Origin of the sequence: Pumilibacter muris (assembly GCF_943193045.1) — a bacterium.
GTDB classification, from domain to species: Bacteria; Bacillota; Clostridia; order Christensenellales; family Pumilibacteraceae; genus Pumilibacter; species Pumilibacter muris.
The window spans coordinates 1-57,671 of the sequence record NZ_CALPCN010000004.1 but is presented as its reverse complement, the minus strand read 5'-3'; the positions used below and the strand labels follow the sequence as shown (position 1 = coordinate 57,671).

The window sequence follows — 57,671 nt, the reverse complement described above, 5'->3', positions numbered from 1 at the left end:
GCGAGTTGAGTTTGTCGAAAGACGGATTTCCCGTTATGCAGTTCGATACCTCTACGGGGTTTGAATTTTATATCGAGTTCGATAGGGTTAAAATAACCAAAAAGAAACGGCGAGGCAATTGGTAAAGTGCCGCAATAAAGAGTTTTCGTTTTTCTTGCAAACGGATAAAATTGTCGCGTAATTTCTTGAAAAAGTCGGGGGTTCGTGATATAATAATCGTATGAAAGCAAACGAAAGCAAATATGTGCTTGCGCTCGACCAGGGCACAACGGGCACGCGAGCTATAATTTTTAACGAAGACGGAGAAATTGTAGGGGCGGCTTATAAAGAGTTTAAGCAAATTTATCCGCAACCGGGTTGGGTAGAACACGACCCTGTTGAAATTTTACATACTGTGTATTATACTGCGGCGGAAGCTCTCAAAAACGGCGGCATATCCGCCGAACAGATAGAGGCTATGGGAATTGCCAACCAACGTGAAACGGTTGTGGCGTGGGATTCGAAAACGGGCGCGCCGCTTTATAACGCGGTTGTTTGGCAATGCCGCCGCTCCGCCGACGAGTGTCGCCGTTTAATAGAAGCGGGGTGCGAGCAACTTATTTACGAAAAAACTGGGCTTATGCCCGACGCGTATTTTTCCGCCACTAAAATGAAGTGGCTTTTGGAAAACGTGCCGCAAGTGCGCGAGGCTGCGGACGCGGGAAGATTGAGATTCGGCACCGTTGACACGTTTTTAATGTTTAAGCTGTCGGGCGGTAAAATTTACGCCACCGATTATACTAACGCCGCCCGCACAATGCTTTTTAACATACATAAGCGCGAATGGGACGCCGACTTATTGCAACTTTTTTCAATTAGGCGCGATATGTTGCCTAACGTATTTCCGTCGGGGCATACTTACGGTTATGCGTCGAAAGAACTTACCGGTAAAGAAATTCCGATTTGCGCCGTTGCGGGCGACCAACAGGCGGCGCTTTTCGGGCAACACTGTTTTGCTCCCGGCGCGGCAAAATGCACGTTCGGCACGGGGCTGTTTTTGCTGTGCAACACGGGCGGCGAGAACGTGAATTCAAAGCAAGGACTAATAACCACGCTTGCGTCCGACGCCGACGGCTTGCCGTGTTATGCGCTTGAAGGAAGCGTGTTCACGGGCGGCGCGGCAATTCAGTGGCTGCGCGACGAAATGAAGCTGATTGCCACCGCCGAAGAAAGCGAGCAAGCGGCGATTTCGGTGCCGGACGGCGGCGGGGTTTATGTGGTGCCCGCGTTTGTGGGGCTTGGTGCTCCGTATTGGGATAGCGACGCGCGCGGCATAGTTTGCGGCATAACGCGGGGCACAAAGCGCGAACACATTGTGCGCGCCACTCTCGAATCGATAGCGTTTCAATGCTTCGACGTTTTGCACGCTATGGAACGCGACACTTCGCTTTCGTTCACCCGTTTGGCGGTTGACGGCGGCGCGAGCGCGAATAATTTTTTGATGCAGTTTCTTGCCGACATAACGGGCGCCGAAATAGTGCGGCCGCGCGTTGTGGAAACTACCGCGCTCGGCGTGGCAATGCTCGCCGCTCATGTTTTCGGCGGCAAAACGTCGGCAATGTTGCAAAAAGGCGATTTTGCCGAAAAAATATTTAAACCGCGTTTGCCTAAAGAAAAGCGCGACGAATTGATTTTGGGTTGGAAAGTAGCCGTTGCGCGAGCGCGCCACAAGCCGTGATTAGCGTGTTGAGCGCACTGCGGCGATTTTTTTTACGGGAGGCACGGAAAACAGATGAAAGACGAAAAGTTAGACGTTTTTTCGTATATTGACGCCGCTTGCGGAGTTTTGGACAAAAAAAGGGAAAGCTACACAAAGAGCGCCGCAAAGATTTCGGCGTATCTTGAAAAGACGCTCGAAGATTTCGACGCGCTCGTAGGCGTTACTTACCGAATTAAAACGTCGGCGTCGCTCCGCGAAAAAATTATACGCAACAATTTATATAAGCAATATTCGGCGCTCGACGTTGTGGGCGAGTGTTCCGACATTGCGGGCATACGGCTTGAGTGCAGGTTTTTGGAAGACGAAAAAGCGCTGTACGAAAAACTGAAAGAGTTGTTTTGCAACGATGCGGGCGGCGGCTATTTTTATCCCGAAGGGCGCAAGCATTTGCGGTTAAAGTTAGGCGCGCCCCAACCCGAACGGCAAAAAAACGGGCTTGAAATTTACCGCATAGACGGGTTTGTTGTGCTCGGCGGCGAAAAATATAATTACGAATTGCAAATAAAGTCGCTTGTAAACAGCTTTTGGTCGGAAATAGAGCATAAAATTATTTACAAAAACAAACGGTTCATGTTAATCGACGATTTCGTGAACGAGCTTATGAGCAGTTTAAACGACAGCTTGAAAAATATAGACCGACAGCTTAACATGCTTTTTCACCGTTGCCTCGATTCGTCGCAAAAAGGGCAGCTTGCTGCGGCGGAAAATATGCTTTTGGGGCTTATTAACGAACTTTTTTCCCGCCTTGTGGAAGAGCGCGTGGGAATATCCGTCAATATAAAGCCGTATAGTCAGGCGCTTGTGAAATACTTGTTGGGTTACTCGACGTTTGCGCGCCGTTCCGACGGTTCGCCTCTCGGCGACGACGCGTTGCCTTTTAACGAAACGCTCGTTAGGTTTATGCGTTGGCTTAAAGACGTGGATTTCGACGGCATAGGAGTGGGGCAAGCTATAAATTTCGACCACCCGTTTGTATACGAAAACGAAATGCAGGAAATCATAGGGAAGAAGCTTACCGCCGAAATGAACGACGATTTTTTCTGCAACACGTTCTTTCACATACTTTTTTCGCTTGAAGTGGGCAACGACATGCAGGACTTTTCAACTTACGTTCGCTATTACGAGCACCGCATAGGAGCGCATAATAAATCGGACGCGGGCAAAGTGCGGCTTAAATTCGAAATAGAAAAAGCCGACGTCGGCAAAATGGTGCTCGAAAAAGAAATTTTGCGCCTCGCGGCAATAAAGTGACACGATTTGGAGCAAGCTATTCGCTTTTAAACGGTGGCACTTTTAAGAAAAAGAATAAATGCGAACGGTTGCGGCACATCGCAACAAAGGAGTTTTTATGAGAATAGGCATTTTAACTTCGGGCGGGGATTGCCCCGCGCTTAACGCGGTTATTCGCGGCTTTGCTAAATACGCGTACAGAAATATTCGCGGGGTGGAAATATACGGCATTGCCGACGGTTACGGCGGACTTATAGCGGGAGAGTACAAAAAAATGTACCCCGAAGATTTTTCGGGCATTTTGAACGTTGGGGGAACAATACTCGGAACAAGCCGCCAACCGTTTAAAAAAATGACGGTTGAGGAAAACAATTCCACCAAAGTGGAAAAAATGAAAGCCAACTATAAAAAAATGGGGCTTGACGCGCTCGTTACTCTCGGCGGCGCCGGCACTCATAAGTCGGCGGCTTTGCTTATAGAAGAGGGGCTCAACGTTGTCGGGCTTCCGAAAACCATAGATAACGATATTTTCGGCACCGACGTAACGTTCGGATTTTATTCGGCGGTTGACGTTGCCACCGAATGTATCGACCGCGTTCACACTACGGCGGCGAGTCATGGGCGCACTATGCTTGTTGAAATTATGGGCAATAAAGTGGGGTGGCTTACGTTATATGCGGGGCTTGCGGGCGGAGCGGATATAATACTTTTGCCCGAAATACCGTTCGACACCGATATTGTGTGCAAAAAGGTTTTACAAAGGGCGGAAGCGGGAAAAGCGTTTAGCATTATAGCCGTTGCCGAAGGCGCAATAGAAAAGAGCGAAGCGGGGCTCAAAAAAAAGGAACGGGCGCAAAAACGGAGCGAAACGGGCGACGTTACCGCAACCAACCGTTTGGCGCGCGATATAAACGCCCGCACGGGAGTGGAAACGCGCGTTGTGATTCCCGGACACATTCAACGCGGCGGCAGTCCGAGCGCGCTCGACCGCGCAATATCCACACAGGTGGGCGCTTACGCGGGGTATCTTTGCAAAGAAGGACTTTTCGGCACTACGGTTGCTATACGCGGCGAAAAAATTACGCATAATAAAATAGCGGATATTGCGGGAAAAACCAAATGGGTGCCGCTCGAACACCCCATGATTGAAAGCGGCAGAAGCGTGGGAATATCTTTCGGCGACAGGTAACGCACCGCAAAATTTTTTCATATACTGAACTACCGCCATAAGAAAGGATACGGAAAATGTTTATTAAAAACGAATATATAAACCGCGAATACAGCTGGCTGCTTTTCAACAAAAGAGTGCTCGAACAGGCGGCGGATAAAAGCGTGCCGCTTTTCGAACGTTGTAAATTTTTCTCGATTTTTTGCAGTAACCTCGACGAGTTTTACATGGTTAGAGTGGGAAGTTTGTTCAATCAAGATTCCGTCAGCCCCAAAACGCGCGAAAACAAAACCAAACTTACTGCGGAAGAACAGCTTTGCGGCATATTTTCGGAAACAAAAAAACTTACCGCGCTTGCGGGCAAAATTTTTGCCGAACTGAAAAAAGACTTGAAAGAGAACGGCGTGCGCCAAGAACGCGGCAAGCTTTCGGATAAACAAAAGGCGGAACTTAAAAAATATTTCACTTCTTCGGTGTTGCCGTTTTTGTCGCCTATGGTGCTCGACGCGAAACACCCGCTAATGAGGTTCGAGAACGCGCACGTCTATCTTGTTATGAGGCTTGAGCGCGGCGAACGCAAAATGCTCGGAGTTATGCCGTTGCCCGCAAAGGTTAAGCCGTTCTATGTTTTTTCGGGAAAGAAAACGTCTTTTATAACGCTCGAAGATATGGTTAAAGAACTCGGGCATTTGGCTTTTTCGGGATATAAGTGCCTGTCGCGCGCGCTTGTGCGCGTTACCCGCAACGCCGATTTCGAAACTGACGAAGCGGATTGCGACAGCGAGTACGATTACGACTTTGCAAAATATTTAAAAGAAAAAATAGAAATGCGTTCGTCTTTCGGCGCGGTGCGGCTTGAAACCGACGGTATAGGCGACGACGAAATGGATTTTCTTACCGAAAACCTTAATATAAAAAACAAACAATGTTTTACGCTGTCGTATCCGCTCGATTGCAAATATCTTTCTAAAATAGATACGGTGTTGCCCGAGTCGGAAGCGGAAAAATTCAAATATACGCCGTTCCGCCCCAAAGGAGCGAAAGAAACTGACGGCAGTTTAATAGCTCGCGTTATGCGCGGCGATATGTTTTTATCGTATCCTTACGACAGTTTCGGCACCCTTGTGCGCCTTTTGGAAGAGTGCGCCGAAAGCAAAGAAGTTGCAAGCATAAAAATAACCATTTATAGGCTGGATAGCCATTCCCGAATAGTGGAAGCGTTAAAGCGCGCGAGCGAAAACGGCATAGAAGTAACGGTTGTAATCGAGCTTTGCGCGCGGTTCGACGAAGAAAACAATTTGTATTACGCGCACGTTCTCAAAGAAGCGGGTTGCACTATTTTCTACGGCGTCGGCAACTATAAAGTTCATTCCAAAATAATAAGCATAGTTTTGAACCGCAACGGCGAGGCGAAATATATAACGCACTTGGGCACGGGGAATTATAACGAAAACACGAGTAAGCTGTACACCGATTTAAACGTTATAACTTCTAACGACGCAATAGGGCGTGACGGCGCGGCGTTTTTCCGCAATCTTGCTATCGGCAATATAGAGCAAGACTACGAAAAACTTTTAATTGCGCCTCATTCGCTTAAAAGCGGACTGATGAAATACGTTGAACGCGAAACCGAAAAAGCGGAAAGAGGGGAACCCGCCGCGATTTTTGCGAAAATGAACAGTTTAACCGACCTTGATATGATAAACAAATTCGTTAAGGCGAGCTCGGCGGGCGTTAAAATAAATCTTGTGGTTAGAGGAATATGTTGCCTGTTGCCCGGCTTGGAGGGAAAAACGGAGAATATTCGCGTGCGGAGCATAGTGGGCAGATTTTTGGAACATTCCCGCATATACTGTTTCGGCGCTAACGGCGAAGACGTTTTTATATCGTCGGCAGACCTCATGACCCGAAACACCGATAAACGCGTTGAAATAGCCACGCCTATATTGTCGGACGACATAAAGAAAGAAGTTTTCGGAAAAATGAAACTTATGCTTGCCGACAACGTAAAAGCGCGAGAACTCACAAGCGAGGGGACGTATGTTCCCGTAATGCGCGCCGACGGCGAAAAGAAAGTAAACAGTCAAGAGGATTTGCTTTAAAAAACCTTTGCGCTCTTGCGGCGCGGATAAAACGGATAAAAAAAGAAGCTCGATTTTTATTTCGGCTTCTTTTTGATTTTTTCAGTCGGCGGGTTTTTCTTCGGTGGGGATTTTGAACGAAACTTTATCTACCGCGAGTATGCCGTTGCAGTTTTCGCAACGCGCCACAGTGGCGCACCCTTCGTGCATAAAGCCTAAATTTCCGTCGTCGGCAAGGGTGAGTTTTGCCGAACAGTCGTCGCACGAGTTGCGAGCAACGAAAGTTTTCATATTGCCTTTATCGTCTTTCCAGTGAAGCGACAAATGAAGCCCTTGTTTGGGGTGGTGCGACTTGGGGCAAATGTACACCGCTTCGAACGCGGTTATTCCGTCTTTTTTGAAAGACTCCGCCCATTTTGCCTGACTTGCGTCGGCGCTTTCCATAACTTTCTCGCTGAAAATAGCGTCCGCCGTTTCGTCGGGAATTTCGTCTACGAGTTTAACGGTTTCTTCTCCGCACAACGCGTATTGCACGTTATTGAGCGCGTCCGCCGCGTTAATCGAAAATTCGGTTGCCGCAGGCTTAGTCTTATTTTCTATAACTTTGGTGTATGCGTCTTGAAGCCGTTCGACCTCTTTTTTGTCGCTTATTTTCGCCAAAGCGTCGTACCAGTTTTTAAGTTTGGAATCCGCGCCTATGTTAAAATCGTAAGTGTTGCCGCAACCGGGACAACGTAATGTAATAACTTTAAGCATAAAATATCCGCTCCCTGATTATTTTACCTTATTATACTCCTAAGCAACATAAAAATCAAGTGTTGCAAGCGGTTTTCGTAACTCTTTTAATTTTTCGCTTCTTGCGTGTTTTCGTCGTTTTTGTCGGTTTCGCCGTTTGCGTCGAGGTTTTGCTCGGGTTGCTCGCTTTCCGTTTCGCACGTTTGGGGGAATATTTCGGTTGCGGGCGTTTCGCCGCCGATAGAACAAAGCGTTTCAATTACGAGTTCGGGCGGATTGAACATTCGCGGCACCCAACTGCTTTTGCCGAGCCCTTTGCTTATAACCATGATTTTTCCGCAATGGGTGTGCACGCCTTCGGTGTATTTGGGCATAAGCCCTTGATTCGGCGCGTAAAACGCGCCTATAAACGGCAACCGCACATGCCCGCCGTGAGCGTGCCCCGTAAGCGAAAGGTCTATTCCCGCCTCAACATAGCGCGCGAACATTTCGGGACGGTGCGAAAGCAAAACCGAAAAAGCAACGCCTTCTTCTTCGACGCAAGCGTGCAGACGGTTAAGTTCGGCTACAAAATCGGTTTTTCCTTTTTGAAAAAACGTCGGGTCGTTCATTCCTATAACCGCTATCTTTTCGCCGTCCCGCTCTATTGTTTTGTATTCGTTTTTAAGCACGTTCACGCCTATGTCGGAAAGATATGCGGCGAACGCGGGATAGCACGAGAGCACTTTTTCGTGATTGCCCGCAACGTAATATACGGGCGCGACTTGCACCGCTCCGAGCGCAAACTTTTCGGCGGCGGCTGATTCGTTTTCGCGGTGGATTATGTCGCCCGTAATGGCGATAATGTTCGGTTTTTCTTCCGCGACGGCGCGAATAAGCTCGTTGCCGAACTCGCGGTTATGGAGGTCGGAAACGTGTGCGATTTTAAAACCGTCGAACGCTGTCGGCAGTTTTCTCGAAATTATTTTATAGCGAGTAGTTACCATTTTCATATTATACGCCCGCTGTTGAACAACTATAACTTTTTTTGCGAAAAAGCTCGTAATTTGTCGGTGTTTACATATATTATCATGTATTTGCGGGTTTGTCTACTCTTTGGAGTTGCGCGTTCGCCGAGCCGTTGCATAAATTTTGCGCGGCGGCGGCAAAATAGCAATATGAAGCAAAGAGTTGTGTTTATAATAGGAGCGAGCAGCGGCATAGGACTTGCCACAGCGCAAAAACTTGCGGACGCGGGCAACGTGGTGTATTGCGGCGCGCGCACTCCGTGCCCCGACGAGCGAATAACTTCGCTCGAAGTGGACGTTACCAAACCGCAAACGATTGTAGACGCGTCGGAAAAAATTTTAGACGAAACGGGACGCATAGACCAGCTTGTGTATTGCGCGGGCTACTCTATGGCGGCGCCGGTGGAATTTGCCGAAGAAAAAGATTACCGTTATCTTTTCGAAGTAAACTTTTTCGGAGCGCTCGCCGCAATTCGCGCGGTGCTCGTTCACATGCGCGAATCGGGCTACGGCAGAATAGTGTTAATCGGTTCTATGGGCGGAGTGCTTCCCATTGCCTACGACGCTTTTTATTCGTCGAGCAAAGCCGCGCTCTTAATGCTCGGCAAAGAATTGAATATGGAAGTTAAGCCGTTCGGCATTAAAGCCACCACTGTGCTTCCCGGCGGCACCGCCACGCGTTTCACCTTTAAGCGCAACGTTTATTCAGCCGAGCAAGTGGGCGTATACGGCTCCGACCTCGATAAATCTGTGGGTTCGCTCGCGGGAATAGAGCAGGGCGGCATGGAAGCGGAAAAGGTTGCCGATACCGTAATTAAAGCGCTCGAAGCCGATAACCCTCCGAGTGTAATCGCATCCGGCTTTGTGAACAAAACGTATTATCTTTCTCAAAAGATTTTCCCCGATAAACTCACGCAATATCTTGTGAGCAATCAATACAATTTGAATTAAAATCATTTTAATTTGTAAACGGTTGTATGTGAAATCATACGACCGTTTTTTATATTAAGCGGCAGGCGATAAAATACAATATACTGAAATTTGCGATAATATGTTGTAAACTTAGACAAACCGTACTAAATCCTTACGGTTGAATTAGTCTTGACTATCAAATGGAAAATTAGTATAATATAATGGATTTATACCTTATGACTTTCAATATAAGAACGCCCCGAATAACAGAAATTTATATATTGCAAAAAAACGCTTGACAGCTCGGGATATTCACGCCGTGAACAGGCTCAGTTTTTGCGTGAAGAAAGGAGAACTGTTCGCTTTTTTGGGAGTGAACGGCGCGGGGAAGAGCACCTTTTGAGAAAACATGCGCTTGCGGGCGTTTTTGCCGAAATGGAAACGCTCGGTTGGACTAAGGGGGTTCTTGCCGAAATAAAAGACGCGGTTGACGCAAATTTTTACTTTTTCGGGCATTCGGTTTCGGCGGGCGTAATGTATGCCGTTTTGCTCGGCTCTGTGGCGGCTTTGCTCGGCGCATATATTTTGTTGCAATTTTTCAGCGCGAGAAAGCGGGCTAAACAATAAGCCTCGCATAATATAAAATCCGAAAAACGCTTGTTATTAAGAGTTTAAATTCAAGTCTAATAAGACTTGTTAAGTCCTTTACGACTTAAAACGGCTATAATAATAACAGTATGAATTTCGGTGAAAGACTCAAAGAGTTGCGAACGGAAAAGAAATTGAGCCAAATGGAACTTTCTGTGGCTACGGGAATAAGTCAGTCGGCAATCGCCAAATGGGAACTCGGCAAAACCGACCCGACGGCGTATGCGCTTATAACGTTGTCGAACTATTTCAACGAGTCGGTGGATTATTTGCTGGGGCTTACCGAATAATTAAAAAATTGATTTTGCAATAAAAAAAAAGCGTCGCACTGTTGCGACGCTTTTTAGTTAGGTATAATCTAAATGTTTAAAAGGCGTAAAATATGACCGCTAAAAATCATGATAATCAAGTCGATGAGCCAGATAATCCAAGCACCGAAGAATATGCGAAGGATAGCCGCCACGATTTTTCCGTCGGCAAATCTTGTAACGATTCCGCAAATCCATGCAGTAATGGGTATAATCGCAAGGATAATACTTACAAGTCTGTTGAGCCCGAAATAATCTTTTCCTTTAGCCATGTTTCTTACCTCCTGTATATAAATTATATGTATATAGTAGCACAACTTTTTATATCCGTATTAGTCAAGTCTTATTTGACTTAAAGCGTTTATCGACAATATTTTCGCAATTTTTTTAGCCGAATTAAATTGACAAAATACGTCAATTAGCTGTATAATGGAAAACAAATCTTTTAACGAAATTTTAAAATGGAATTTATTTTCGGAGGACATATAATGGCTAAAATTTATTATCAAAACGATTGCAAACTCGACAATCTTAAAAAGAAGACGGTTGCTATTATCGGCTACGGTTCGCAAGGACATGCCCATGCGCTGAATTTGCACGAAAGCGGAGTTAAAGTTATAGTAGGGCTTTACGACGGTTCGAAAAGCAAAGAAAAAGCCGAAAAGGCGGGACTCACCGTTTTGCCCGTTGGCGAGGCGGCGAAAAAAGCCGACATTATAATGCTCTTGATTCCCGACGAGAAGCAAGCCTCCGTATATAAAAAAGATATTGAGCCAAACCTTGCCGAAGGAAAAGCGCTTGCGTTTGCTCACGGTTTTAACATTCATTTCAAGCAAATCGTTCCGCCCGAAAACGTCGACGTTTTTATGATTGCGCCCAAAGGACCCGGACATACCGTTCGCAGCGAGTATCTTGAAGGCAAAGGAGTGCCCTGCCTTGTGGCGATAGAGCAAAACCACACGGGGAAAGCTCTTGATATTGCGCTTGCTTACGCTGCGGGAATAGGCGGAGCCCGCGCCGGTGTGCTCGAAACAACTTTTAAATGCGAAACCGAAACCGACTTGTTCGGCGAGCAGGCTGTGCTTTGCGGCGGCGTTACCGCTCTTATGAAAGCGGGATTCGAAACTTTGGTTGAAGCGGGTTACGACCCTCAAAACGCATATTTCGAATGTATACACGAAATGAAACTTATTGTAGACCTTATTTATCGCGGCGGTTTCGGATTTATGCGCTATTCGGTGTCGGACACTGCGGAATACGGCGATTATCAAATAGGCAAGCGCATTATAACGGAAGAGACCAAAAAGGAAATGAAAAAGGTGCTTTCGGAAATTCAAGACGGCACTTTTGCGTCGGCGTGGATTGCCGAAAACAACAACGGCAGAGCGCACTTTAACGCAACCCGCAGATTAGAGGCCGAGCATCCGCTCGAAAAGGTTGGCGCCGAACTCCGCAAAATGTATTCTTGGAGCGACGAGGATAAATATAGCAAGTAACGCGGCTTTTTTGCGCTGAAAAAAGACGGGTAATAAAATTGTGCTTTTAGGGCACAATTTTTTATTATGAAAAACGATTTGAGCGAATATAAACGCAAGCGAAATTTTTCCGCCACAAAAGAACCGAGCGGCGACGCGGCTAAAAAACGGAGCGACGGCGTCGGCAAAAAATTCGTTGTGCAATTTCATGCGGCAAGGCGAGAACATTACGACTTTCGGCTTGAATACAACGGCGCGCTTTTGAGTTGGGCTGTGCCAAAAGGTCCGTCGTTTAATCCGCAAGACAAACGGCTTGCCGTTATGGTGGAAGAGCACCCGCTCGAATATTCCGAATTCGAGGGAACGATTCCGAAAGGCGAATACGGCGGCGGTACTGTTATGCTGTGGGACGAAGGGGCATACGAGCCGCTTGAAGATTTTGAAAGCGGACTGAAAGAGGGTTCGCTCAAATTTACTCTTTACGGAAAAAGGCTTTGCGGAAGTTGGGCGCTTGTGCGCATGAAAACCGAAGATTCGCAAAATAACTGGCTGCTTATCAAAGAAAACGACAGTTTTAAAAAAAGGGAAGCGGGAATAGAACAATACTCCCGCAGCGTGCGAACAAACCGAACTATGCGGGAAATAGTCGAAGAAGAGAAACCCGCGCGCAAAAAAAATCCCGAAATCAAACGCGAAGTCGAGCTGTGCAAGTCGGTAGACGTTCTGCCCGACGGCGACGAATGGCTTTTCGAAGTAAAATACGACGGTTACCGCATGCTCGCTTTTTGCGAAAACGGCAACGCTAAACTTTTTTCACGTAGCGGACGCGACTATACCGAAAAGTTTGCCGCCGTATCACGCGAGTTGGAGCGGTGGTCAGGCGGCGGAGCTTATATTTTCGACGGCGAAATTGTTTCGCCCGACGAAAACGGACGAACGGATTTTCAAGCTTTGCAGGCTTACGAAAAAAATCCGAAAGGCAATATAGTTTACGTTATTTTCGATTTGCTTGCGGCCGACGGAAAAGATTTGCGCGAGTTGCCTCTGATTGAACGCAAATGCAAATTGAGCGAAATTTTAAAGAATGCGCCCGATATTCTTAGGGAAAGCGGATATATTCGCGGGCGCGGGCGGGAAAGCGCCGAAGCCGCCAAAAAACTCGGACTTGAAGGCATCGTGGGCAAAAAAGCAGATTCGCCGTATAGGGGCGGCAGAAATTCCGACTGGGTGAAATACAAGTGTTATTTAAGGCAGGAGTTTGTGCTCGGCGGATATACGCGCACCGAAAAGAAGACGTCGGGAATAAGCGCTTTGCTACTCGGAGTGTACGGCGAACAAACCGAACCGGATAAGAAAAAGTCGAAAACCGCGAGAACGCATAAAAAGTTGCAATACGCGGGCAGAGCGGGAACGGGGCTTAACCGACGCAGCGAAGCCGAGCTTATGAATTTATTTTCCGAATATGCCGCCGACAGTTCGCCGTTTTCGGAGCCGCCGAAAGCGTCGGGAGGGGAAGAAATCTTTTGGCTGTCGCCCGAACTCGTGGGAGAAGTGCAATTTGCCGAGTGGACGAACGAAAACAGACTGCGGCAAGCAAGCTTTAAAGGGTTACGCGCCGATAAGTCGGCGTCCGAAGTAGTAGCCGAAGTTCCCGAAAGAGAAAAAGCGGTGAAACGCTCTTTGAAAAAATCCGAAAAGAGCGAAACAAAGAAAAAAGAGAGCGAAAAAAATAGCGCCGACGAAATAATCGTTTGCGGCGTTAAAATATCGAGCCCCGATAAAATTGTGTTTCCCGATTGCGGCATAACCAAAGCGGAAGTCGCGCGGTATTATGAAGCCGCCGCGTCGCTTATGCTCGAATATGCGGGGAACAGAGTTCTCAGCGTTGTGCGCTGTCACGAAGGAGTGGGCGGCGGTTGCTTTTTCAATAAGCACCCCGTTTCGGGAAGTCGAGCTCAATCGATAGATGTAAAAAGCGGCGACGGCGAGACGCACGCATATTTTTATGTGAATAACAAAGAGGAGCTAATTGCCGAAGCGCAACTCGGCGGGCTTGAATATCACGTTTGGGGAAGCCGAGCCGACTTGCTTGAAACGCCCGATACTATGGTGTTCGACCTCGACCCCGACGAGGGGTTGCCGCTTTCGGTGTTGCGCGACGGCGTTTCGGAGCTTAAAAGCACTCTTATGGAACTCAAACTCCGCCCTCTTTTAAAAACGAGCGGAGGCAAGGGGTATCATATAGTTGTTCCGTTCCCCGTAAAATCAACGTGGGAAGAGTTTCGCGCTTTCTCAAAAAAAACGGCGAAACTGCTTTCGGAAAAACATCCCGAACTTTTCACCGACAATTTGCGCAAAGAGAAAAGAAAAAACAAAATTTTTATAGACTGGGGACGAAATACTCGCGGAGCGACTTGGGTTGCGCCGTATTCTTTGCGAGCCCGTCCGGGAGCTAAGGTTTCTATGCCGATTGCGTGGAGCGAGCTTAATAATGTTACGCCCAACGGAATAGATATGTTCGAGGCGCTCGAAAGATTAAAGGGCAAAGACGTTTGGAAATAAAAATTTGGCGCCTGCAACGCAAGCGCCAAACAATATTTTATTCGTCTGAATCTGATTCGTTATATTCGGGTTCGAAAAAGTCGCCGTGCGAGTGCAATTTTTCTTTAAGCGCGGCGTTTTCTTCTTTTAGCCTAATAACTTCGCGGCTGAGTCGCACTTTGTCGGCGTCCGAATATTTGCGGGCTTCGCGTTCAACCGTTATTTTGCTCTCCAACGATTCTTTAAGCGCCTCGCGTTCGGCAATCACGTCGGCTGCGGTTTTTTTTGCGATTTCCGCCGCTCCGAGCTGAACCCGCAGTTCGGTTTCGGCGCGGCGGGTGGCGGCTTCGGCGTCGGTCGCTCTTTGGCGCGTGCGTTCGAGCGCCGCTTTAAGAGTGTCTACGTCGCGGCTGTAACCTTCCGCCTCGCGTTTTTGGCGTTCGGCTTCGCGTTTCCATTTTTCGGTTTCGGCTTTTTGTTTTTCCGCTTCGGCTTTCCAGTTTTCGGCAGATTTTTTCCAAGTTTCCATTGCGGCGTTTTTTTGCTGCTGAGCTATTGCCGTAGCTTCGTTGTACCCTCTGCGGTACGCGTCGTTAATAACCGTTGCGGCGCCTTGCGCAGTTCCCATATACATAGAAGTGCCAGCGCTCGAAACGGTGCGCGCCGAAGCTCTCGCGGCAGCCGCAGCTCTTGCCGCGTTCGCAGCCGCAGCTCTCGCTGCCGTAGCCTCCGCCTGTTTTTTTTCGGCGTTTCGTTTGGCGTCGTATTCTTTTCGTTTTGCGGGCGTTCCCAAAACTTCCATAGCCTCGTTTACAAGCGCGAATTTTTTCGCGGTGTCGGCGTCGTTGGGGTGTAGGTCGGGATGGTAACGCTTTGCCAAAGAGCGATACGCCTGTTTGATTTGTTCGTCGGTAGCCGTTTCCGACAGTTCCAAAATCGTGTAGTAATTGTTCATAACGCCACTATTGTAACATTTTATTTCAATGTATGCAAGTCTTAGACATAAAAAATTTAATTTGCGCGCATATAAATAAAATAACCGCCGTAGGCGCGAAAGCAAGTAAAAAAAAGTAAAATGCCGCAATTTGCTTGATATAGCGGCGGCAACTGTGCTATACTATACTATGTACATGCGCATTTTGCTTCGGCGGGGCATGTTTCGGAGGTATCTTTATTTGAAGTCGAGTACGAAAGGAATAATAACCGTAATATCGGTGCTTGCGGTGTTCGCAATCGTTACAACAATAGTTATGACGGTTATGAGCAACGCTTCCAAAACCACGTTCACCGAAATTTCGGACGCGCTCATGAAAGGCAAAATCGCCGAAATGAGCATAAACAACGATAAAGTTACGGTTGAGTACAAAGAGGACACTGCCGAGCGGAAAAAGAATCCGCGCGGACAGTATGCTTACGCGCGCGACACCATTATGTGGGACGTTATAAAGCAATACCAAGCTATGCGCGCCGAAAAACTCGAAGCGGCGGCGGGCAACGCCGACGAAATAGCCAAAATCAACAAAGAGTTTCCCGACGTTATTATAAGTTTTAACGACCGCAATTCGGGAAATATTTGGAATATTCTTTACCCTATAATAGGCATTGTGCTAATAGCCGTTATGGCGTTTTTCCTGTTCAGAAGCATGGGCGGGCAAAACAAACAGGCTATGAATTTCGGAAAGAGCAAAGCGAACGTTCAAGGCAATCTTAAAGTGCGCTTTACCGACGTTGCGGGCGCCGACGAAGAAAAGCAAGAGCTTCAAGAAATCGTCGAGTTTTTAAAGTCGCCGCAAAAGTTTACCGCCGTAGGCGCGAGAATACCCAAAGGCGTGCTTTTGGTGGGTCCTCCGGGCACAGGTAAAACGCTTTTTGCCAAAGCCGTTGCGGGCGAGGCTAACGTTCCGTTCTTCTCGATTTCGGGTTCCGACTTTGTTGAAATGTTCGTAGGCGTAGGCGCAAGTCGCGTGCGCGACCTTTTTGACCAAGCGAAAAAGAACATGCCTTGCATAATCTTTATAGACGAAATCGACGCGGTTGGGCGCCAACGCGGAGCGGGGCTCGGCGGCGGACACGACGAACGCGAGCAAACGCTAAACCAGCTTTTGGTGCAAATGGACGGTTTCGAAACGAACGACGGCGTTATAGTTATGGCGGCAACCAACCGTGCCGACATTCTCGACCCCGCGCTTTTGCGTCCGGGCAGATTCGACCGCCAAATATACGTGAACATTCCCGACGTTCGCGGCAGAGAAGCTATTTTCAAAGTTCACGCGCGCAATAAGCCTATATCGCCCGACGTAGACTTTCAGGTGCTCGCCCGCATAACGAGCGGATTTTCGGGCGCGGAAATCGCCAACTTATTAAACGAAGCTGCTATTTTGTGCGCGCGCGACAACCGCAGTCAAATCAGCATGGAAGACCTTTACGAGGGAATAAACAAGGTTGTTATGGGACCTCAGAAAAAATCGCGTCTCGTTACCGAAGTTGATAAGCGAATCACGGCTTATCACGAAGCGGGGCATGCTATTGTGGCGCGGCTCGAACCTATGTGCGACCCCGTGCACGAGGTGTCTATAATTCCTCGCGGGCAGGCGGCGGGCTACACCATGACCCGTCCCGACACCGACGACGACCATATTACCATAGGAAAGCTGAAAGCGAATCTTGCCATGAGCATGGGCGGACGCGCCGCCGAAGAACTCGTTATTCAAGACATAACTACCGGCGCGGTGGGCGACATTAAGAGCGCTACCGACATTGCCCGCAAGATGGTTATGGAATGGGGTATGTCGGAACTCGGTCCCGTTTATTACGGCTCTAATCAAGAAGTGTTTTTAGGGCGCGATTATCAATCCACGCACACATACAGCGAGTCGATTGCAACGAAAATAGACGCCGCCGTAGCCAAACTTGTGGAAACCGCGCATAAAGAGGCTGTTAAAATGCTTACCGAGCACCGCGAGGTTATGGATTGCATGGTTAGGCTTTTAATAGAGCGCGAAACCATTTATTCCGAAGAAGTGGATATGATTATGGAAGGCAAGCCTTACGAAGAAGTGCGCGACGCGCTCGACGCACGTCTTAACAAAAAATACAACAACAAAACGGCGTAAAATTTGCATAAGAGGAATTCAAAAGGAATTTAGGAGAAAGTATGAAGAAAAAAGTAAAAATACCCGTTATAGTTCTTTCGTCGGTTTTGGGTGCCGTGCTTATTACTGTTATAGTTCTTTGCTCGGTGATAATGCGCCCCATGAAAAGTTTTTCCGATTATTCTGCGGTGCGGGTAACAACCGCGTCGGCGTCGCTTCCGAACGGCAACCTTACGGGAAACGCCGAATACAAATCGAAAATAGATAAAAACCTTATTAAAAAGACGGGGTTCAGCATAATGCACGCCACTCTCGAATTTGTGGGCAACTACGGTCCCGAATTTGAGAAAACAAAAAACGCCGACGATGAAACGGTGAACAAAGAAGTTACGGTGAACGAGGCTCGCGCGGTTTGCGCGGCAACCGACGATTCGTATATGCTCGAACTCGAATTTTCACAGCCTAAAACGTTTAAAGTAAAAAAGAGCACTGTGGAATACGACCGTCTTATTATGAACGTTAAGAGCACCGACGGAGAACTTCGTTGGGTTACGGTGTATTTGTATCTTAATTCCAAAGTAGGGCTTGAGAACAACCCCGAAAGCCAGGATTACAGAATAGTTCCCATTCGTATGAGAATGAACACTTCGCCTTTATATATCGCTCTCGGCGAAATTGCGGCGGATTTTAAAACTGCATAACGTTTGCAAAGGTAAGCGGCGAATTATTTCGTCGCTTACGGCATATATAGAAAGGTATGCGCGCTTTGTAAACGAGCTTTTATTACAACGGAGGTTTTTGTAAGTGAATATTTTGTTAGGTTCCAAAATTGCCGATTTATTGAAAAAGGCAAACGACGCTATCGCAAAGTTTTGGTGGCTCATTTTGGCGGTTGCCGTGCTTTTGTGCATAATACTGTTTATTGTTATTGCGTGCAAAAACAAGCGCATACGCAAGCTTAAAGACGAACTTAAAAAGACCCGCACAAAACTCGAAATAGAAAGAACGCGGGCTAAAAACGAACAGATTTTCGCTCCCGTAACGGGCGGTAACGCATCGGAGCAACAATCCGCTTCCGCCTCGTCGGCGCCCGAACCCGAAGAGCCGTCGTTTATGACGCGCGAGCTTGAACCCGCGCCCGAAGACGACACCGTAACCGAAGAAATCGACAACGCGCCCGAACCCGAAGGGCCTTTTAAAAAGAAAAAAGCGGCATCTTCTATCGACGAGGAAATCGAGCGCGCCGCAAGCAGAGTAAGCTATTACAACAAAACTTCGGTAGTAAGCCAAAAAGACGGCGCAGTTAAATTCACTGTTAAATACGACCGCGTTAAAGACACATGGGTAATTAAAAAAGACGGCGTAGACAGAGTTGTTCGCAGAGTTGACACCAAAGAAGAAGCTATGAACGTTGCGCGCGCGCTGTGCAAAAAATACAACGCGAGCCTTGTTGTGCACAAAAAAGACGGCAAATTCCAACGGCAATAACGTACATGCGGTTGGTGAGCGGTAAAAAACTGTAGAATATAAAAAACCGAGCGGCGTTCGCTCGGTTTTTATTGCTATATTTTAACCGTTTTTGTGGCTACCGCGTTTTGAAAAGCTATATCGTGTTCAACGAACAGCATAGCGGGGCGGTATTCTAAGATTAGTTTTTCTATTTGCATGCGCGAATAAATATCGAGGTAATTAAGAGGCTCGTCCCAAACGTAAATATGAGCCTTTTCGCATAGACTTTTGGCGAGAGCGACTTTTTTCTTTTGCCCTTCGGAATAAGTTGAAATATCGCCGTCGCAGTCCGTTTTCGAAAAGCCCATTTTGTTCAAAATCGCTCTGAACAGCGATTCGTCAATTTTGTGCTCTTTTGCAAAGTGCGAAACGGTGCCTTTTAAATTTTCGTTCGTTTGCGGCACATAAGAAATAATCAAGCCCGACGGCAAGTATACCGTGCCGGTGTGCGGAACGTTTTCGCCGAGCGCAAGTTTTAACACGCTGCTTTTTCCGCATCCGTTCTTCCCCTGCAAAGCGATTCGTTCGCCTTGCCCGAGCGCGAAGCTTACGGGCGGGCAAATTTTTTTATTTCCGTAGTTTATTTCGAGGTTTGAAAATTCGAGCAGTTTGTTGTGTCGGAAAACGAGAGGGGAGAGTTTCAAGTTGTCGGCGGTTTCGGCGTTTTGCAATAATTCTGACTTTTGCTCTATGGCGGCAAGTTGCCGCGCTTCCGTATTTTTAGCTTGTTTCATTAGTTTGGCGGCTTTGTGCCCGACGTAGCCTCTGTCAGGCTTTAAACCCGAACTCGCAACACCGTATTTCGAAGCTTCGGTTTGAGCCGCCCATGACGCGGTGCGCTTAGCCGCTTCTTTAAGTTTTGCAATTTCGTTTTTCAGCTTTTTGTTTTGAGCCGTTTCGTTTTTTTGTTTGTTTTCGAAGTTTTCGAACCAAGACGAAAAATTGCCTGCCTGAACTTCTATATTCGTTTTGTTAATCGAAAGAATGTGGTCTACGCAACCGTCTAAAAAAAGGCGGTCGTGCGAAACCAAAATAAATCCTTTTTTCTTTTTAAGGTAGTTCGAAACGGTTTGCCGAGCGTCGGCATCCAAATGGTTGGTCGGTTCGTCGATTAGAAGAAAATTGTTAGGTTTCAAAAAAAGACCCGCAAGCAAGATTTTGGTTTGTTCTCCGCTCGACAGCTCGCTAAACGGACGGTAAAGAATTTCGGGCGAAGTTTGCAAATACGACAGTTCGCGTATAAACTCCCATTCTTCGGCTGCGGGGCACAGCTCTTGCAGTATTTGCGAAACTTTGCGCTTTTTGTTGCGTACCTCGAAAGGAAAGTAGGTAAATTCGACGTTCGCCGCAATTTTTCCCGCGTATTCGTATTTGCCGAAAAGCAAATTGAGAAATGTGGTTTTTCCTCTGCCGTTTCGCCCCACAAAGCCCAACTTCCATTCTGTGTCTATTTGAAAGCTCACATTCTCGAAAACGTTTTTATATCCGCCGTCGTAAGAAAATGTTAAATTTCGAACGCTTATTAAAGACATATTGTAATCCTCCTTGAAATATAAAAAGAGCCGTAAGAAAGTTTAAATCTTACGGCTCGAATAATCGTATATAGCTAAAAAAAACTTTCTTGCGAACAAATAAGCTCGCAAGTTTTAATTCGCAAGCTTATTTTATTAAATTTTGCAAGAAAAATTCTTCAACGGCGCATACCTATTCCTTTTAAATTCAAAATAATTATAGCACACTTATTTTTAAAGCGCAAGAAAAAAATGCGTCTTAAACAATTAAAACTACATGTTAAATTCGGCGATAAAACGTATTTAATAGAAAAACTTACGGTATAACGGTAAAAAAATTGAAAAAAATTACAAAAATTTTTCAAAAAGGTATTGACAAGTCCGAAATGTTGTGGTATTATGTAATCAATAGAAACGATTCCAAATTTTTTGTAAAAACGATTTCGAATAAATCCGATTCCAAATTTTTATGAAAAAGCGAAACGATTCTATATTTTTTAACAGAATTTTGGAAACGTTTCCAACGTGATGAGGACAAGGACTTCGTTTTCAAGTAAAAGCGGTTTTATTAAAAATTTATATTAGGTAAATTTTTTTTAAAAAATAAAATTCCGTTTAGGAGGAATAAAAAATGATGAAAAAAAGACTTACGAACCTGTTGCTTGCTTGTGTTCTTGCGCTCAGCCTGTTCGGCTTTGCCGCGTGCAGCAAAAACGGCGACGAACTCGAAGACACAGCCGACGTAAAAGTGGTTAAGGTTTGGCTTCATAAGTCGGAAGCGGAGCCCGAAGGAAGAATATACCGCACCATTGCCGATATGTTCAACGAAAAGAAGCTGCATACAAAAGACGGACGCACTATAATGATGAGTTTGGAGTTCAAAAACTCGTCGGATGCGCTCGACAGCTCTATAAACGGCGAATTACTCGGGGGGGGGTTGCCTGATATTGTTGCCGTAGACAGCCCCAACATTACGGCATACGCCGCTCAGGAAATTATTTTGCCGCTTGACGAACACCTTACCGACGACGTTAAGAACAGCTATGTTGACAGCGTTATAACGCAGTCTACCTATAACGGCAAATTGTTCGCGCTTTCGGGCATGGACGCGCCCGGCGGATTATACTACAATAAAGAGCTTTTAAAATCGGTGGGCTACACCGATGCGGATTTCGGCACAATAGAAAATCCCTGGTCTTGGAAAGACGTTGAAGAGGCTATGGATAAGCTGAAAGCCGCAAATAAAACGTATAAAATCAAACTCAATCTCGGCTTCGGCGGCGCCGAAGGCTGCATGTATTTGTATTCGCCGCTCATTTACAGCGCGGGCGGTCAGTTCACCGATACCAACGAGAAAGCGGTGGGTGCTTTAAATTCCGAAGCGTCGCTCGGCGGACTTTCAATGCTTGAAAGTATTTACGAGCAAGACAGCGCAAAGTCGTGGATATACAACGGCACTAACGTGAACGCGTTTCCCGGCGGCGAAGTTGCTTTCGAAATATACGGACCTTGGCTTATAGACACCATTCGCAAAGATTACAAAGACTTTCAAAATAAATACGACATTATGCCTTTCCCCGTCTACGAATCCGCCGACGGAACAAAAGGAAAAGTGCAATCGCCTTGCGGCTCGTGGGGCTTTGCGGTAACGCGCGACACCCGCGACGCTTATGCGGCTTCGCAAGCGGTGGCGTTCCTTACGGGCACGGAGGCAAGCCAGCTTATGTACGACAGCATAGGCACTTTCCCCACGCACAAATCGCTTCTCGATAACGAAGAGAATTTCGGAAGCGGAGCGAGTAAATCGCTTAGCGAGCTGTTGTTGCAAACGGGCGCTCCCCGTCCGCGAATTGAAAAATATCCTCAGCTTACAACCGCGTTTTCGGACATAGTGAACTATATTAAAACGGCTGCGGGAACGTCCGACTATAATCTGGCTAAATACGCGTTGCAAAAAGCTCAATCGGTAGACCGCTAAATTAAAGGCGGTGCCGTTATGGAAAAAGCGAAAAAAACAAAGTCGATATATTATAAGTTTTTAGGAAAGACTTATATTAAAAGCGACTCGGTTGTGGGCGCGGTGTTTATTTTGCCCGCCGTAGTGCTCGGTGCGATTTTCGTAATCGCGCCTATGGTGGTTAGCCTTTCTTATGCGTTTACCGACGCCAACCTTTTAAAACTGAACGAAGTGGGTTGGGCGGGATTGCGTCAGTTCAAAAAAGCGTTTACCGACAGGTTTATGTGGAACGCCTTTAAAAACACAATGATTTTCGTCGTGAAAGTTGTTCCGTTGCAACTTTTGGCGGCGCTCGGGTTGGCGCTTATCCTGAACACCAAAATAAGGGGAAACACGTTCTTTCGGTGGGCGTTTTTCTGCCCCGTTATGCTTTCGCTTGCGGTTACGTCGTTTTTGTGGATGAATTTGCTCAATCCCGAAGAGGGGCTCATTAACGCTTTGTTAAAAGTGTTCCACATTCCGCCTCAACCGTTTTTGGAAAGCCCCAAGCAGGCGATGAACGTAATAGTTGTTATATCGGCGTGGCAAGGCGCGGGCTATCAAATGCTTATATTCCTTTCGGGACTTAAAAATATTCCGCCCGAACTGTACGAGGCTGCGGGGGTAGACGGCGCGGGAAGCGGCACAAAGTTTTTCCGCATAACTCTTCCGAGCATTCTCCCCACGTTTTCGTTCGTGCTCGTTACTATGCTTATAGGCGCTTTCCGCCTTATGACGCAACCCATGATTATGACGCAGGGCGGACCTACCGACAGCACAATGACCATGTCTTACTACATTTATCAGCAAGGCATTAAATACAGAGACGTGGGATATTCGAGCGCAATCGCTTTGCTGTATACGCTTTTCATGTCTACCGTAGCGCTTACGTTGCGCAAAGTTACCGACCAAAAGGATTGAGGAGGGACAAAATATGCAAACGCAAGTGCTTCCTAATTTCGTAAAGGTAAAGCGCAAAATATCTCCCGCGCACGTCGTTCTTAAAACGGCGGCAATTTTGGGGCTTGCTTTACTGTGCGTAATCTTTTTGTTCCCCGTGCTGTGGATGATAGTTTCGTCGCTCAAAACGCAAGACCAAATTTACGCTCAACTTTCGTCGTGGCGAACGTTTTTGCCCGCAACGTGGAACGTTGGCAAATGGTTTGTCGCGTATAAAAATCTGTTCGATTCGTTCGACTATTTCGGGCGTAGTATTTTAAACAGCGTAATTTATTGTTCGATAACGATTTTGGGCGTGCTTCTTTTAAACTCGTTTGCGGGCTACGCATTGGCAAGATTGGAGTTTCCCGGTTCGCGGGTTATAGGCACAATAGTGCTTTTGCTCATTATAGTGCCCGTTGAAACGAGCATTGTGCCGCTTTACGTTATTTTGAAAAATCTCGGCTTGCTCACAAAAGAGTTGCGCGTTGTCGGATACCTTATACCCAACTTTGTCAGCGCGTTCTATATTTTCATGTTCAGGCAGTTTTTCATCGGCATGCCCAAAGAGCTCGAAGAAGCGGCGCGAATAGACGGCTCGGGAAGGCTGAGCACTTATTTCCGCATAATAATGCCGCTCAGCAAAGCTATTTTCGCAACGGTGGCAATCTTCACGTTTATGGGCGCATGGAACGAATACGTTTTCGCGCAACTTATGTTTAGCAAACCCGAACAACAACCGTTGCAAGTATTCTTGCAACTCGTAAACTCTTTTAATCCCAAAGATTTATCAATGGTAATGGCGGCGCTTACGTTTTCCACAATACCCATTGCAATCGTATATATTTTCTGCCAACGCTATATTATAGAGGGCGTGTCTTTTTCGGGACTTAAATAGAAAAGGAGAAAATTATGAAACGGAGAACTCGAATATTTTTGTTGTGCGCGGCGCTCGCGCTTGCTCTCGGAACGTTCGCGCTTGCCGGGTGCGGTATTAAGAACAGCGACCCTCATCAAAAAGATTTGTTGCTATATTTATCGTTCGACGAAGGAAGCGGCACCGTTGTGCACGACGGAGCCAAACGCGTGCCCGACGCGAACTTGAACTATATATTCAATTCGCCCGCGTATCAGGAAAAAGCGCAAGACCCTCAATGGCGCGCTCGCGGCGTTAAAGGCGGAAGCCTTTTAATGGACGGCTACTCGAACTTTGTGCGCTATGCCGAAGACGATATAACCGTTAAGGGCGGAGCGCTTACCGTCAGCGCGTGGATTGCTCCGCGCATGTTCGAATGGGACGACCCTAACGGCGCCGAAGCGGGAACCGAGCGTTTAACGGCGGTTGTCAGCCAGTTCAACGAAGAAGCGAATCAAGGATTTATTTTAGGATACCAACGTCATGGGGCGTGGAGCTTTCAGGTGGGAATAGGCGACCGTTTCTTTAAACTTTGGGACAACGGGCACCCTCTGAAAAAGTACGAATGGAACCACATTGTCGCGGTGTTCGACGGCGGCGCGGGCAATATGCGCATGTATCTTAACGGCGAACTTGCCAACGAACGCACGTTCTACGAAGGAGCTCAAATATCGGGTTGCGCCGATTGGCTTTATATAGGCAGAAACAATCACGGCACTTCGAACGCAACGGCAGCGTGCAATATGCACAGCGGACTTATAGACGAAGTTAAGCTTTATAAAACCGCGCTTACTGCCGACGAAGTTCGCGCGCAATACTCGGGCGGACTTTCCGACGGCAAGCTTCCCGAAATTACTTTCGAAGATATATGGCTTCAAAACGTTTTAACCGAAGACTATCATAAACCGCAATATCACGGCGGACCGTATCAACACTGGATGAACGAGCCTCACGCGCCGTTCTACTACAACGGAAAATACCACCTTTTCTTTCAGTTCAATTTGAACGGCCCGTATTTCCGCAACATTTGTTGGGGACACCTTGTGTCGGACGACATGGTGAACTGGAAGCCGCTTAAAGAAATTATCACTCCTACGGCGGGCACCGTAGCGCCCGACGGAATATGGTCGGGCGGCGTAAACTTCGATTCTAAGGGCAATCCCGTTATATTCTTCACTGCGGGCAACGACAGCTTTGCTTCGGCGGGGCAGGGGCTCATTTCCAACCAAAACATAGGAATTGCGCGTCCCAAAGATTTAACCGACCCCAACCTTACCGAATGGGAAGTGTCGAGCACTTTGGCTGTTAAGCAAAAGTCGGGCGAGGGTAAGACGGGCGAATTCCGCGACCCGTTTGTGTTTAAAGACGGAAACACTTGGTATATGCTTGTTTGCTCTTCGTCGTCGGCGAATAAGGGGACGGCGCTTATATACACCACAACCGACGATTCGTTCACGAATTGGACTTATCGCGGGCAACTTTACGAAGATGCGTCGCTTTCGTCCGACTACGGCAGAACTTGGGAACTTCCCGTGCTAATACCGGTTAAAACGCGCGACGGTTCGGCGCAAAAATATATGTTCGTATTTTCTCCCGCGCCCGCCGATTCCGCCGATAACGACGTGTTCTATTTGCTCGGCAACTTTAATAAAAGCACTTGCCGTTTCGAGCCCGACGACAAAACTCCCAAGCGTTTCGATTACGGCGACAACGTGTTCACGGGTCCGAGCGCATTCACCGACCCCAAAACGGGCAAGGTCGTAATGTTCAGCATAATGCAAGACCAACGCAAGCCGCGCGACCAATATCTTTCGGGTTGGGCACATTCGGTTGGGCTTGCGCGCGAAATATATTTGAGCGCCGACGGAAAAACCGCCGAAATCGCGCCGCTTACAACAATAGAATCTTACGAGCGTGAAACGCTTGCCGAAGGGAGTTCGCTTTCGCTCGCCGCAGCCAACGAAAAACTCGGGTCTGCTAAGGGCGACATGCTTCACGTTAAAGTTACGTTCGAATTTTCGGGAAGCGGAGTTTTCGGGCTGAAAGTGCGCGCCAACGACGCCGGCACCGAATACACCGACTTTTATTACGACACGGCGAACGGTAACGCGGGCGTAAAAACGGGAATGAGCGGAGCTCAAAACATTTCGGGAACGTTCTTCGATAAGTACGCGGCGGAGGGCAACCGCCTTACAATGGAACTCTACTTAGACCGTTCGTTAATCGAAGCTTTTTACGACGGCAAAATAGCGGTGTCGGCGCGAGTGTATCCCAAAGACAGAACTTCTATGGGGCTCAAGCTTTATGCCGACGACAGCGTAACCGTTAGCATAGCTCAGCTTAAAGTTGCGTCTATGAAATCGATTTATAAGCAATAGGGGTACGGCGGCAATGAATAAAACCAAAGGAATAACGTCGGTAATGCTTGCGCTCTCGCTCGCTTTGGGCGGTTGCGCAACCGACAAACCGATAGGCGAAAAAAGGTTTGAAAATTCGGGGTTCGAGCGCGGAACTTTGCGCGGATGGACTGCCGAAGGCGCGGCTTTCGGCGACGAATGCGTTTCGGTTGACAATAAAGACGCCGACGGAAATTATTATTACAAAGAAGGCGAATTCTTCTTTTCGGGCGGAAAAGCTCCGAAAGGAACTCGCGGAACTCTAACGAGCGAAACCTTTACGATAGAGGGCGATAAAATAGGCTTTCTGATAGGAGCGGGTTCCGACCCCGACAAGTGCTATGTGAGCATTGTGGACGAAAAAGGCAACGAACTTGCAAGGCGCGGAAACGACGAATTCGGAATGGCGGGCTATTATAATTCCATGCACAGGGTTGTTATAGACGTAAGCGCCCATAAAGGCAAAAAAGCGGCGGTAAAAATCGTTGATAACGACGCGGGGAACGACAACTTTAATTATTTGAATGTGGACGATTTTATTTTAAACTATCAAGGAGAGACCGAAGAGGTGAGCAAGACCAAAGCAGCCGACAAATATATATCGGAAAATTCGTCTAAAATAAACGCGCAGTATAGGCACACATACCATGCGATGCCTCCCGTAGGGTGGATGAACGACCCCAACGGTTTCGGTTACGCGTTCGGCAAATACCAACTGTTTTACCAGTTTCATCCGTATAGCTCGGCATGGGGTCCTATGCATTGGGGGCACTACCAAAGCTCCGACCTTGTTAAATGGGAACTTATGCCCACAGCTTTGGCGCCCGATACGGCGTTCGACGCAAACGGCTGTTTTTCGGGCACGTCTATCGTGCACAACGACAAAATGTATTTGATGTACACCGCCGTGCTCGACCCGTTCCAAACGCAAGCGCTTGCAGTGTCGGACGACGGAATAAAGTTTACTAAGCGCGGGCGGGTTATAAGCTCGGACGCCACGCCGCCCGACAGTAGTAAAAACGATTTTCGCGACCCCAAAGTGTTCCGCAGAGGCGACAGCTTCTACGCGCTTATAGGTTCGAAATCGAACGCGGGCGAAGGGCAAATACTATTGTATAAATCCGCAGACCTCATGCAATGGCAGTATGTGGGAGTGGCGCACCGCGACCGCCGCACAAACGGAATATACGAGTGCCCCGACCTTGCCACATTCGGCGACAAAGACGTTTTAATTACCAGCCCGCAAGGGTTTGCCACTAACGAATGGCGGCACGAAAATTTGCATTCCAACCTTTATATGGTGGGAAATTTAAACACCGAAACGGGCAAGTTTACCATTGAAAGCGAAGACGAAATAGACAGCGGACTCGATTTTTACGCGCCGCAAACAATGAGTTCGCCTGACGGCAGAACGATTATGATTGCATGGATGCAAATGTGGTCGCGTTCTCTGCCCACGCAGGCGCACGGTTGGGCGGGCGCTATGATACTGCCGCGCGAGCTGTCGCTTGTAAACGGCAAGTTATATCAAAAGCCTATCCGCGAGATAGAGGCGTACAGACAGAACAAGGTGGAAAAAGATTCGCTTACGGTAAACGGCGAAGCGTCGGTAGAGGGCGTGGAAGGAACAACGGTTGAACTTTCGTTCACTCTCGATATGGGCACGGCTTCGCGCGCGGGCGTTAAAATTTTCGCGGGGCTCGACCACGAAACGCTTGTGTATTACGATAAAGCGACCGACCTTGTGGTTATAGACCGCTCGGAATGCGGCGTGCGTATTACGGGCGACGGCAAAGAAAAAGACGCGGCAATACGCCACGCTAAGGTAGACGTTAAAAATAATAGCGTTACGTTTAGAATTTTTCTCGATAAATCGTCGGCGGAAGTGTTTATAAACGACGGAGAGCGCACGCTCACTTCGAACGTGTATTCGTCGCCGTCCGATACGGGAATAAAGTTCTTTTCGCAGGGCGGCGCCGCCACAGTGCGCAACCTTACCAAATACGACATTGTTGTTGACTGACGCGTAAAGCGAACGGGAGAAAATAATTGCGTTATGTTAAACACATTATAATATTTGCGGTGCTCGCTTCGGTTTTGTGTTTTGCGGCGGGGTGCGCGTTCGGCGAAAAAGACGAACAAATCCCGGCGCCCCCTTCGGGCGCCGCGCCTTACCGTGACAGCTACGAAGACGAAACAATATTGTATTTTCCGTTCGACGAAGAGAGCGGCAGAGTGGTTTTCGACGCGTCTCCCGAAAAACGCGGCGCTTTTACGGTGAACGGCAGTTTGCTTTCGTCGCCCGCTTACCAAACTGCAGCTATAATGCCTCAGCGCACTACTCGTTCGGCGGTTAGCGGAAGAGCGCTTCATTTCGACGGTTACAGCGAAAACATATCGGTGCCCGCGCAAAAATTTTCGCTCGGAGGAGACGCGTTCACAATAGACGTGTGCGTTGCGCCGCGTTCGTTTCTTTGGGCGGCTCCGCAATCTTCGCGCGAAGATTGGCCTATTCAGGTTATTTTGGGGCAATTCAGCCGCAAAAATAAAACGGGCTTTATGCTCGGAATAACAAAATTCGGTTATTGGGTGTTCGGCTTCGGCACGGGGACGGAGTGGACAAACGTGTATAACCCCGCAAAATCGACGTGCTTATCAACCTACGAATGGAATCATTTAACTGCGGTTTTCAACGGCGACGAGGGGTATGCCGAAATTTACTTGAACGGCGTAAGCGTGGCAAGCGTTTCGGTTCCGTCAGGCAGTTCGGTGGCGGCGGCGGACGCGCCGCTTTTGGTGGGGAGCAGTAACGAGCCCGAATATTCGGGGCAAAGCGAAATAACCCGTTTTAACGGAGTTATGGACGAGTTGAAAATTTACAAAGTGGCAAAGCCGCGCGGCGCGGTGCGCACTCATCAAGAGGGACTGTATAGCTACAACGGTATGCGCGCCGAATACGAGGATATCGCCCCGCTTTACGGTAGGTTGGAGCACGATAAGTTCCGCCCCGAATACCATGCCGTTCCGCCCGCGAATTGGATGAACGAGCCTCACGCTTTGTTCCGTTATAACGACAAATGGCATCTGTTTTATCAATACAACGTTACGGGACCGTATTGGCGGCAGATAAGTTGGGGGCACTGGGTGTCGGACGACGGCATGGCTACATGGCGCTCGGTAAAAGAAGCGATTGTGCCCACCGAAGGAACGCCCGCGCCCGACGGAATTTGGACTGGCGGAATGGCTTACGACCAAAGCGGCTTGCCCGTGCTGTTCTTCACTGCGGGCGACGACAGCAGACCTTATAACAACTCTAACCAACACATAGGCATTGCGCGCGCGGCGGATTACTCCGACCCCGACTTAACGGAGTGGATTATAGACCCTACGCTTGCAGTTGTGCAAACCGCCGAAATGGGAGTTGCGGGCGAGTTCCGCGACCCGCAGGTTCAAAAAATAGGTTCGGTTTATTATATGCTCGTGGGCGGCGCGAAAAACGAAAACGGCAGTCAGCGCGGCGCGGCGCACGTTTTAACGTCGGACGGCGACTTTCACAAATGGGAGTATCGCGGCGAGCTGTTTGTTCCCGAATCTTACAAAAAAGAATACGGCACCGTTTGGGAAATGCCTAACATTGCGCGTTTGCCCGACGAAAACGGAAAACTTACCGATAAATATATTTTCCTGTTTTCGCCTCAACACGGCGACAACGACGTTTGGTATTATATAGGCGACTTCGATTTCGCCTCTTGCCGTTTTATTCCCGATTTTCCCGACGCCAAACTTCTCGACTACGGAAATAACGTTTTCACAGGTCCCACGCTGTTCACCGACCCGCAAACGCATAAGGTGTATATCACGGGAATAACGCAGGACGCGCGCGGCGACGAAGAACACTGCGCGGCGGGGTGGGCGCACTCGGCTTCTTGCGTTCGGGAACTCAAATTGCTTTCGGGCAACGTTTTGGGAGTTACTCCCGCAGGGCTCGAAGGGCTTTCGGGCGAGAGCGTTGCGGGATTTAACGGGCTTGACGCCGCTCGCGCGGCTCAAAGATTGCAAGAGGTGCAAAGCGACTTTTTGCGGATTACTTACCGCATAAAGTTGAACGGCGCGACTCGCGCGGGATTCCGCCTTAAAACGGTAGGGAACGAATATGCCGAACTGAGTTTCACTCGTTCCGAAATGCGCATGAACACAACACGGTTTTCGTCGGGAGCGCGCGCCGACGTGGGCGGAGAACTTTATAACGACGGCACCGTGCAAGGCGTTATATATATAGATAAAGCGAGTATAGAAGCGTTTGCTTGCGAACGCGCTGTAATTACGGCTTTTGCATACGGCACAGGCACAGGGATAGTGCCTTTCAGCGAGGGCGGGCAAGCGGCCTTCGATATTACGGTAGACGTTCTTTCGCCGCCGAATAGGCAGGCGTACTAACGTAAATAGAAAAAATTTTTTTCAGGAGGGACAAAATGAAAAAGAAACTTATGGCAATAGTAGCCGTTTTGGCGCTGTTCGTTTTGGCGTTCACGTTTGCGGCGTGTTCGAAAAAAGACGGCGGCAAAAACGGCGTAGGCGAAGAAATCGTGAACGGCGGTTTCGAGCAAGAAGTGGGAGCGCTTCCCGGTTGGACTACCGAAGGGCAGGCGTTCGGCAAATACGGAGTTGTGAACACGTCGAGCGTGAACGGCGTAACGGTGGGGAAAGTCGGCGACAACTTTTTCAGCGGTTACGACGCGGGCAGCGTCGCGTTTGTGGGCACGCTCACAAGCAGTCCGTTTAAACTTGCGGGAACGGGAAAAATAGCTTACCGCATAGGCGGCGGGCAAGACCCCGAAAAGTGCTATATAGAATTTATAGACAACGGTTCGGACGAAGTTCTTCTCAAAAAAGGCAACGAAGATTTCGAAGTTCCTTACATTACCGACCATCTTGTGCCGAACGTTGTGGACCTTTCGGCGCACATAGGCAAAACGTTGGTTGTTAAAGTTACCGACAACGACAAGAGCCGCGACGGTTGGGGATACCTTAACCTCGACGATTTCAAAGTTCTTAAAACCGAAGAAGAAGTTGCTGCCGTAAACGCCGAACGCGACGCGATTTTGGCTGAAATCGGCGCGCCGTCGTTCGAAGAGGTTGAAACCGAAACCGCTATTCGCAACGGCAGCTTCGAAGACGGTCTCACTAACTGGAAAGTTTTAGAGGGCGATGCGTTCAGCAAAAACACAATAAGCCCGTCCACGAAAACGTTCTTCGGCGACCGTGTGTATAACGCTGTGGGCGACAAATTCTTAGACGGCTACGGCGTTGCCGAAAAAAATACAGGTTCGATTCGTTCTGCAAAATTCACCCTTTCGGGCGACGGCTTTATAACTCTTCTTATAGGCGGCGCGAAAGAGACTAAGAATTACGTTGCGATTTGCGACGGCAACACCGACGAAGAACTTATAAAAATAACGTGCGACCACTTTAAAGACCCCGAAATGTCGCTCAACCTCATGCGTAAATTCGTTGACGCGAGCGAGCACAAGGGCAAAGTTCTGTACGTTAAAATCGTTGACGGCGATAAGCGCGAAAGCGACTACGCCGCAATATCGGTAGACGATATTCGCGTGAGCATGACCGCCGACGAAACTAAGGCGCTTATCAACGAAACGTATATTTGGGCGCAAGGTCTTGAAGAAAACGCGAACAACGCGGTGATTCGCAACTACTACGAAACCTACGAATATCCGTTCGAGCCCGACGTGTTGCGCGTTAAAACGCCTATTGCATCGAAAGCGATTCATGCGAATAACGCGGTGAACGTGGCGGCTTATCTTGCGGAAGCGGAAGGTAGCTACGGCTCCGTTGCGGCGAACGAAATCACCGTGCAGCTTGATAAAATCGCATGCGGCGACATGCCCGAAATAACGAGCGGCTTCGAAAGCGTGGATTTGAGCGTTCCCGGCATTTATACCGTGCATTACAGCGTTCACTATCAAGCGCTTTCCGCTCCCGCTACTTTCGTGCTTGCGGTTTCGGCAGAAAACGACGTGCTCAACGGCGGCTTCGAAACGGGTGACCTTACGGGTTGGACGGTTAGCGGCGCGGGCGGCAGCGCTTCTATGGCTGATACGTTCTGGGAAGGAGACAACAACTTTAAAGACCAAAACGGCGTAACTGTTCAAAACACCCATAAAGACGGCAAATACTTCTTTGTGAGCACCGAAGGCGGCGACAACGGAAAGGTAACGCTTACGAGCAACGATTTTGTTTTGGGCGGACACGGACTGATTTCGTTAAAGTTCGGCGCGGCTAAAAATCCCGAATGTTATGTTGTGCTGTGCGACGAGGACGACAACGAGTTACTTCGCGTAACCAACGCACAATTCAACGACCCGCTTATGGCTCTCAGTATGCAACGCTTATTCATAGACGCGAGCGCGCATATCGGAAAGAGCGTTCACATTAAAATTGTAGACAACGCTTTAAGCGATTTCGGCTTTATGCACGTTGACTCGGTGAAAGCAAGCCTTACCTACAACGAAGCGATAGCTATTTTGAACGCCGACAAAGAGTGGGCGCAAACTTACCGCAACGACGTGCTCGAAAGCGAAGAAGCTATGGGCGCGAGAGCGAAAGAAATTGTGCAGGCGCAACACGACTACTATGCAAATCTTACTGTTTCCGACCCGCGCGTGCTCTCGGTAACTAAACCCATTCCCAACCAAACGGGCAAGGTGAATCAAACAATCGATTTAACCGCGCACACCGCTCTGTTGGAATGGAACAAAATAGACGCTTCTCCTGAGGATGTAACCGTTGAAATTACGGGCGCCAAGAAAGGCGAGCAGGCAGTTGAAAACTTTAACGCACAAGCGTTCTCCGTATCCGACGCGGGAACGTATACGATTTCGTATACCGTAACTGACGGAACAAAAACGATAGAGCTTACCTATGCTTTGCTTATAACGAATAACAACACGATTGCAAACGGCGACTTTGAAACGGGCGACCTTACGGGCTGGACTGTTGTGTCTGGCAACATAGACGTTACAAAAGCGGTAAGCAACGAAATTCATAACGATTGGGTGGAAAAATTACCGTACAATAAGTCGGGTAACTATTTCTTGAAAAATGCAGGATTAGGCGAACATGTTGCATGGGAATTAAAATCCGAAACGTTTGTTCTTGGCGGTAGCGGACATATTTCCTTTAAAATGGCGTCTAATAACGCAATTATAAAAGTGTATAAAGCGGACGGAACGCAGGTTTATTCTTACACATGCCATACCTTTAAAGACGACGGCTTCCCGCATGTGGAAAACGGCGGCAACTGGTGCACGCTTCGCACTCATTATGCGGATTTGAGCGCGTATTTGGGAGAAGAGCTTTATATCGTAATCGGCAATAACGGCGCCGCCGCCGGTTGGGGCTTTGGACACTTCGACGATATTATAGCCTATTACGCCGAAGGAACGGACCTTACCGCAATGCAAGACGACGTGCTTCTTACCTGCATTAAAGACGGCGTAGGGCATGCGGAAGGCGAAACCGTGAAAATGGACTGGATTGCGGCATCCAACGAATACGTTGAGCCCGCTCCCGAAGCATAAGAAAGCGCATTGACAAAAATTTTCGGCTGTGCTATACTGACAGTACAAAACTCGCGGGCACGGTGCTTTGCGCGGTTTGTAGGAGATGGTGCGTATGGCTACTATTAAAGACGTGGCGAAGGAAGCGGGTGTCGGCGTTGGCACCGCTTCCCGCGCCCTCAGCGGCAACGGCAGCGTAAGCGACGACGCTCGAAAGCGGATAGACGCCGCCGTTAAAAAACTGAACTTTGTGCCGAATCAGTCGGCGCGCAACTTAAAAAATCAAACTTGCGCCACTATGGCAATATCGGTTCCCACAATAAGGCATCCGTTCTTTGCTAAAATAATTTACTACGTTGAAGAGTGCCTAAGCCGACGCGGCGTGAGAATGCTTGTTGTGAATTCTCAGGATAAAAAGTCGAAAGAAAGCGAAATGCTCGAAATGATTAGGCAGGCGCGGGTAGACGGCATTATATTTATTACTCACCACGCGCACGACAGCATAGACGAGAATTTGCCCATTGTTTCGGTAGACCGCCATATAGGCGGCAAAGTTCCTTTCGTTACGAGCAACAACTACGAAGCGTCGCGCGAGGCTGTGGAATATCTTTTGTCGCGTGGGGCGAAACGCGTAGGGTGCGTGTGCGGCAAAACCGCCGTTGAAAGCGAAGTGCAGCTTCGATATAAAGCGTACGACGACTGCATGCGCGAGCACGGCTTGCCGTCTCGCTTGGAGGTTGCGGATTTTAAGCATGGCGACGAAATGGAAGTTATGCGCGAATACTTGCAAAACAATCCCGATATAGACGGGTTGTTCGCGGGCAGCGATATGCTTGCTAACGCCGCCTATTACAACGCGCTTTTGCTCGGCAAACGCGTGCCCGAAGATTTGCAGATTGCGGGGTTCGACGGAGTTATGGACGAATGGTGTCCGCACCCCAAGCTTACCACCGTTCAGCAAGACATAGAGGCTTTGGCGGCTACGGCGGTAGACGTATTGTTCGCAAGAGTGCGCGGCGAAGAGTATGAGCACAAAACGGTGATAAAAGCCAAACTTAAAATAGGCGAAACAACGAAATAAATTTTAAAACGGGGACGCTTCCATAATAGGCATTGCGTTCCCGTTATTATTTAACTGCGGAGGTATAGCTGTTATATGATACTTTGCATAGGTGAAATTTTGGCGGATATGTTCGGCAAGAAAAACGCCGACGGAGAAAGTTTTTCTTTTCATGCGGGCGGAGCGCCTTTTAACGTGGCGTGCTGCATTGCGCGTCTCGGCGGCGACGCGGGCTTTGCGGGAAGAGTGGGCGCCGACCTTATAGGCGACAAACTTGTGGAATTTGCGAACGTTCGCGGTTTAAAAAAATTGCGGCTTCAACGCGACGGGGCGCGCAACACGACGCTTGCGTTCGTAAGTTTAGACGAAATGGGGGAGCGCAACTTTTGCTTTTACCGAAAAAACACCGCCGACAGTTTTATAGACTTTGCCGACGTTCTGCCTCTTATAAGCGAAGCGGACGTAGTGCATATAGGTTCGCTTATGCTAAGCGAGGCGCACGGCAGAGAGTTTGCAAACCTTGTTGCCGACGCTGTGCATAAGTCGGGAAAGCTTTTGGGGTTCGACGTGAACTACCGCGAAGATATTTATTCCGACGCGGAAGAAGCGGCGCGAATAAGCCGCGAATATATAGCTAAGGCGGATATAGTAAAACTCTCGGAAAGCGAAGTGACTCTATTATACGGAAACATGGAAAATTTGCGCTCGGCAGCGGGAAAAGACAAAACGGTTTGCATAACTATGGGAGAAAAAGGAAGCGTTTGTTTGCACGGCGGCGAAATTTTTAAAGCTCCCACAATTTCGGTTGATACGGTAGACACTACGGGTGCGGGCGACGCTTTTTACGGCGCGTTTTTGCTCGCGCGGGAAGAAGGGCTTTCGCTTGAAAAGGCGCTTGCGTTTGCAAACGTTTGCGGCGCTCTTACCACAACCGAAAAAGGCGCTATCGAGGCGCTTCCCACACGCGAGCAGATTTTCTTAAAACTGAGTTGCGCTAAGTAAAAAAACTTGTTATTGTACAAACAAAAAAACCGCAGAAATTTTTCTGCGGTTTTTTTTGTTTTACGGCGGCGGGAAGAGTGTTAAGCCGCCATTTTATTTGCCACTTTGTATTTCCAAATCATTTCGGCGTGGTTTTGTTCGTCGGTCATAATCGCGTTCAACACATTGCGAACGTCGGTAGACACAAAGTAGAACAAGTCGTTGTTATACGTTGTGGCAACGTATTTTTCGGTTGCTATAACGTCGGTGCAAAGGAATTTATCAAACTCTTTGCTCTTTTGGTCGCCCGCATGAGTAGCTTTGGGCTCGTACTTAACCGCTTCGGGAGTCTTGTTTTTAATTTGCGGCACGGTGCCGTTTAGCAAGTTTTCAAGCATGTCGAAGTGGTTTTGTTCGCGCTTTAAGAGCTTTTTAAACAAATTTTTGAGCTCGGGGTCTTTGGCTTGCGCGGCATAAAAATCGTATTTTTGCACGCAAAGCTGCTCTTGGTTTTTCAATTCGGTAATTAGTTGCACTTCTTTTTGATTCAGTTTCATTTCTTGATTAAACGTATGCGCGGCGGTTTTCGGAGACGTGCTCCGCGCAATCCTCCCGTAATTTATTTTGTCTCCGAAAAGATTATTGCCGAAAGTTTTTTTATTATTCTCTCGATTTGCGTTTTTTAGTATTTTTATATACGGGACTTTTTTTGCGAGCCCGTAATTGCGCCGCGTTAAAAACAATTCACGGCTTGACAGTGCGCCGAAAATTTAATATAATATAGTTATGAATACAACGGAAATCAAACAAGAAGAAAATGTTGAGGTAAACAGAATTTACAAGCACTTTAAGGGCGATTTGTATTTGGTTACGGACATAGCCACGCACAGCGAAACGCTTGAAAAATACGTTGTGTATCGCGCGCTTTACGGCGACAACAAGCTTTGGGTACGTCCGCTGAGCATGTTTGTGCAAGAGGTGGAGAATAAGCCGCAAAAACACAGGTTCGAACCCGTTACAATCAATAGCGTTAAGGAGAAATAGTGGGGAATGATTGGTGTTATAACTTCCGCTTTAATAATCGGTACGGTAAGCATTGTTGTTCCGCTCGTACTTTCGTTTGCGTATCGCGCGCGAATCAAAGAAGAGAAAAAGAATAATACGGAATTTAAAGGCGAAGCTCGCACGCGCATGGCAAAGTGGCAAAACGTTGTGATTATCGTTGTTATTGCGTTTATTGCCGTAGGCATGCTTGCAATAGCGCTGTTTGCCGCATTCGACCGCGAATATGAAATAGCGGCGGGCGTTACGTTCGTAAACGTATTATATACGGGACTGCTGACCACAGTATATATTTGGTGCAATTTGCGTTATGAAATAGCTACCGACGACCGCTTGATTTTAGTGCGCAAGTTCGGAAAAAAGCGAATAGAGTATTTTTTCGGCAAAGACATATTGTATTACGGCGCTATGATGCAAGGTTATATGAGTTCGCTTACCATGTATGACGCCTACGGCGTCCCGCTTGCCCAAATATCGAGTTTGCGCGTGGGGGTGTCGGCAATCGCTCGAAAACTGCAAAATTCAACCGCGCGGGCGGTGATGCCCAATTTTCCTCCGCCGCAAGCGAGAACTACGCCGCATTACAAACAATACAAGACGAAAAACACTCGAAAAACTGCGTTGGTTTTATGCTTTACAATAGGAATTTGCATGGCGCTGATATCGTTCATTATGTTCTTTGCGAACCAAAAAGTTCCCGTTTATCAAAACGAGAAAATTGCGGGAACGGTGGAAAGCGTGGAATATTCGGGCGACACTGTTAAAATAAAATTAGCGGGCGACGAGAGCAAATATTATGTGAACAACATTGTTTACGAAAAATTCGACGTCGAAATGTTTAAACGTTGGTTCCCCGAAAAAGATTCGCTTGTTGCCGACGGCGAAATAACTTTGTGGGTTGCCTACACCGACGACAGCGAGCGAAAGAATTTGAGCCAAATAGAATTTAACGGGCAAAGGGTGCTGAGCGCGTCGGCGGCCGAACAAGCGGAACGCGACAACTACTTTTTGGGCAAGGTCACTAACATAGTGTTTGCCGTTTTGGGCGGCGGCGGACTATTGGCGGGAGTTGCGCTTGTTGCAATATTCCGAAAAAAGCGACTTATGCCGTTGCCCGACGAACAACCGTCGCCCGTTTTGGAAAGCTATGTGATTCGCTCCGCTCCTATGAATCCGTTCGAAGACGTTTCAAAGGTGAGCGAACCTAACAAAGTCGAATTCGCAAATCCGTTTGGCGACGATTATATTTCGGTTGCGAGCGAACCGAGCGAAAACAACTCTGACGAGCCAGCCGAACCCGAGCCAGCCGAACCCGAGCCCGAAGACGGGGAATAGATAGGGAAGTAAAATATTTTATGGCTAAGCACTTTATGAATTTGAATTCAGAGCCTTTTGATAAAATTAAAAACGGCTCGAAAAAATACGAACTTCGTTTATATGACGAAAAACGCCAAAGCATTCGTATCGGGGATACAATAAAATTCACGAAGCGAGACAGCGACGAAAATTGTACCGTGCAAGTAACCGACTTGCGTCGATTTGCTTGTTTTGCAGACGTATATGCGGCGCTTCCTTTGGCGCAATGCGGCTATGACATAAGCGAACTTAACAATGCAAGCCCGAACGATATGGAAGCTTATTATTCAAAAGAAGAACAAAGATTGCACGGAGTTCTTGCAATCAAAATAAAATTACTATAAAAAAGTCCGAACCGAAAAAGTTCGAACTTTAACGAAAGTGGTGGAGATAAGGGGATTCGAACCCCTGACCTATACGTTGCGAACGTATCGCGCTACCAACTGTGCTATATCCCCGCGCAACTTACGGATTTTATTATACCATAAATTGTCGCAAAAGCAAATGATTTTAGGGTGTTTTTTTGACGAAAAAAATTTTTTTCTCGGGGTAATCTTGACAAATTCGCCTAACTGTGTTATAACTGTTTTCTACGGGGGTGTACCGGCTTCGACGGGTCGGCGCGAACCGGGAAAAGCAAGCGGCAGGGTCGGCTGCCTTAAAAACGCAAATTAAATTAAACGCTAACAATCAAAAAGCGGCGAGCGCTCCTGCGCTTGCCCTTGCAGCTTAACCTATAAGCTGTCGTCGAACGCGGTCGGCTCGCTTGGTCGCGCGAGGCGTCAACAAAAAGGCGAGGTAGTTTGCGCGGTTTGTTTTTGCCCGCGCGAGCGAAATTTAAAAAACTCGCGGTTGCGAATTTTGCTTCTTGCGTTCGCGCCGTTAAATAAAAGCAAAAAGCTAAGCTTGTAGAAAGCCCGTTTTATTCCGATTCGGAAAGGGGTTCAACTCCCCTCACCTCCACCAAAAACCTACTGACAGTGGGTTTTTATCTTATTTATAGTTCAAGATGCGTTTTTATGTAGGAAAATTAAAGGAGAAAGGGAATAATGTCGGTTTTTGAAACTATGTTCGAGGAAATGAAAAATACCGAAGAGTTTAAGTATAAGGCGCGAATGCTTGCAATTATTTTGCGCTCGTTGAGCAAGTCTAAAAAAAAGATTGCCGCCGACGACTTAAACGCAATAGAATCGTTTACGGTGTCGGAACTCGAAAAGCTTGTGAACGAAATTCCCAAAGCGGGGACGTATGCCGAAAAGAGCAAAATATTCGAATACGAAGATATGTTGCTCGGGCTTGTAACGTTTTTAGTCGGAGAACAGCGCCGAGAAATCGGGGCTTCCGATATGGAAATTATAAAAACGGTTGTGCATATGGTAGACAGGGAAATGTGGCTTGAAAAAGAGCTCGAAGAAATGTTTGCCGCTTCGCGCGTTGAAAAATCCGCAGTGAGCGCGCTCATAGAAAAAGTGAAGCCGCTTTCCGACGAAACGCACCGCTCGGTGTTTTTTCAAGGGCTTCTCCATTTTTCCGACGACATAGGAAAAATGAGCGACGAGGCGAATCGCGAGACAGGAAGCTTTTTGCTTTCGGAACTGAAAAGATATTTTGCCAAAAAAGACGGTTTGAGCGAGGATGAAACAAATAACGTCGAATTACTCGCCGACGTTTGCAAGCATTTTAAGAGCGAGGAAATGCTTAACGTAATAAACGAATTGCTTTCTCTCGGGCACAACAACGTTAATTATTACGCGGCGGAAACGCTGTTGAGCGCGGGGCGAGAGCCGAATGCCGAAGTTGTGGCGGCGCTTGCCAACGATTTGTCGTATGCCGAGCTTACATACAGAGCGCTTGCGCGTTATAAAAAACAGGCGTTGTTTCCCTCCGAACTTGCCAACGCGGAATATCTTGCCAAAAGCGATTTGTCGCACTGGCTTGTTTATCCTACCGAACTCGGCAAGCTTCCCGACGAAATCGAATTGCTTGGCAGCGTTAAAGCGCATCGTTCAGTTTATTATGTGTTTCGTTTTAAGTCGGATAGCGACAATCTTTCGGACGAGTGTAAAAACGAATGGCTTATAGGGTGGTCGAACGCCGACGGCGGCACGTTCAGCAACTTTGACAGACTTTCGCTTTTCGAGCAAAAGACGCCCGAAAAAACTTTAAAATATATAAAGAAAAAATTACTTTAACGAATAAAAATTTGCGTTCGCGGCAAAAGTTTTTATAAAAGCGTGTACAAAAGCGGGACGGTATGTTATACTATTTGTAAGGTTGAGGAGGCAGAGTAATTATGTCGGAATGTAATCACGATTGCGGAAGTTGTTCGAGTAATTGCGGCGAAAGAAAAATAGAGCACGATAAGCCGCACGAGGGCAGCAATATAGGTAAAGTAATAGCGGTGGTAAGCGGAAAGGGCGGAGTGGGAAAGTCGCTTGTAACAGCACTCGGAGCGGTTGCGAGCGAACGCGCGGGCTACCGCACCGCCGTGCTGGACGCGGATATAACGGGTCCGTCGGTTCCCAAAATGTTCGGCATTAAAGATAAAGCTATGGGAAGCGAGCTCGGACTATTTCCCGTAGAGAGTAAAAACGGCGTGCGCGTAATGTCGCTGAACTTATTGCTTGACGACGAAACGAGCCCCGTAGTGTGGCGCGGACCGGTGATTTCCGGAGCCGTTAAACAGTTTTGGACAGACGTTGTGTGGGGAGACGTAGATTTTATGTTTGTGGACATGCCTCCCGGAACGGGCGACGTGCCGCTTACCGTTTTTCAGAGCTTGCCGGTAGACGGAATTATTATAGTTACGTCGCCGCAGGAACTTGTTTCCATGATTGTGGAAAAAGCGGTTAACATGGCGAAAATGATGAAAATCCCCGTGCTCGGCCTTGTGGAAAACATGAGCTATTTCGAGTGCCCCGATTGCGGAAAGAGAATAGAAATTTTCGGCGAAAGCAAATTCGAGGAAACAGCGGCGAAATTCGGAATAGAGCCGCTTATGCGGATTCCCGTTTTGCCCGCGCTCGCGCAATATGCCGACAACGGCAAAATAGAGGACGTTGCGGGCGTTGAACTTAGCGGGCTTTCCCGTTTGCTTGAAAAGCTCGGCAATAAGAAAAAGCGCAAATAAAATAGTGTGCGCATAGCTTACGGCGAAAAACGGAAGAATGGAGAGTTTGCAATGAAATGTCTGTTTGTTTACAATCCCGTGAGCGGAAAAGGAAAAGCCGCCAAAAAGAAAAAGTTTATCGTTAAAAAACTTAGGGAGCGTTTCGGAGAAGTCGATGTTTACGCCACTCGCAGAGCGGGCGAACTCGTGGAAAAGGCTGCCGAAAGTTGCGGAAATTACGACGTGCTCGTGTTCGCGGGCGGCGACGGTTCTTTTAACGAAGTTGTTATGGGGCTCGGCGAGCGCGAAAACAGACCTGTGCTCGGCTACATTCCCACAGGGACGGTGAACGACATTGCCCGAAGCACGGGAATTCCGCGCGATGTGCGCGGCGCCGTGAAAAACATAGTTAAGGGCGGAGCGTATCCTCTGGACGTTATGAAAGTGAACGACAGCTACGTTATGTACGTTGCTTGCAGCGGCGGGCTTACGGGTTGTTCGTATAAAGCGAAACAGAGCGCGAAAAAGGTTTTCGGGAAAATAGCCTACGTTTTCGAGGTGCTTAAAAACGACCTCGTGTTCGACGAATACCCTGTAACGTTTTCGGGCGCGGAAGGCGAAGAAAAAACGAGCGCCGTTATGATAATGATTATGAACGGCAGAAGCGTTGCGAGTTTGCCTGTGAACGGCGGCGCGTTTATGGACGACGGCGAAGCCGAAGTTATAATTGTCAGCGAGAAACCGCGCGGAAACGAAACCAAAGTGCATAGGCATTTCAGATATTTTTTCAGCGCAATCAAGGTTTTTACTCGCGGATTTAAACGCCTTTTGAAAAACAAAAAAATGTACACTTATAAAATTAAAGATTTTTCCGTAGGTGTGGCGGAAAACGTGGTGTGGAATTTCGACGGCGAGCGGGGAACTACTGGCAATATCGCGGTTAAGGTTTTAAACAAACACGTCAGCCTTATTATTCCGCGCCCGAAAAAGGGCAAACGTTCTTGCCTTAAAGACGGATTTAAAAGCGAGGAAACTAAAATATAGTTTTTGGCATTTGCAAGTTTCGCAATAAAAAAGTTCACCTAAATTTATTTGCGCCATATCATGGAAATATGAAAGTTATAGATATTGGCGCGGCGAAAATCGGCGTTGCGGAAAAAGGCGACAAGCCGCTTAAAAACGGCGTTGCCGACGCGGTGCTTGTTGCGGAAACGCTGAAAAACGAAGTGTCGCTCGGAAGCGAAATTGCGGGCGCGTCGGATTTTGCCCGCAAATGGGCGGCGGTGTCTAATGAGTGCGGTTGCCCCGTTTTGTGCGGGTGCACAACGCGCTTCGGGAGTTTGCGCCACATTTCGGTTATGACTTTTTCGGGCGGCGCGCTTGCCGACATAGCCGACCGCACCCTAAATCTTTGCGGCGGCGGATACGGCGAGGGCGATACGATTAAGGTGCTGCGATTCAAGAATTTCGATTTCGGATTGCTTGTTGACACCGACATATTGCTTGCGAAAAACTGGAAGAAAATTGCGCCCGTGTGCGACGTTATTGTGGGAATCGCGTTTTCGGGCGGCGATGCCGATTTCGGGTTTATTCCTACATACGCGTCTCTTTTCGGCAAGCCGTATGCGGTCGCTTTTGCAAGCGGCGAAGTTTTGTGGGGCAATCCATTAGAGGGTTTAAACAAATAGCGTAAGCTCGGCTGAGTTTGCGGCGCCGTAAAAAAAGTTGCGGGTTTCTTTTAAATATGGTATACTTTATCCGTGAGTAGAGAGGTGCTCGGATGAATTTAGAAGAAGCCGAAAAAATTATATTTACCGCCGTGGGGCTGTATACGTCTCAGCGCGTGCCGCCCAAAAAACGGCGGGAAAAATTTGAGAATCCCCTTCCGCAAGTTTTGCGAACGGCGGCGGAGGTTAAAGTCCGCCCGTCTTTTCGTGTTCCCGAAGAACTCGAAGCAAACGCGGCTCGGCTAACCGCGCTCGACGCCAAATTTTCGCAACCGTATAAAGTGTCCGAAAAAACAAAAGGATTTTTACCGCAAGAGGAAAAGATTACAGAGCGCGCCGCGTATAAAGGCGTTCGGCAAGAAGAAAAGAACGATTTCGACGCTTTGCTTAAAATCCGCAAGCCCGAAATTTTTATCGAACGGGTTTTTGAGCTGTTCGGCGGCGGTAATATTGCGGGAAAATTATCCGACGCTCTCAGTCGAAGAGTGCAAAAACTTCCTACCCGCGAAGCCGAAGAACAAGCGCGCAAGGCGTCGGAGTTGGCGAAACGACGCAGACAGGAAGAACAGGCGGTGCGCATAGCGCAGGCTAAGGCTAAGGAAAAAGCGGACAAGTTTTTTAACGCGTATGTTTCTTTTGCCGTGCTTTCGGTTGTGTTTGCGGTTATTGCCGTAACGGTTTCTTTCGCGCAAACTCCGATAGTATTCGGAGAACGGTCGGGCAACGCCGTGATTTTTATGTTTTGCCTTGCGGGAGCTTTCTTTGTTGCCGCGAGCTTTTGCGCCGTGTCGGCTCGCAAAGGCAAACGCAAAACCGTTTTAAACGGGCTGTCGTTTGTGACGCTCGCACTCGTAATATTTGCAATAGCTACTTTTTATCCCGCGTATACATACGGAAAAAAAGCAGTATGGCTCGGCGTGTTTATTCCGCTCGGAGTTATATGGTGTGTGATAAAGTCGGAAATCGCGCGAAGAAAAGGACACAAAGACAAGACGCAGTTTATTGAGTTTATATTGTATGCGGTTTGCGCGTTTACTTGCGTTGCTTTTGCAATAAACACTTTTTCGGCGGCGGGATTCGACGGGCACTACGGAATTTATTATTATAAGGAACTGCCCGACGGCACTCTTTCGGTTACGCTTTCGACGTGCTACGAAAGCGTTGTTGTGCCCGAAAGCATAAAAGGCAAAACGGTGTCCGAATTTGATTTTTCGCCGCGCACGGCAAACGAGAAAAAGTTGAAAGAGCTTGTATTACCGAAAACTCTTTTAAGGGTGAGCAGTCCGGATATTTTTTCGGGTTTCAAAAACCTAAAAGCGTTGAGCGCTCACGCAAGCGTTATAGAGTATACGGGAGTCGGCAAATTAAAAGAGCTGACTATTTACGGAAACACCGTTCCAAAAGCGCTTTGCAAGCAAGCTTACGAGCTTAGGCGGGTGGCAATTCCGGATGCCGAAACGGTGGAGGCGCAAGCGTTTTTGAGTTGTTCGGGACTTGAAAAAATAGAGGCTACAACTCGGTTGCGCGTTATAGAGGAGTTGGCTTTTGCAAATTGCGCAAGTTTGCAAAGCATAAAGTTACCCGAGTCGGCGCAAGTGGGGGAAGCGGCGTTTATGCGTTGCACGGAGCTCAAATCGGTTACCGTTCCCAACAGCGTCGAGCTTGAAACAAACGTTTTCGCGGAATGTTCGGCAATAGAATACGCGTCTTTGTCGGCTGAACATATATCCCAAATTCCCAAAGACAGTTTGAAAACGGTGGAAATAACGGGCGGCGCCGAAATTCCCGAACGCGCTTTTTACACTTGCCGTACGCTTTCTGCGGTTTCGGTTGCCGAAAGCGTCACCGCAATAGGCGAAAGAGCGTTTCAGGGGTGCCGCAGTTTGGAAAACGTGCGTCTGCCCGACACGGTAGAATCGTTGGGCAAATATTCTTTCGCGGGCTGTTCCGCGCTTGAAAGTTTTGACGTGCCCGAGTCGGTAACAGAGTTGCCCGGTTGGTTGTTCGAATGGAACGGAAATCTTAAAACTGTGGAAATTCCCGGCGGACTAACTCGCGTTGGCGATGCGGCGTTTTGGGGCTGCGAAAGTTTGCAAATGTCGGGGCTTCATAACAACGTTACGCAAATAGGACACGGGGCGTTCGCGCATTGCAAAGCGCTAACAAGTTTTAGCTTGCCGCTTTTTATAACCGAAATCGACGAGCTTACGTTCGCCTATTGTAATAATCTTAAAAGCGTGTGGATGTGCGCGAATATAAAAAGAGTGGAAGGAAAAGCGTTTTTAGGGTGCGATTCGCTTAATAAAGTGACGTTTTCGGGAACGGAATCGGAATGGAACGAAATTATTATGGGAACCGAAAACGAGCCTTTCGCGTCGGCGCAAGTCGTGTTTTTAAAATAATAGGCGCGCTCTGATTGCGGCGGGCTAAACGGTTGCCATTTTTCCGCGCGTGTGCTATACTCTATAACGATGGAAAACGAAAGAATAAACGCTATGAATCCCGTAACGCTCGCGTATATAGGAGACGCCGTATTTTCGCTTTTCGTTCGCACGAGAATGCTCGAAAAAGCGGAATACCGTTCGCGCGAGCTAAACGCCAAAGTGAACGCTTGCGTTAAAGCGACCGCGCAATCGGCAATGCTCGAAGCGGTTTTGCCCGTTCTGTCCGACGAGGAGAAAGACGTTGCAAGGCGCGCGAGGAATTGCCATACCCCCGCGAAAGCGAAAAACGCGGGGCTTATGGACTACAAGCGGGCTACCGCTCTCGAAGCGTTGTTCGGTTGGCTCTATTTGCGCGGCGAAATCGCGCGGCTCGAAGAACTCGAAACGCTGTGTTTATGCGGGATATAGAAATGCTTTGCTCAGACCGAAGGCAAACGTTTTTAAAATCGACTTTCGCGGGCGTGTACCGCGAAAGGACGCCGTTGAACGCTCGCCCAACACGGATTAAGCAAGCGAAGTGAAACGTAGCGTAGCGCCGTGTTGCATTCGGGCGAAAGTAAAGTAAAAGAAACTCATAAGGAGAAATTATTTTGAAAGTTGAAGGAAAAGCGCGGCTTATCCGTTATACCGCCGACCCCGAACAAACAATCGCTCTTGCGGCAAAACTTTGCTATTCGGGCGACGAAATAGACGATTTAATAGAAAAAATAGGCGAAAAAGACAATGCTAAGTTTATATCGTTGCTAACCAAAATGAACCACTATTCGCCGTTCGAGCACGCAAGCTTTACCTTTGCGCTCGAAGGCGTGTCGCGCGCGTTGCTCGCGCAAATTACCCGCCACCGAATAGCGAGCTTTTCGGTTCGCAGTCAGCGGTATGTGTCGGAGGGCGAGTTTAATTATATTGTGCCGCCCGCGATAGAAGCGCTCGGCAAAGACGCCGTTAATAAGTACGAAGCTCAAATGGCTCAAATGCTCGAATGGTACCGCGAGTGGCAACAAGTTTTGGGCGGAAACAACGAAAAAAGCAACGAGGACGCGCGTTTTGTGTTGCCTAACGCTTGCGAAACGAAAATGATACTTTCTATGAACGCGCGCGAGCTTCTGCACTTTTTTTCTTTGCGTTGTTGCAACCGCGCCCAGTGGGAAATTCGCAACATAGCTTGGCAAATGCTCGAAGAAGTTTTGCGGGTGGCGCCGTCGGTGTTCTCTAACGCCGGTCCGGGTTGTTTGCGCGGCGTTTGCCCCGAAGGAAAAAAGAGTTGCGGAAAGGCGGCGGAAGTTAAGGCGGTGTTCGAAGCCGTTAAAAATAAAGCGAATTAAAAGGAAATAAGGAAAAGAACATGAAAATAGAAGGGCGTAACGCCGTAGGCGAAGCCGTGCGTTCGGGCAAGACGATAGACCGTTTGCTTGTGCAGAAAGGACTTAAAGACGCGGCGGCAAACAAAATAATAGATGACGCGAAGAGCAGGGGAATAAAAATATTTTTCCGCGAAAAAGAAGCGCTCGACCGCGAAAGCGCGCAAAAGCGGCATCAAGGCTTTATCGCCGAAATAACCGATTTTGTGTATTGCGAACTTGCAGATATTCTCGAGCTTGCCGAGAAAAAAGGCGAAAAGCCGTTCGTTCTTGTTTTAGACGGCGTTGAGGACCCGCACAATTTGGGAAGCATTTTGCGAGTGGCTGAGTGCGCGGGAGTGCACGGAGTTGTTATACCCCGCCATCGCAGCGTGTCGGTGAACGAAACCGTTATAAAAGTTTCGGCGGGAGCGGCGAGCCATGTGCTCGTGGCAAAAGTAACCAACATAAACGACGCAATCGACGAACTGAAAGAAAACAACGTATGGGTGTACGCCGCCGACATGAGCGGCAAAAGCGTGTACGAAACCGACGTTAAAGGCGCGGTCGCGTTTGTAGTGGGCGGCGAGGGACAAGGCGTTAAACGCTTAACTTTGAGCAAATGCGACGGCGTTGTGTCTATTCCTATGCGCGGCAAGGTAAATTCCTTGAACGCGTCCGTTGCGGCGGGAGTAGTCGTATTCGAAAAGCTCCGCCAAGATTACGGCGGTTAAAACGAGCGCATATAGCGGCGCGTCTTTCCGCTCTATGTAAGTGATTGCCGCTTATTTTAATGCAACAACTAAAAAGTAATTTATTTTAAGGAGTTATATAAACTATGAGAAAACCCGTTATTGCAGGAAACTGGAAAATGAACAACACTATTGCGGCGGCTACGTCGCTTATAAACGAGCTTAAACCGCTTGTTGCCGACGCGGAAGCCGAAGTTGTTATTTGCGTGCCGTATACCGCTATTCAAAAAGCCGCCGAGCTTACTCGCGGAACGAATATAGCCGTTGGCGCCGAGAACGTGGCTTGGGCGGATAAAGGCGCTTTCACGGGCGAAATCAGCGCCGAAATGCTCAAAGAGGTGGGCGCGGAATACGTTATAATAGGGCACAGCGAGCGCCGCCAAATGTTCGGAGAAACTGACGAAACCGTGAATATGCGCACGGTTCAAGCGCTTAAATATTCGCTTAAACCCATTGTTTGCGTGGGCGAAACTCTCGAAGAGCGCGAGGGCGGAAAAACCGAAACGGTTGTTAAACGCCAAACCGAAGGCGCGTTTAAAGGAATAAGCGCCGCCGAGCTTGACAACGTTATAATTGCTTACGAACCCGTTTGGGCAATAGGTACAGGCAAAACGGCAACATCCGAACAAGCCAACGAAACTATAAAATATATCCGTTCGGTTGTTGCGGGTCTTTACGGCAAGGCTACCGCCGACAAACTCCGTATTCAATACGGCGGAAGCATGAACCCTTCGAACGCTGCCGCTCTCATGGCTCAACCCGACATAGACGGAGGTCTTATAGGCGGCGCGAGTTTGAAAGCGGCGGATTTCTCCAAAGTGGTAAAATATTAAAAACGTTTTGTGCGTTTGGGCAAAGTTTAAAAAAGGTGGCAAGAGGTATAAATTATGAAAACCGACGCAATTATTATTATGGACGGATTCGGTTTGCGCGACGCGTTGCGCGGCAACGCGATTGCCGAAGAAGGCACGCCTAACCTTAAAGCGCTTATGAAAAAGTATCCGCACACTCAAATCGAGGCAAGCGGCAAAGCGGTTGGGTTGCCCGCCGGTCAGATGGGCAACAGCGAGGTGGGGCACCTCAACTTAGGCGCGGGACGGGTTGTGTATCAAGACATTTCTTTAATAGACCACGCAATCGAAACCGGCGAATTTTTTAAGAACGAAGCTTTTAAAGCGGCTATCGGAAACGCGAAAAAGAATAAAACCGCTCTTCACCTTGTTGGGCTTACGAGCGACGGCGGCGTGCACAGCCATGTTAACCATCTTTATGCTTTGCTTGAAATGTGCAAGGCTGAAAAGCTCGAAAACGTGTTTGTTCATTGCGTAACCGACGGCAGAGACGTGCCGCCCGACAGCGCGCGCGAATATGTGAAAAAGGTAGAGCAAAAAGCCGCCGAAATAGGAGTGGGCAAAGTTGCCACCGTTGTGGGGCGTTACTATTATATGGACCGCGACAACCGTTGGGACAGAGTAAAGCGGGGTTACGACTGCGTTTTTGCGGGAGTGGGCGCCAACTATACCAACGCCGACGCGGGAATTGCGGCGTCTTATGCGGCGGGAAAGCTCGACGAATTTATTGAGCCCGTTGTTGTAGACGGTTACAGAGGCGTGCAAAACAACGACAGTGTTATTTTCTACAATTTCCGTTCCGACCGCGCCCGTGAAATTACGCGCGCGGCTATAGAACCCGATTTTAATAACTTCGAGCGAGCGGGCGGCTACAAAAAGACGGTGTACGTCGGTATGACGCAATACGACGCCACGTTCAAAGGACTTTACACAGCGTTCGCTCCCAAAAAAATAGTGAACACGCTCGGAGAATATTTGGGCAAACTCGGAAAAACGCAAGCGCGCGTAGCCGAAACCGAAAAATACGCGCATGTAACGTTTTTCTTTAACGGCGGCGTTGAAGAACCCAACAAAGGCGAAGAGCGCGTGCTCGTGCCGTCGCCCAAAGTTGCAACCTACGACCTTAAGCCCGAAATGAGCGCTCCCGAAGTTACCGAAAAGGCGCTCGACGTTGTGGGCAAAACCGACGTGCTTATTATGAATTTTGCGAATTGCGACATGGTGGGGCATACGGGAGTGTTCGGTGCCGCAGTTAAAGCGGTTAAAGCGGTAGACGAAGGAGTGGGCAAAGTGGTTGATAAAATACTTTCCACAGGCGGAACCGCGCTTATTTGCGCCGACCACGGCAACGCCGAACTTATGAGTTTCGACGACGGTGCGCCGTGCACCGCCCACACCACAAACCCCGTGCCGTTTATCGTTGCGGGTAAGAGGTATGAAAACGCCACTCTTCGCTCGGGCGGCGCGCTTTGCGACGTTGCGCCCACGTTGTTGCACGTTATGGGAGTGGAAAAGCCTAAGGAAATGGAAGGCAAGTCGCTTATAAACGACAACATATAGCTATTTGTATGCTTTTGCCGCTCTTGTCAGCGCTCTGCGCCATCTAAAAGAAAAGTGTAACTCTTTTAACTAAAAGATTGTTTCTTGGCGCAAGCTATTTATGTTGCAAGGAACCTATAAACTGCGCGGCAATTTTAAATAAGGAGCGTATAAAGTGCCCGAAATAGTTGAATTGAAAATATTCGCAAAATCGATTAAAGAGCGGTTTTTCGATAGAGAGGTAATTCGCGCCGATTATAAAAAGGGCGGGTTCGATTTGAACGCCGCCGTTGCAAAAAAGACGCTTACCGACGTGCGCGGGCACGGCAAAGAAATGTTTTTTTGGTTTAACGGTTTGCCCGCGTTTTCGGTTCATTTAATGCTAAACGGCGGTTTTGCGGTGCTCAACGAAAACACCCGACCTGCGGCTGCCGACGTTGTTGCCGAACTGTGTTTCGAGGGCGGCGAATACCTTATGGTGTTCGACCCCGACGGCTATGCCAAAATGGCGCCGTTCGACGCTTTGCCGCAAGTTCCCGAAGCCACGCGGATTACCGAAACGGAGTTTTATTCGCTACTTGCTCAAAAGAGCAAAGCTGCGGTTAAAAACGTGCTTTGCGACCAAAATTGTGTTCGCGGAATAGGCAACGCCTACGCCGACGAAATACTTTACGCGGCAAAAATATCGCCCGCGTCGAAATGCGGAAAATTGCCCGCCGAAGTTAAAAAAGAACTTTATGCCGCTATGCGCGCGGTGCTTGAAAATGCAATCGAGAAATACGCCGAAATGTATAAGGGAGTAACGTGCGGAGAGATGCGCGACCTTGTGCAAGTGCATACCCGCGCCCGTATGACTCCGCTCGGTGAACTCATTAAAGTTACCGAAATCGGCGGCAGAAAAACATATTACACCGAATCGCAACGCGTATTTTAAAATGCGAATAGGAGAGTGTAATGGCAAACGTTATTTATAAACACGAACATTGCAGGTTGGTTAAAAAGCTAATAAAACTATTAAATGCGTATTCTGCCGACGGGTATATATTAAAGTCGGTGTCGATGGGCGATTTAATGACAAGATACGAATTACTTTTCGAGAAAGATTTAGACGCTCCAGCGAACGTTACATATGAGCATAAGTGTTGCAGGCGAAGTAAAAAATTAAATTCGATTTTAGAAGAGTATAGTAGAAACGGTTGGAAAGCGGCGTTTCAGTTTATGAGCGATATGGGTTCGAGATATGATGTGATATTTGTTAAAGACAAAGTTTCGAATTAAAACAAAAAGGCAAGCGTGCTCGCTTGCCTTTTTTTGTGTTGTTTAAATGTTGTTTAGAAATCCACTTCGGTGTCGTAGTAGCAGCATTTAAGAAGTTTTTCCATTTCCTCAACCGACGGTTGGCGAGGGTTGGAGCCTGTGCAAGCGTCGCCGAGCGCGTTCACCGCAATGTCGTGCAGTTTTTCAAGGAACACGTTTTCGGGCACAAAGCCTTGCTCGCAAGGGTAGCTGTCGGCGCCGTAGTTTTTAATGCAATGAGGAATTTTAAGCTCGTCGTTCATCTTGCGGAGCATTGCGATTAAAAGTTCCACTTTCTCGTCGTCGTCTTTTCCGCCTAAGTTGATAAAGTCGGCAATTTCGCCGTAGCGCTTTTTGGCTTCGGGATTTTGGGCGTTGAATTTTATAACTTTGGGCAAATACATGGCGTTAGCCGCACCGTGAATTATGTGCGCGCCGTATTCGTCGAACGCCGCGCCCGTTTTGTGCGCCATAGAGTGAACTATGCCGAGAAGAGCGTTTGAAAACGCCATGCCCGCAAGGCACTGAGCGTTGTGCATGCTGTCGCGCTTGACTGTGTCGCCGTTGTAAGATGCCACAAGGTCGTTCTTTATCATTTTAACGGCGTGCAAAGCGAGCGGGTCGGTGTAATCGCAATGAGCGGTAGAAACGTAAGCTTCGATTGCGTGCGTTATCGCGTCCATACCTGTGTGAGCAACAAGTTTTTGCGGCATGGTTTCGGCAAGGTCGGGGTCTACTATCGCAACGTCGGGCGTAATTTCAAAGTCGGCGATAGGGTATTTAATGCCTTTTTTGTAGTCGGTTATAATAGAAAACGCGGTAACTTCGGTGGCTGTGCCGGATGTAGACGAAATCGCGCAAAAACGCGCTTTTTTTCTGAGCGCGGGAATGCCGAACACTTTGCACATTTCTTCGAAAGTAATATGCGGGTATTCGTATTTAATCCACATCGCCTTTGCCGCGTCTATGGGAGAACCGCCGCCCATAGCTATAATCCAGTCGGGCTTGAATTTAAGCATCGCGTCGGCGCCTTTCATAACGGTTTCAACCGAAGGGTCGGGCTCTATTCCTTCGAAGAGCTCAACTTTCATTCCCGCTTCTTTCAGGTAGCTTACCGCTCTGTCGAGAAAACCGAACTTTTTCATCGAGCCGCCGCCCACGCAAATTATGGCTTTTTTGCCGCTGAAACTTTTAAGCGCTTCAAGCGAGCCCTTTCCGTGATACAAATCTCTGGGTAAAGTAAATCTTGCCATTTCAAACATATCCTCCGCTTTTTATAAATATTTTTTTCGGATTCGGTTTTTCCGAATCTTTGTTTGCATTATAACACAATAAACAATATATGTCAACTCTAATCGCTAATTTTTTATCGATAAAATTATAACGACAAAACTTTCGGCGAGTCTTTTTAAGCGTTTAATTTCTTTTGCTTGACAATCGTGTGTTATAAATGTATATTTATATGGAAGAACTTATATAACCCCCAACCAAAGGGAGAAGAGGAATGACAAGGGAAGAAGCGCAAAAACTTATTGAGAATACTGCTCTTTTCGAATGCGAAAGAACGGAGCCGAAAAATAAAGATTACGCTTGCGAAAAACTTACTTTCGCGCGAATGGAAACGAAGGTTGAGTTTAAGACCCGCCCCGATTTTGTTGTTCGCAAGGGGTTTGAGAACGACTTTAAAATAACGGCTAAATTGCCCAAAAAAACGTTTGCGCACGATAGGCTTTTTTATTCTTCGGGAACTTTTAACATAATCGAAAAGAAATTTTCTTGCGCCGCTGAACGCGAATGGCTGAAATCGGAAAGAAACGAATATAAAAGCCTTATAGAAACGGAAGACGATAGAACGTTTTTCCGCGAAGTGGGAACACGGTTCGCGGCTCAAAATATTTCGGGCAAGCTACTTAAAAAAGTTAATAAAATGCTTGCAAAGTTTAAAACCGACGCCGAATTGCAAGAGGAACGAAAACGGGTCGAAGCGGCGGAACGCGCAAAGCGCGAGGAAAAAGCTCGCCGAGAGAAAGAGGCTGAGGAGCGTAGGGTTAAAGCTGAAGCGCAAGCCGCGCGAACTGCGAAACAGAAGAAAACGTTCAAATTAAAAAAGACGTTAAAAATAGTTGCCTATTTTCTACCCGTAATTTTGTCGGTTATAATAGGGTGCGACGTTTTTAATCCCGTGAACGGGTATCAATACAGAGTGCGAACAATGCCGCGCTTATCGTGGGGGGGGTAATAACTTTATATGTGTTTCTTTGCATAATTACCGTTTTTTGCGCGGTGTTTTTAACGGCGCGCATGTGCGTGAAAGAATACGTTCGCCGCGATTACGTTTGCACACACACGCGTTACAGCGTGTTTGCATACGTTATGTTGGGGCTTACCGTTTTTGTGTGCGCGTTTAATTTGAGTAAAATACTGCCGCATTTGGGGCAAAACAAAATAATATACGAGGGCGGCGGCTACCGCGCGTGGGAATACGTCAAAAAAGGCGAAAGCGTAACGCTTGCCGAATGTAACGCCGAAGATTACGAAACCGAAAAGTACGGAATGGACTATACGTTCTACGGTTGGGAAATAAACGGCGAACGGTATGCGGCGGGCGACGAATACACGCCCAAAGGTTGGGATACCGCTACGGCGATTATAGATAAGTACAAATATTGCAATATAAGCGTTAAATCGTATTGCGCGTCGGTTAAAATTTATGCGGGGAACGAATTGCTCGGAACATTCACCGAAGGTACTATAAGGGTGCCTTACGGAAAACAAATAATGTTGAAAGCGAGCTATACATACGATTACAGAAGAGCTCTTACGGTAAACGGCACTCCTACCGCAAGCGGGGAACCGTTTGAAATAGAAGAACATTCTCAAATTCAAGTGTCGAGTCAAGACCCTACGGGGTGTTTTGTGGGCGGCACGCTTATAACGCTTGCAGACGGAAGCGTAAAAGCGGTGGAGGATTTGAAAATAGGCGACCGACTGCTTGTGTTCAACCACGAAACGGGCAAACTCGATTCGGCGCCGCTTCTTTGCAACATTCACGCAAACCGCAGCGCCGAATTGCATAAAGTTATCGAGTTGCGTTTTTCGAACGGAACAACGCTTAAAATCGCCGACGAACACTTCTTGTTTGACAAAACTTTAAATTCTTACGTTAGAATTACCGAAGCTAACGCAAGCGAATTTAAGGGGCATTCTTTCGTTACGGCAGACTTAAAGGACGGCACGGGAGCGGTTACGCTTTCGAGCGTAACGGTTAGAGAAGAACTCACGAAAATATACAATCCCGTAACCGTATGGCATGTGAACGCTGTGGCGAACGGCATGCTGACTTATTCGGCGCACATGGCGGATTTGTTCGAATACGACGACGATATGAAAATAGACGAAAAGGCTTTGAGCGCCGACGTTGAAAAATACGGGCTTTTCACTTACGAAGATTTTAAGGAATACGTTTCGAAAGAGGAGTACGAACTGTTCCCGTTCGCTTACTACAAACCCGCAATATTAAAAGGGGAATACACGTTCGAAGAATTATTGCACATACTCGAATTGTATTACGGCTCCGAATCGATACAGTTAACTCAACGTGGCTGAAACGATAAAAAAACACCGCCTGCATAGCGGTGTTTTTTATTTTAACGTCAGCGTTCGCGTAATTGTGCGTTGTTTCCGTTAGTTTGTTTGCCGTTTTATTATATTCCGAAAGGCATAAGCACGTCTTTAACGCTCACGGGCAACACGTTGGGGAAGAACATGAATATTACCGCTGCGGCAACCAAAAGCGCGTAGGGAATAAATAAGAAAAGATGTTTAAGCGAGAATTGCAAGCCCGCAAGACCCACAACCAACAGTATTGCTATTTCGCGCACCGTTTTAAGTACCTGAGTAGCTTTCGCGGGAATAAATCCCACTCCGTCGGCGGCTCTGCCCGCCACATAACTGTTCACATACAACAGCACGATAAGAGCCACTGTAAAGAATGCGAGGATTTCGGTAATTATGTCAACTACTTTTTCCATGCCTTCGTTCATTTTCATTGTCGATTTCACTCCTTTTGTTTTTGATATAATCATTATACACCTTTAACTGCGCAAGAGCAATATATAGAAAGTAAAAAATACATTAAACTTAAATTAGAAAAGCGGCATTTGTTTTTTCGAGCGTGACAAAATCTTACATTTTAGGCAGACTTAATATAAAAAAATTATTTGCTTAAAATATTAAAACATGTTAGAATATATACAAAAGAACAGTAGGAGGATTTTATATTTATGCAAAATACCGTAAAAATAGAAATTGTTATGGAAGACGGCGGCGTTATGAATTTTGAGCTATATCCCGACGCGGCGCCTATATCGGTTGCGAATTTCGCGGCGCTTGCCGATTCCGGATTTTTCGACGGGCTGTGCTTTCACCGAGTTATAGACGGTTTTATGATTCAGGGCGGCGGCTTCGTGCATAAAAACGGCGCGCTTATTCCCAAAGAAGGGGCAAAAACGATTCGCGGAGAATTTGCGTCTAACGGCGTTCAAAATCCTTTAAAGCATACGGCGGGGACAATTTCTATGGCGCGCACAAATGTTAAAGATTCGGCTTCGAGTCAGTTTTTTATTTGCGTTGCCGACACTCCTTTTCTCGACGGCGAATATGCGGCTTTCGGCAGAGTAACCGACAAAGCGAGCCTTGATAAAGCAATTTCAATAGGCAAGGTGCGTACGGGAAGCGTCGGATATTACGACGACGTTCCCCTTTCGCCCGTAGTTATAAAAAGCGTGAGAACGGTGAAATAGCCGTATGCAACTTTCGAGAGAGCAGAGAAAGGTATTGCTTGGAGCGTTAAACGGCAGCGGGCTTTTTATATCGTGCGGCAAAGAAACTCCGAACCTAATGTCTACCCACTGGGGAGCGCTCGGCACGTTTTGGAACAGACAAGTTTTTGTTTTGCCCGTGCGCGAGGGAAAACTCAGCCACGAGGTTATAGATAAAGTTAAGAGCTTCGCGGTGAGCGTCCCCACAGCGGATATGCGCAACGAAATCGCAAGGTGCGACCATCTGAGCGGCTATTCGGTTAATAAGTTCGAAGAACTTCATTTGCATCCAAGACGCGCTCGGCATATTCCCGCCTACGTTTTGGGCGAATGCGGGCTTATACTCGAATGTAAAGTAATTTTCGCGGCTACGCCCGAATGCGGATTTGTTGACGCCGCGCTTAAAGCGGATATGTATGCGGGCAAAGATTTTCACACAATGTATTTCGGCGAAATTGTGGATTGTTACGAAAACAGGTAACTTAAAACATATAACAAACGGCATCGAATAAAGTATTTTGACGCTGTAAAACGGGAATAACAACTACGGTGACAGAAAAGACGAACAAGGTTAAAATAACTCAATTTATTCCGTTTTTCATTATGCTTATAGCGGCGGGTATAACGGCGGTTATTTATTTTTTACGGAACGGGGAACCTGTTCCCGCTCTTTATTTTTTGGCGGCTCTCGCAACTTCGCTTGCGCCGCTTTTATTTCCGCTGTATTATTTGCTTACGGGTAAAAAAATTCCGCTTGCTATTTGCGTAACAGTTTGCGTGCACCTCGCGTGCGCCGCGCATTTGGGTACCGTTTTAAAGTTTTACGACACTTTTAAATGGTGGGATTTGCTGTGTCACGGTTACTTCGGATTTAACGCCGCGCTTATAGTGTTTTGGTTTATGGCGGACAGCGGCAAAATACGTTTAAATCCCGTTTGGCTGGTATTTTTGGCTTTAAGCGTGGCGCTTGCTTTGGGCGCGCTGTGGGAAATTGTGGAATATATCACCGACCGTCTGTTCGACGGCGACGCCCAACGCGTTCAAGAGTCGTTAGCCTTAGGCAAATCGCCCATGAAAGACACTATGGAAGATTTAATGATTACCGTTGCGGGAGTGGCGGTATTCGCGGCTGTTGTGTTCGCCGACTTTTTGAGCAAAGGCAAGTTGTTTTCCCGTCTCGGGTTGAGCGCTGAAAAGGCTGCCGCTCAAACGGAAGATTTTGCTTTTGAACATGAAAAAGGGGAGAGCGAACCTTGCGAAAAAAATTCGTTCGCTCCGCCGCGCGAACCCCCTTTGCAATAACGTTCGCCATATAGCATATTTTCGTTTTTAAAAGATAAATAGAATTGACTTTCGTCAGCGAATAAGTTATACTTATATAGCCTCTTATGTGGCGACAATACGGAGCGGTCTTCAGCCGAGCAACGAAGTTGCGAACGCCGACCCAAACGCGTAGCCTATAAACGCGAAACATGAAAACAAAACAAACAAAATACGGAGGCGTATCGAAGCGGTCCTCAGCCGAGCAACGAAGTTG

51 protein-coding genes, 1 tRNA gene and 1 other RNA gene (1 of these 53 running past the window's edge) are annotated in these 57,671 nt (G+C 47.8%); 44 read left to right on the top strand and 9 right to left on the bottom strand.

Annotated features, from left to right (window positions below):
* The 5 genes from NFR62_RS06120 to ppk1 all read left to right on the top strand — a co-directional run.
* Positions 1–125 carry the 3' portion of a hypothetical protein gene (locus NFR62_RS06120; RefSeq protein ID WP_251616045.1) on the top strand. It extends 406 nt beyond the left edge of the window, so 125 of the gene's 531 nt are visible here — the last part of the coding sequence; the start codon falls outside the window, past its left edge; its stop codon occupies positions 123–125.
* 95 nt (positions 126–220) lie between these two features.
* On the top strand, positions 221–1,717 hold the full coding sequence (gene glpK / locus NFR62_RS06115) for a glycerol kinase GlpK (RefSeq protein ID WP_251616043.1): 1,497 nt from the start codon (positions 221–223) through the stop codon (positions 1,715–1,717).
* Between the two features lie 54 nt (positions 1,718–1,771).
* Positions 1,772–3,010, top strand: coding sequence for a GTP pyrophosphokinase (locus tag NFR62_RS06110; protein WP_251616028.1), 1,239 nt, complete (start codon positions 1,772–1,774; stop codon positions 3,008–3,010).
* A gap of 97 nt (positions 3,011–3,107) precedes the next feature.
* Entirely contained in the window at positions 3,108–4,178 is a 1,071-nt protein-coding gene (locus NFR62_RS06105; RefSeq protein WP_251616026.1) for a 6-phosphofructokinase, read from the top strand.
* A gap of 56 nt (positions 4,179–4,234) precedes the next feature.
* Positions 4,235–6,259 (top strand): polyphosphate kinase 1, encoded by a 2,025-nt coding sequence (gene ppk1, locus NFR62_RS06100; RefSeq protein WP_251616025.1) that lies wholly within the window; start codon positions 4,235–4,237, stop codon positions 6,257–6,259.
* Positions 6,260–6,340: 81 nt separating this feature from the next.
* On the opposite strand, the gene NFR62_RS06095 is transcribed toward ppk1, so the two are convergent.
* Positions 6,341–6,994, bottom strand: a complete 654-nt coding sequence (locus tag NFR62_RS06095) for a hypothetical protein (protein WP_251616010.1) — start codon at positions 6,992–6,994, stop codon at positions 6,341–6,343.
* Between the two features lie 86 nt (positions 6,995–7,080).
* Positions 7,081–7,965, bottom strand: a complete 885-nt coding sequence (locus tag NFR62_RS06090; RefSeq protein WP_251616007.1) for a metallophosphoesterase — start codon at positions 7,963–7,965, stop codon at positions 7,081–7,083.
* A 165-nt stretch (positions 7,966–8,130) separates the two neighbouring features.
* On the opposite strand from NFR62_RS06090, the gene NFR62_RS06085 reads away from it, so the two are divergent.
* The 4 genes from NFR62_RS06085 to NFR62_RS06070 all read left to right on the top strand — a co-directional run bounded on the left by NFR62_RS06085 (position 8,131) and on the right by NFR62_RS06070 (position 9,830).
* Complete coding sequence (locus tag NFR62_RS06085) at positions 8,131–8,931, top strand: SDR family NAD(P)-dependent oxidoreductase (protein ID WP_251616004.1); 801 nt, start codon at positions 8,131–8,133, stop codon at positions 8,929–8,931.
* A gap of 280 nt (positions 8,932–9,211) precedes the next feature.
* Complete coding sequence (locus tag NFR62_RS06080) at positions 9,212–9,295, top strand: ATP-binding cassette domain-containing protein (RefSeq protein ID WP_420851358.1); 84 nt, start codon at positions 9,212–9,214, stop codon at positions 9,293–9,295.
* Positions 9,292–9,519, top strand: a complete 228-nt coding sequence (locus NFR62_RS06075) for a hypothetical protein (protein ID WP_251615986.1) — start codon at positions 9,292–9,294, stop codon at positions 9,517–9,519. Before NFR62_RS06080 ends, NFR62_RS06075 begins: the two co-directional genes overlap by 4 nt.
* Positions 9,520–9,629: 110 nt before the next feature.
* Entirely contained in the window at positions 9,630–9,830 is a 201-nt protein-coding gene (locus tag NFR62_RS06070) for a helix-turn-helix domain-containing protein (RefSeq protein WP_251615984.1), read from the top strand.
* Between the two features lie 68 nt (positions 9,831–9,898).
* On the opposite strand, the gene NFR62_RS06065 is transcribed toward NFR62_RS06070, so the two are convergent.
* Positions 9,899–10,120 carry a hypothetical protein gene (locus tag NFR62_RS06065; protein ID WP_251615979.1) on the bottom strand — a complete coding sequence of 74 codons (222 nt, stop codon included), beginning with the start codon at positions 10,118–10,120 and terminating at the stop codon, positions 9,899–9,901.
* Positions 10,121–10,336: 216 nt separating this feature from the next.
* Here NFR62_RS06065 and ilvC point away from each other — a divergent pair, with 216 nt between their 5' ends.
* Together ilvC and ligD are read left to right on the top strand one after the other, a co-directional pair.
* Complete coding sequence (ilvC, locus tag NFR62_RS06060) at positions 10,337–11,344, top strand: ketol-acid reductoisomerase (protein WP_251615977.1); 1,008 nt, start codon at positions 10,337–10,339, stop codon at positions 11,342–11,344.
* A gap of 66 nt (positions 11,345–11,410) precedes the next feature.
* Positions 11,411–13,885 carry a DNA ligase D gene (gene ligD, locus NFR62_RS06055; RefSeq protein ID WP_251615972.1) on the top strand — a complete coding sequence of 825 codons (2,475 nt, stop codon included), beginning with the start codon at positions 11,411–11,413 and terminating at the stop codon, positions 13,883–13,885.
* Between the two features lie 37 nt (positions 13,886–13,922).
* Here the strand turns inward: ligD and NFR62_RS06050 are convergent, their stop codons facing one another.
* Entirely contained in the window at positions 13,923–14,819 is an 897-nt protein-coding gene (locus NFR62_RS06050; RefSeq protein WP_251615966.1) for a DnaJ domain-containing protein, read from the bottom strand.
* 220 nt (positions 14,820–15,039) lie between these two features.
* Between NFR62_RS06050 and ftsH the strand changes: the two genes are divergently transcribed.
* The 3 genes from ftsH to NFR62_RS06035 all read left to right on the top strand — a co-directional run bounded on the left by ftsH (position 15,040) and on the right by NFR62_RS06035 (position 18,444).
* Complete coding sequence (ftsH, locus tag NFR62_RS06045; RefSeq protein ID WP_251615962.1) at positions 15,040–16,977, top strand: ATP-dependent zinc metalloprotease FtsH; 1,938 nt, start codon at positions 15,040–15,042, stop codon at positions 16,975–16,977.
* Between the two features lie 41 nt (positions 16,978–17,018).
* On the top strand, positions 17,019–17,657 hold the full coding sequence (locus NFR62_RS06040) for a hypothetical protein (RefSeq protein ID WP_251615959.1): 639 nt from the start codon (positions 17,019–17,021) through the stop codon (positions 17,655–17,657).
* A gap of 103 nt (positions 17,658–17,760) precedes the next feature.
* The gene (locus NFR62_RS06035; protein ID WP_251615956.1) at positions 17,761–18,444 is read left to right on the top strand and encodes a DUF2188 domain-containing protein; all 684 of its coding nucleotides are present in this window, start codon (positions 17,761–17,763) and stop codon (positions 18,442–18,444) included.
* Positions 18,445–18,518: 74 nt separating this feature from the next.
* Here NFR62_RS06035 and abc-f read toward each other — a convergent pair whose 3' ends face one another.
* Positions 18,519–19,997, bottom strand: coding sequence for a ribosomal protection-like ABC-F family protein (abc-f, locus tag NFR62_RS06030; protein ID WP_251615953.1), 1,479 nt, complete (start codon positions 19,995–19,997; stop codon positions 18,519–18,521).
* Positions 19,998–20,607: 610 nt separating this feature from the next.
* Here abc-f and NFR62_RS06025 point away from each other — a divergent pair.
* The 9 genes from NFR62_RS06025 to NFR62_RS05985 all read left to right on the top strand — a co-directional run bounded on the left by NFR62_RS06025 (position 20,608) and on the right by NFR62_RS05985 (position 35,862).
* Positions 20,608–21,954 (top strand): ABC transporter substrate-binding protein, encoded by a 1,347-nt coding sequence (locus NFR62_RS06025; RefSeq protein ID WP_251615951.1) that lies wholly within the window; start codon positions 20,608–20,610, stop codon positions 21,952–21,954.
* An 18-nt stretch (positions 21,955–21,972) separates the two neighbouring features.
* Positions 21,973–22,893, top strand: a complete 921-nt coding sequence (locus tag NFR62_RS06020; protein ID WP_251615949.1) for a carbohydrate ABC transporter permease — start codon at positions 21,973–21,975, stop codon at positions 22,891–22,893.
* A gap of 13 nt (positions 22,894–22,906) precedes the next feature.
* A complete protein-coding gene (locus NFR62_RS06015) occupies positions 22,907–23,809 on the top strand; it encodes a carbohydrate ABC transporter permease (RefSeq protein ID WP_251615932.1) in 903 nt (300 codons plus the stop codon).
* A 14-nt stretch (positions 23,810–23,823) separates the two neighbouring features.
* Positions 23,824–26,205: a LamG-like jellyroll fold domain-containing protein gene (locus NFR62_RS06010; protein ID WP_251615927.1), complete on the top strand. Its 2,382-nt coding sequence runs from the start codon at positions 23,824–23,826 to the stop codon at positions 26,203–26,205.
* A gap of 13 nt (positions 26,206–26,218) precedes the next feature.
* Positions 26,219–28,246, top strand: coding sequence for a glycoside hydrolase family 32 protein (locus NFR62_RS06005; protein WP_251615924.1), 2,028 nt, complete (start codon positions 26,219–26,221; stop codon positions 28,244–28,246).
* A 26-nt stretch (positions 28,247–28,272) separates the two neighbouring features.
* Entirely contained in the window at positions 28,273–30,660 is a 2,388-nt protein-coding gene (locus NFR62_RS06000; RefSeq protein WP_251615921.1) for a glycoside hydrolase family 32 protein, read from the top strand.
* A 35-nt stretch (positions 30,661–30,695) separates the two neighbouring features.
* Positions 30,696–33,821 carry a carbohydrate binding domain-containing protein gene (locus tag NFR62_RS05995; protein WP_251615918.1) on the top strand — a complete coding sequence of 1,042 codons (3,126 nt, stop codon included), beginning with the start codon at positions 30,696–30,698 and terminating at the stop codon, positions 33,819–33,821.
* A gap of 94 nt (positions 33,822–33,915) precedes the next feature.
* Entirely contained in the window at positions 33,916–34,881 is a 966-nt protein-coding gene (locus tag NFR62_RS05990; protein WP_251615915.1) for a LacI family DNA-binding transcriptional regulator, read from the top strand.
* A 75-nt stretch (positions 34,882–34,956) separates the two neighbouring features.
* On the top strand, positions 34,957–35,862 hold the full coding sequence (locus NFR62_RS05985) for a carbohydrate kinase family protein (RefSeq protein ID WP_251615911.1): 906 nt from the start codon (positions 34,957–34,959) through the stop codon (positions 35,860–35,862).
* An 80-nt stretch (positions 35,863–35,942) separates the two neighbouring features.
* Here the strand turns inward: NFR62_RS05985 and NFR62_RS05980 are convergent, their stop codons facing one another.
* Positions 35,943–36,398 carry a ferritin-like domain-containing protein gene (locus tag NFR62_RS05980; protein ID WP_251615908.1) on the bottom strand — a complete coding sequence of 152 codons (456 nt, stop codon included), beginning with the start codon at positions 36,396–36,398 and terminating at the stop codon, positions 35,943–35,945.
* Positions 36,399–36,627: 229 nt separating this feature from the next.
* On the opposite strand from NFR62_RS05980, the gene NFR62_RS05975 reads away from it, so the two are divergent.
* From NFR62_RS05975 to NFR62_RS05965, 3 genes are read left to right on the top strand one after another with little or no spacing between them, the layout of a single operon-like run.
* On the top strand, positions 36,628–36,885 hold the full coding sequence (locus NFR62_RS05975; protein ID WP_251615905.1) for a DUF1653 domain-containing protein: 258 nt from the start codon (positions 36,628–36,630) through the stop codon (positions 36,883–36,885).
* A 6-nt stretch (positions 36,886–36,891) separates the two neighbouring features.
* Entirely contained in the window at positions 36,892–38,238 is a 1,347-nt protein-coding gene (locus tag NFR62_RS05970; RefSeq protein ID WP_251615898.1) for a hypothetical protein, read from the top strand.
* Between the two features lie 20 nt (positions 38,239–38,258).
* Positions 38,259–38,603 carry an ASCH domain-containing protein gene (locus NFR62_RS05965; RefSeq protein WP_251615895.1) on the top strand — a complete coding sequence of 115 codons (345 nt, stop codon included), beginning with the start codon at positions 38,259–38,261 and terminating at the stop codon, positions 38,601–38,603.
* A 38-nt stretch (positions 38,604–38,641) separates the two neighbouring features.
* Here the strand turns inward: NFR62_RS05965 and NFR62_RS05960 are convergent.
* Positions 38,642–38,717, bottom strand: a tRNA-Ala gene (locus NFR62_RS05960).
* A gap of 136 nt (positions 38,718–38,853) precedes the next feature.
* On the opposite strand from NFR62_RS05960, the gene ssrA reads away from it, so the two are divergent.
* From ssrA to NFR62_RS05895, 13 genes are all read left to right on the top strand, one after another.
* Positions 38,854–39,225: a transfer-messenger RNA gene (gene ssrA, locus NFR62_RS05955) on the top strand.
* Between the two features lie 83 nt (positions 39,226–39,308).
* Complete coding sequence (locus NFR62_RS05950) at positions 39,309–40,451, top strand: hypothetical protein (protein ID WP_251615892.1); 1,143 nt, start codon at positions 39,309–39,311, stop codon at positions 40,449–40,451.
* A gap of 101 nt (positions 40,452–40,552) precedes the next feature.
* Positions 40,553–41,389, top strand: a complete 837-nt coding sequence (locus NFR62_RS05945) for an Mrp/NBP35 family ATP-binding protein (protein ID WP_251615890.1) — start codon at positions 40,553–40,555, stop codon at positions 41,387–41,389.
* Between the two features lie 51 nt (positions 41,390–41,440).
* Complete coding sequence (locus tag NFR62_RS05940; protein ID WP_251615888.1) at positions 41,441–42,412, top strand: diacylglycerol/lipid kinase family protein; 972 nt, start codon at positions 41,441–41,443, stop codon at positions 42,410–42,412.
* Positions 42,413–42,480: 68 nt separating this feature from the next.
* Positions 42,481–43,056: a hypothetical protein gene (locus NFR62_RS05935; protein WP_251615885.1), complete on the top strand. Its 576-nt coding sequence runs from the start codon at positions 42,481–42,483 to the stop codon at positions 43,054–43,056.
* 92 nt (positions 43,057–43,148) lie between these two features.
* A complete protein-coding gene (locus tag NFR62_RS05930) occupies positions 43,149–45,497 on the top strand; it encodes a leucine-rich repeat protein (protein WP_251615884.1) in 2,349 nt (782 codons plus the stop codon).
* 69 nt (positions 45,498–45,566) lie between these two features.
* The gene (locus NFR62_RS05925) at positions 45,567–45,947 is read left to right on the top strand and encodes a Mini-ribonuclease 3 (protein WP_251615882.1); all 381 of its coding nucleotides are present in this window, start codon (positions 45,567–45,569) and stop codon (positions 45,945–45,947) included.
* Between the two features lie 179 nt (positions 45,948–46,126).
* A complete protein-coding gene (thyX, locus tag NFR62_RS05920) occupies positions 46,127–46,861 on the top strand; it encodes an FAD-dependent thymidylate synthase (protein WP_420851357.1) in 735 nt (244 codons plus the stop codon).
* Between the two features lie 20 nt (positions 46,862–46,881).
* Positions 46,882–47,610, top strand: coding sequence for a 23S rRNA (guanosine(2251)-2'-O)-methyltransferase RlmB (rlmB, locus tag NFR62_RS05915; protein ID WP_251615874.1), 729 nt, complete (start codon positions 46,882–46,884; stop codon positions 47,608–47,610).
* A 104-nt stretch (positions 47,611–47,714) separates the two neighbouring features.
* Entirely contained in the window at positions 47,715–48,461 is a 747-nt protein-coding gene (gene tpiA, locus NFR62_RS05910; RefSeq protein ID WP_251615872.1) for a triose-phosphate isomerase, read from the top strand.
* A 54-nt stretch (positions 48,462–48,515) separates the two neighbouring features.
* The gene (gpmI, locus tag NFR62_RS05905; RefSeq protein WP_251615870.1) at positions 48,516–50,039 is read left to right on the top strand and encodes a 2,3-bisphosphoglycerate-independent phosphoglycerate mutase; all 1,524 of its coding nucleotides are present in this window, start codon (positions 48,516–48,518) and stop codon (positions 50,037–50,039) included.
* 154 nt (positions 50,040–50,193) lie between these two features.
* On the top strand, positions 50,194–50,952 hold the full coding sequence (locus NFR62_RS05900) for a DNA-formamidopyrimidine glycosylase family protein (protein WP_251615867.1): 759 nt from the start codon (positions 50,194–50,196) through the stop codon (positions 50,950–50,952).
* Positions 50,953–50,972: 20 nt separating this feature from the next.
* Positions 50,973–51,296, top strand: a complete 324-nt coding sequence (locus NFR62_RS05895) for a hypothetical protein (protein WP_251615858.1) — start codon at positions 50,973–50,975, stop codon at positions 51,294–51,296.
* A 53-nt stretch (positions 51,297–51,349) separates the two neighbouring features.
* Here the strand turns inward: NFR62_RS05895 and NFR62_RS05890 are convergent, their stop codons facing one another.
* Positions 51,350–52,567 carry an iron-containing alcohol dehydrogenase gene (locus NFR62_RS05890; protein ID WP_251615855.1) on the bottom strand — a complete coding sequence of 406 codons (1,218 nt, stop codon included), beginning with the start codon at positions 52,565–52,567 and terminating at the stop codon, positions 51,350–51,352.
* Between the two features lie 251 nt (positions 52,568–52,818).
* On the opposite strand from NFR62_RS05890, the gene NFR62_RS05885 reads away from it, so the two are divergent.
* On the top strand, positions 52,819–53,553 hold the full coding sequence (locus tag NFR62_RS05885) for a hypothetical protein (RefSeq protein ID WP_251615852.1): 735 nt from the start codon (positions 52,819–52,821) through the stop codon (positions 53,551–53,553).
* Between the two features lie 11 nt (positions 53,554–53,564).
* Positions 53,565–54,920 carry a Hint domain-containing protein gene (locus NFR62_RS05880; RefSeq protein ID WP_251615833.1) on the top strand — a complete coding sequence of 452 codons (1,356 nt, stop codon included), beginning with the start codon at positions 53,565–53,567 and terminating at the stop codon, positions 54,918–54,920.
* Positions 54,921–55,018: 98 nt separating this feature from the next.
* Here the strand turns inward: NFR62_RS05880 and NFR62_RS05875 are convergent, their stop codons facing one another.
* Complete coding sequence (locus tag NFR62_RS05875) at positions 55,019–55,363, bottom strand: hypothetical protein (protein ID WP_251615826.1); 345 nt, start codon at positions 55,361–55,363, stop codon at positions 55,019–55,021.
* Positions 55,364–55,597: 234 nt separating this feature from the next.
* Here NFR62_RS05875 and NFR62_RS05870 point away from each other — a divergent pair, with 234 nt between their 5' ends.
* The 3 genes from NFR62_RS05870 (at position 55,598) to NFR62_RS05860 (ending at position 57,436) form a co-directional block, all read left to right on the top strand.
* Entirely contained in the window at positions 55,598–56,116 is a 519-nt protein-coding gene (locus tag NFR62_RS05870; RefSeq protein WP_251615811.1) for a peptidylprolyl isomerase, read from the top strand.
* 4 nt (positions 56,117–56,120) lie between these two features.
* Positions 56,121–56,615 (top strand): flavin reductase family protein, encoded by a 495-nt coding sequence (locus NFR62_RS05865; RefSeq protein WP_251615808.1) that lies wholly within the window; start codon positions 56,121–56,123, stop codon positions 56,613–56,615.
* A gap of 68 nt (positions 56,616–56,683) precedes the next feature.
* Entirely contained in the window at positions 56,684–57,436 is a 753-nt protein-coding gene (locus NFR62_RS05860) for a DUF2238 domain-containing protein (protein WP_251615789.1), read from the top strand.
* Positions 57,437–57,671: the final 235 nt, after the last annotated feature.

What these genes read in the sequence shown, in the direction of transcription:
- NFR62_RS05995 (WP_251615918.1), top strand. Translation starts at nt 30,696, where the DNA reads ATGAAAAAGAAACTTATGGCAATAGTAGCCGTTTTGGCGCTGTTCGTT.
- NFR62_RS06040 (WP_251615959.1), top strand. Translation starts at nt 17,019, where the DNA reads ATGAAGAAAAAAGTAAAAATACCCGTTATAGTTCTTTCGTCGGTTTTG.
- NFR62_RS05895 (WP_251615858.1), top strand. Translation starts at nt 50,973, where the DNA reads ATGGCAAACGTTATTTATAAACACGAACATTGCAGGTTGGTTAAAAAG.
- NFR62_RS05885 (WP_251615852.1), top strand. Translation starts at nt 52,819, where the DNA reads ATGACAAGGGAAGAAGCGCAAAAACTTATTGAGAATACTGCTCTTTTC.
- rlmB (WP_251615874.1), top strand. Translation starts at nt 46,882, where the DNA reads ATGAAAATAGAAGGGCGTAACGCCGTAGGCGAAGCCGTGCGTTCGGGC.
- NFR62_RS06070 (WP_251615984.1), top strand. Translation starts at nt 9,630, where the DNA reads ATGAATTTCGGTGAAAGACTCAAAGAGTTGCGAACGGAAAAGAAATTG.
- ligD (WP_251615972.1), top strand. Translation starts at nt 11,411, where the DNA reads ATGAAAAACGATTTGAGCGAATATAAACGCAAGCGAAATTTTTCCGCC.
- NFR62_RS05975 (WP_251615905.1), top strand. Translation starts at nt 36,628, where the DNA reads ATGAATACAACGGAAATCAAACAAGAAGAAAATGTTGAGGTAAACAGA.
- NFR62_RS06010 (WP_251615927.1), top strand. Translation starts at nt 23,824, where the DNA reads ATGAAACGGAGAACTCGAATATTTTTGTTGTGCGCGGCGCTCGCGCTT.
- NFR62_RS05985 (WP_251615911.1), top strand. Translation starts at nt 34,957, where the DNA reads ATGATACTTTGCATAGGTGAAATTTTGGCGGATATGTTCGGCAAGAAA.
- NFR62_RS05940 (WP_251615888.1), top strand. Translation starts at nt 41,441, where the DNA reads ATGAAATGTCTGTTTGTTTACAATCCCGTGAGCGGAAAAGGAAAAGCC.
- gpmI (WP_251615870.1), top strand. Translation starts at nt 48,516, where the DNA reads ATGAAAACCGACGCAATTATTATTATGGACGGATTCGGTTTGCGCGAC.
- NFR62_RS05875 (WP_251615826.1), bottom strand. Translation starts at nt 55,363, where the DNA reads ATGAAAATGAACGAAGGCATGGAAAAAGTAGTTGACATAATTACCGAA.
- NFR62_RS06095 (WP_251616010.1), bottom strand. Translation starts at nt 6,994, where the DNA reads ATGCTTAAAGTTATTACATTACGTTGTCCCGGTTGCGGCAACACTTAC.
- tpiA (WP_251615872.1), top strand. Translation starts at nt 47,715, where the DNA reads ATGAGAAAACCCGTTATTGCAGGAAACTGGAAAATGAACAACACTATT.
- NFR62_RS05970 (WP_251615898.1), top strand. Translation starts at nt 36,892, where the DNA reads ATGATTGGTGTTATAACTTCCGCTTTAATAATCGGTACGGTAAGCATT.
- abc-f (WP_251615953.1), bottom strand. Translation starts at nt 19,997, where the DNA reads ATGTCTTTAATAAGCGTTCGAAATTTAACATTTTCTTACGACGGCGGA.
- NFR62_RS06090 (WP_251616007.1), bottom strand. Translation starts at nt 7,965, where the DNA reads ATGAAAATGGTAACTACTCGCTATAAAATAATTTCGAGAAAACTGCCG.
- NFR62_RS05965 (WP_251615895.1), top strand. Translation starts at nt 38,259, where the DNA reads ATGGCTAAGCACTTTATGAATTTGAATTCAGAGCCTTTTGATAAAATT.
- NFR62_RS06065 (WP_251615979.1), bottom strand. Translation starts at nt 10,120, where the DNA reads ATGGCTAAAGGAAAAGATTATTTCGGGCTCAACAGACTTGTAAGTATT.
- glpK (WP_251616043.1), top strand. Translation starts at nt 221, where the DNA reads ATGAAAGCAAACGAAAGCAAATATGTGCTTGCGCTCGACCAGGGCACA.
- NFR62_RS06015 (WP_251615932.1), top strand. Translation starts at nt 22,907, where the DNA reads ATGCAAACGCAAGTGCTTCCTAATTTCGTAAAGGTAAAGCGCAAAATA.
- NFR62_RS05980 (WP_251615908.1), bottom strand. Translation starts at nt 36,398, where the DNA reads ATGAAACTGAATCAAAAAGAAGTGCAACTAATTACCGAATTGAAAAAC.
- NFR62_RS05890 (WP_251615855.1), bottom strand. Translation starts at nt 52,567, where the DNA reads ATGGCAAGATTTACTTTACCCAGAGATTTGTATCACGGAAAGGGCTCG.
- NFR62_RS06025 (WP_251615951.1), top strand. Translation starts at nt 20,608, where the DNA reads ATGATGAAAAAAAGACTTACGAACCTGTTGCTTGCTTGTGTTCTTGCG.
- NFR62_RS05925 (WP_251615882.1), top strand. Translation starts at nt 45,567, where the DNA reads ATGGAAAACGAAAGAATAAACGCTATGAATCCCGTAACGCTCGCGTAT.
- NFR62_RS06085 (WP_251616004.1), top strand. Translation starts at nt 8,131, where the DNA reads ATGAAGCAAAGAGTTGTGTTTATAATAGGAGCGAGCAGCGGCATAGGA.
- NFR62_RS06050 (WP_251615966.1), bottom strand. Translation starts at nt 14,819, where the DNA reads ATGAACAATTACTACACGATTTTGGAACTGTCGGAAACGGCTACCGAC.
- NFR62_RS06105 (WP_251616026.1), top strand. Translation starts at nt 3,108, where the DNA reads ATGAGAATAGGCATTTTAACTTCGGGCGGGGATTGCCCCGCGCTTAAC.
- ppk1 (WP_251616025.1), top strand. Translation starts at nt 4,235, where the DNA reads ATGTTTATTAAAAACGAATATATAAACCGCGAATACAGCTGGCTGCTT.
- ilvC (WP_251615977.1), top strand. Translation starts at nt 10,337, where the DNA reads ATGGCTAAAATTTATTATCAAAACGATTGCAAACTCGACAATCTTAAA.
- NFR62_RS05990 (WP_251615915.1), top strand. Translation starts at nt 33,916, where the DNA reads ATGGCTACTATTAAAGACGTGGCGAAGGAAGCGGGTGTCGGCGTTGGC.
- NFR62_RS06020 (WP_251615949.1), top strand. Translation starts at nt 21,973, where the DNA reads ATGGAAAAAGCGAAAAAAACAAAGTCGATATATTATAAGTTTTTAGGA.
- NFR62_RS05945 (WP_251615890.1), top strand. Translation starts at nt 40,553, where the DNA reads ATGTCGGAATGTAATCACGATTGCGGAAGTTGTTCGAGTAATTGCGGC.
- NFR62_RS05930 (WP_251615884.1), top strand. Translation starts at nt 43,149, where the DNA reads ATGAATTTAGAAGAAGCCGAAAAAATTATATTTACCGCCGTGGGGCTG.
- NFR62_RS05870 (WP_251615811.1), top strand. Translation starts at nt 55,598, where the DNA reads ATGCAAAATACCGTAAAAATAGAAATTGTTATGGAAGACGGCGGCGTT.
- NFR62_RS05865 (WP_251615808.1), top strand. Translation starts at nt 56,121, where the DNA reads ATGCAACTTTCGAGAGAGCAGAGAAAGGTATTGCTTGGAGCGTTAAAC.
- NFR62_RS06110 (WP_251616028.1), top strand. Translation starts at nt 1,772, where the DNA reads ATGAAAGACGAAAAGTTAGACGTTTTTTCGTATATTGACGCCGCTTGC.
- NFR62_RS06005 (WP_251615924.1), top strand. Translation starts at nt 26,219, where the DNA reads ATGAATAAAACCAAAGGAATAACGTCGGTAATGCTTGCGCTCTCGCTC.
- NFR62_RS05950 (WP_251615892.1), top strand. Translation starts at nt 39,309, where the DNA reads ATGTCGGTTTTTGAAACTATGTTCGAGGAAATGAAAAATACCGAAGAG.
- NFR62_RS05935 (WP_251615885.1), top strand. Translation starts at nt 42,481, where the DNA reads ATGAAAGTTATAGATATTGGCGCGGCGAAAATCGGCGTTGCGGAAAAA.